Genomic DNA, 54,481 nt, shown 5'->3' with positions numbered 1-54,481 from the left:
TCGGCGAACGCCCGCACCGCCGCCCCGTCCACGTCGACCGCGGCGACGACCTCCACCTCGCCCTCGGCGGCCAGTTTCGTCAGGGCGGGCAGGTGACTGGACCGGGCGATGGACCCCGTGCCGACCACTGCTGTGCGCAGCGGCGCGTTCGGTAGGTGCGAAGACATGCGGACCCTCTCGTGAGCCGGACGGGGGCTGGGCGGGGGCGGGGCGCCGCGCGACAGGCGGTGGTGGGATGCGCGGGCGGGCGGAGGTCGTCGGCGCCGCCTCGCAGCAACCGCTTGCTATCGTGGTGTTCCAACGTTGTAACCGGCGTGCGTCCGCAAGGTCAACCCTCTGTCCGCAAAGAGTCGGCGCCCGGTTCACGTACTGACAGGGGCGGAGCGCAGGAGCATAATCTGCGGAAACGTCGGCAAGGGGGCGGGCTGTGGCCGCGGTGAGACTGAAGGACGTGGCGGAACACGCGGGGGTGTCCATCAAGACGGTGTCCAACGTTGTACGCGGCGCCCCGCGCGTGTCCGACGCCACGCGGTCGCGGGTGCTGCGGGCGGTGGACGAGTTGGGCTACCGGCCCAACCCCTCGGCGCGCGGGCTCCGTACGGGGCGCAGTGGTCTCATCGCTCTCGTCGTCCCGGAGCTGGCCACGCCGTACTTCGCCGAACTCGCCCACCATGTGCGCGGCGAGGCCACCCTGCTCGGCCTGACCGTCCTGATCGAGGAGTCACTGGGCGACGCCGCCGAGGAGTTGCGGCTGGCGGGCGGGGTCGGCGCCTCGCTGCTCGACGGCGTGATCCTCTCCCCGCTGCGCGTCACGTCCGACGAACTCGCCTCCGTCACCGACGAGTTCCCGCTGGTGCTGCTCGGCGAGCGCGCGTACGGGCGCAACGGTGTCGTCGCCGACCACGTGCTGATCGACAACGTGGCGGCGGCCCGTGACCTGACCGCCCACCTCATCGGCCTGGGGCGCACCCGGATCGCCGCGATCGGCGTGGACCGCCAGGGTTCCGCGACCAGCCGTCAGCGCCTGGAGGGATACCAACGGGCCCTGTACGAGGCCGGGTTGCCCTTCGACCCCCGGCTCGCGCCCCGCATCGAGGAGTTCGACCGCCGCAACGGGCTGCTGGCGATGCGCCACCTCGCCGCGCTGCCCGCCGGCGAACGGCCCGACGCGGTCTTCTGCTTCAGTGACCTGCTGGCCTTGGGGGCGCAACGCGCCCTGCACGAGGCGGGGCTGGCCGTTCCCGGCGATGTCGCCGTCGCGGGCATCGACGGTTCCGAGGAGGGGCTGTACAGCACGCCTTCGCTGACGACCGTGGTTCCCGACAAGGCCGCCATCGCCGCACTCGCCGTCACGTGCCTGGCGGCCCGGATACAGTCCCGGGCGCCCCTGCCGTTCGAGGTGCACGTGGCGCCGCACTGGCTGGAGGTGCGGGAGTCCACGGCGGGTGGGCGACGCGCGGTGGACGCCTGAGGTACGACGGGCAGCGGCGAGGGCAAGAACGACTGCCCCCGCTGGGCGGGAACCGCGTTCGACCGGCCCCTGAAATCCATGATCATCGCTTCTAGGCTCGTCACCATGGACATCCCGAGACGCCTCATCGAACTCCAGCGAGCCGTCGAGGCGGCTGACAACCGCTACCGCAACAACGCCGGCGAGAACGCCACGGTCGCCCTGGCGGTCTGGTCGGACGCCACCGCCGCCCTGGTCCAGGGCATCACCGAGTGCGCGGAGGAACTGGGCGTGCCGCGCCGCGAGGTGGAACGGGCCTTGGAGCGAGCGATGCGGCCACCACTCTCCATGGACTGAACGGCCGGCCGCCGCGATCAGACGGCCGGTCGGCCGCGGAACCGAGGCGGACGACCGCCGGACCACGGGCCCTTGACAGGTGTGGCTAACGAGAATAGCTTTTAGCTAACTTCATTAGCCGCATCTGGGGGTTGCCATGACCGAGTACCTCACCGTCGACGGCGGAACGATCGCCTACGAGGTGGCGGGTTCCGGCCCGCTCATCGTGCTCGCGCACGGCATGGGCGACAGCCGCGACGCCTATCGCGCCGTCATCCCCGAGCTGGTGACGGCCGGTTACCGGGTGGCCGCGGTCGACCTGCGCGGCTGCGGCGAGTCCAGCGTCGACTGGCCGGCCTGGAGCCGCAGCGACATCGCCGGGGACCTGCTCGCCCTGATCCGCCACCTCGGCGGCCCGGCCGTGCTCGTCGGCCACTCGGTCTCCGGCGGCGCGGCCACCATCGCGGCGGCGCGGGAGCCCTCGCTGGTCACCTCCGTGGTCGAACTGGCGCCGTTCACCCGCAAGCAGTCGATCCGGCTCGGCGACCTGCGGGTACGGCGGTTCCGGCGCAGCATGGTGCGGCTGCTCGGCGCGGGGCTCTTCGGCAGTCTGCCACTCTGGCGCTCGTACCTCGACGTCGCCTACCCCGGGGCGAAACCGGCCGACTGGGCCGAGCGGCTGGGCCGCATCGAGAGCCGGCTGCGCGAGCCGGGCCGGATGAAGGCCATGCAGGCCATGGGCCGCAGCGCTCCGACCGACGCCGGCGCCCGGCTCGGCGACGTGCGCTGCCCGGTCCTGGTGGTGATGGGCACGCTCGACCCCGACTGGGCCGACCCGCACGCCGAGGGCTCGGCCGTCGTCGACGCCCTGCCGTCCGGCCTCGGCCGCCTGGAGATGATCGAGGGCGCCGGCCACTACCCGCACCACCAGTTCCCCGACCGCGTGGTGACGCTCCTGCTCGCCTTCCTGCGCTCGGACGCCGCCCGTGCCTAGGGCGGGCCTGGACCGGGCGGCCGTGGTCGGCGCGGGGGCGGCCCTCGCCGACGAAGTGGGCCTCACGAAACTGACGATGGGGCTGCTGGCCGACCGGCTCGGCGTGCGCACCCCGTCCCTGTACAAGCACGTGGCGGGTCAGGACGACCTGATCCGGCGGATCGCGGCGCTGGCGCTCGACGAGACCGCCGACGCCGTCGGCAGCGCGGTGCAGGGCCGGGCGGGCAGTGACGCCCTGGCGGCCGCGGCGCGCGCCTTCCGCGCCTTCGTCGTGGAGCACCCCGGCCGGTACGCCGCGACGATCGGCCAGGAGCCGTCCGGCCCGGACGACCCCCTGGCCGCGGCGGGAGAGCGGCTGCTCGGCGCCTTCACCGCCGTCCTGCGCGGCTACGAGATCGAGGGCTCCGACGTGAACCACGCCCTGCGCCTGCTGCGCAGCCTCTGCCACGGCTTCGCCACCTTGGAGGCGGCACACGCCTTCCAGTGGAGCACGGACGTCGACGAGAGCTTCGACTGGCTCGTCGCCTTCGCCGACCGGGGCCTGCGCGCCAGGTGAGGCCGGCACCGGAGACCGTCTCGCGGCCCTGTTTCAGCCGAGCCGCACGTGGTCCGCGGAGCGGCTGGGCACGGCGTCGAGCGCGGCGAGCTCCGCTCCCTCCAGGGCGATCCCTCCGACGGCGATGTTCGCCGCCAGGTGGCCGGGGTCGGCCGTACCGGGGATGAGCAGGACGTTCGCGGCGTGGTGGAGCAGCCAGGCGAGCCCGACCTGGGCCGGCGTGGCACCGAGCGCCCGCGCGGCGGTGTGGACGGCGGGCTCGTCGGCGACCTTGGGCATGCCCGGGAAGGCGCCGCCCAGCGGGAAGTAGGGCACCCAGGCGATGCCTTCGGCGGCACAGAGCCGGAGCATGTCCTCGTCCGCGCGGCTCACCAGGCTGTAGGAGTTCTGCACGCAGGCGAGGCCCACCGGCAGGGCGCGGCGCAGTCCGTCCAGGGTGACGGCGCTGAGCCCGATGGCGCCGATCTTGCCCTCGTCTCGCAGCTCGGTCAGCACGGCGAGCTGGTCGTCGATGTCGACCAGCTGATCGCCCTCGGCACGGAGTCCGGGGCCGGTGTCGGCGCGGCGCAGGTTGACGACGGCGAGGCGGTCGGTGCCCAGGCTGCGGAGATTGGCCTCGACGTCGGTCCGCAGTTCCTCCGGCCGCTGCGCGAGACGCAAGGGAAGGGGGCCGCCGGAGTCCGGGGTGGCGCCGACCTTGGTCACGACCACGGCGTCGTCCGTGGCGCCCAGTGCCTCGCTCAGGACCTCGTTGACGAAGCCGTCGCCGTAGAACTGGGCGGTGTCGAAGTGGTCGACGCCGAGTTCCACCGCGCGGCGCACGAGTGCGACGGCGGCGCCGCGGTCGGCGTGCAGACGCTCCAGCTGCATCGCGCCGTACCCGATCCGGGAGACGGTGCGGCCCGCGAGCGTGCCCGCGCCACCGGGACGGGGGGTGCCCTCGGCCGTGACCGGGACAGAGGTGCCGTTTGACGTCATGGGAAGTCCGCCCTCATGAGAAGATGGCAAAAACGGAGGAGCCTCCGTCAAGCCGACTGTAGCACTACCGGAGGACCCTCCGCTTTGAGTCCGCACCAGGAACCGACACCCCCCGCCGCCGACGGGCCCCGGCAACCGACGAGCCCGGACGGCCGCCCGCTGCGCGCGCACGCCCGGCGGAACCGCGAGAACCTCGTCGCCGCCGCGCGCGCCGCCTTCACCGCCGCGGACGACACCGTTCCGCTCGAAGGCATCGCCCGCGACGCGGGGGTCGGCATCGGCACGCTCTACCGCCACTTCCCCACCCGTGAGGCCCTGGTAGAGGCCGTCTACGCCGCCGAACTGGACGCCGTCACCGACAGCGCCCCGGCTCTGCTGAACGAACTGCCGCCCGAGCGGGCCCTGCGCGCCTGGATGGCGCGCTACGCCGAGTTCGTCACGACCAAGCGCGCCATGCTCAACACCCTCCACACCGGCTGGGCCTCCGGACGCCTCGCGACACCCGCCACCCGGGAACGCATCACGGCCGCGATCGGCGCCCTGCTCGTGGAAGGAGCGCGGACGGGCTCGCTGCGCACGGACGTCGAGGCCGACGACGTCACCGCGATGCTCCTCGGGGTGTTCCTCTCGACGGCGGCCGACGACGAGCCGGAGCGGACGGGCCGGCTGCTCGATCTCGTCGTCGACGCCCTCCGGCCGCCGGGGAGTTCCTGACCCGGGCCGGCGGATCACCGGGTCACCGGCGGGCGGGACACCGTGGACAGTCACCGACCCGCTGTGATGTGATCCCTGCGGCGGCACGCCCTCGGCCGCCCGTACCGCCCGCCGGCCCACCCCACGTCGTCACGAAGGGCGGCCGGGCCCGTCCCCCCAGGCTCGAAAGTTCCGTACACATGCAGAAGACCAAGGCCGCCCTCTGGGAATTCCTCCAGGGGCTCGGCAAGACGTTCATGCTCCCGGTGGCCCTGCTCGCGTTCTGCGGCATCATGCTGGGCATCGGCTCCTCGCTGTCCAGCGACGCGGTCACTGACAACGTTGCCTTCCTGAGGGGCGAGGGCTTCCACCTCGTCTTCACCTGGATGGCCAACACCGGTCTGGTCGCCTTCACGTTCCTGCCGGTCCTCTTCGCGATGGCCATTCCGCTCGGCCTCGCCCGGGAGGACAAGGGCGTGGCCGCGTTCTCCGGCTTCGTCGGCTACGTCGCCATGAACCTCGCGGTGAACTTCTACCTCACCGCCAAGGGCGTCGACTTCGAGGACGAGAAGGCGATCCGGCACTACGGCATAGCCGACGTGCTGGGCGTGCAGTCCATCGACACGGGGCTGCTCGGCGCGGTGGCCGTTGGCATCGTTGTCAGCCTGCTCCACCGGCGCTTCCGCACCCAGCGGATGCCCGACGCGCTGGCCTTCTTCGGCGGGCTGCGCTTCGTCCCGATCATCTCGGCCCTGGTCCTGAGCGTGCTCGGCCTGCTCATCCCGCTGGTGTGGCCGACCTTCAACGGCTGGATCAACGCGGTGGGCCGGGGCATCGGGCACACGGGGGTCTTCGGACCCTTCTTCTTCGGCATGGGCGAGGTGCTGCTGCGCCCGATCGGCCTGCACCACATCCTCGTCGCCATGTTCCGCTTCACGGACGTCGGCGGTTCGGGAACCGTGTGCGGCGACCACGTCTCCGGCGCGCTGAACCTGTTCTACGCCCAGCTGGACTGCTCGGCGGCGCCCAACTCGGCCGTCACCGACGCCACGCACTTCCTCTCCCAGGGCAAGATGGCGGCCTACCTGGGCGGCCTGCCCGGCGCCGCGCTCGCGATGTACCACTGCGCCAGGCGCCGGATGCGTCCGGAGATCAAGGCCCTGCTGGTGTCCGGCGTGGTGGCCTGCGTGGTCGGCGGCATCACGGAGCCGCTGGAGTTCCTGTTCCTCTTCGTCGCCCCGTGGCTGTACGTCATCCACGCGGTCCTCGTGGGGCTGGGCTTCCTCACGGCTGCCGTGCTCGGCGTCTTCATCGGCAACACCGACGGCAACGTCATCGACTGGCTCGTCTTCGGTGTGCTCCAGGGCTCGACGACCAAGTGGTACCTGGTGCCGGTGATCGCGACGGTGTGGTTCGCCGCGTACTACTTCCTGTTCCGCTGGGCCATCACCCGCTTCGACCTCAAGACGCCCGGCCGGGAGGACCCGCCGGCGGACGACGCGCACGAAGAGGCGCACGGCGAGGCGCATGACGCGGGACACGACGAGGACCAGGACGGGGACCAGGGCGGGGCGGCTCCGGAGCGGGCGCGCGAACTCGTCGCGGGCAAGTACGACGCCGCCGCCATGCTCGACGCGATCGGCGGCGCCGGCAACATCCGGTCCCTGGACAACTGCATCACCCGCCTGCGGATGACGGTGGCCGACGCCGAACAGGTCGACGAGGCACGGCTGAAGAAGCTCGGGGCCGTGGGTGTCATCAAGCTCGACGGGCACAACGTCCAGGTCGTCATCGGCCCGCAGGTCCAGTCCGTGAAGGACGCCCTCGCGACGATGCTCCCGGTGGGCCGACCGTGACCGCGCCCTCGCCGTCGCCGTCGCCGTACGACTTCGACACGCCGGTGGACCGGCGCGGCACGTGGTGCACGCAGTGGGACTACGTCCAGGACCGTTTCGGCGTGCCGGACCTGCTGCCGTTCACGATCTCCGACATGGACTTCGAGACCGCCCCCGAGGTGCTGGCGGCGCTGCGCGGCCGTCTGGACCACGGGGTGCTCGGCTACTCCCGCTGGCGCCAGGACGACTTCCTGTCGGCGATCGTCCACTGGTACGCGTCGCGGCACGGCACGGACGTGGACCCCGGGTCGGTCGTCTACGCGCCCTCCGTCGTCTACCAGGTCTCGCGGCTGCTGCGGTTGTGGTCGCGGCCCGGCGACGGGGTGGTCACCCACACCCCGATGTACGACGCGTTCCCCAAGACCGTGTCGGCGAGCGGGCGGCGGCTCCTGGAGTGCCCCCTGGACGACTGGGCGGAGCTGGAGCGGCTGCTGGCGCTGCCCGACACGGCCGTGCTGCTGCTGTGTTCGCCGCACAACCCGACGGGCCGGGTGTGGTCGGCCGGTGAACTGGACCGGATGGCCCGGCTGTGCGCACGGCACGGCGTGGCGGTCGTCAGCGACGAGATCCACTCCGACCTGGTGCACGCCCCGCACGTCCACCGCCCCTGGGTACGGCACGGCGGCGACGGTCGCTGGGCCGTGGTCACCTCGGCGTCCAAGTCCTTCAACATCCCCGCGCTGACCGGGAGTTATGGCATCATCGGCGACCCGGTCGCGCGCGACGCCTACCTGCGGCAGCTCAAGGACGCGGACGGGCTCTCCTCCCCCGCGGTGCTGTCGCTGGTCGGTCACATCGCGGCGTACCGCGAGGGGGCGCCCTGGCTGGACGCGCTGCGCACGTATCTCGCGGGCAACCTCGCGCTGGTCGCCGACCGTCTCCGCGAGGCGTTCCCGCGGCTCGGCTGGGAGCCTCCGCAGGCGGGTTACCTGGCCTGGATCGACCTGCGCCCGCTGGGCGTCGACGACGAGGAGCTGCAACGGGAGCTGGTGGAGGTGGAGAAGGTGGCGGTCATGCCGGGGGCGGCCTACGGCTCTCCGGGACGGGTGCGGCTCAACGTGGGCTGTCCGCGGTCGAAGGCGGAGGCGGGCGTCGGGGCGCTGGTGCGGGCGCTGGGACGGCTCGGTGCCGCGGAGCGGTCATGAGCGGCACCGTGCAGGGCGGAGCGACTTCGTAATGAACATCGTTTTCATGTAGTCTGGGGGTCCCACGCCCGGCTCCCCCGCTCCCCGAGCGCGCGCGGAGCCGGGCGGCCGTCTGCCGAAAGGACCCTCCCCGTGGCTGTTCCCAAGCGCAAGATGTCCCGCAGCAACACCCGCCACCGCCGGGCCCAGTGGAAGGCCACCGCGCCGGACCTGGTGCCCGTGACGGTGGACGGGGTGACCCTGCGGGTCCCGCGGCACCTGGTGCCCGCGTACCGGCGCGGCCTCCTGCGCCCGGAGGACTGACCCCTCCTCCCCCGCGTTGCGGGGGTGCGGGCCCCGGCGGAGACTGGCCGTGGGGGACGGCGGCCGAGAGGGCCTGGGCGATGGGCGAGTACGCGGACCTTCCTGGGGTCAGGACCTGGTACGAGACCGAGGGGACCGGCGAGCCGCTGGTCCTGCTGCACGGCGGTCTGTGCACCAACGACACCTGGGGAGCGCAGCGCCCCGATCTCGCCGCCGCGTACCGCCTCTTCCTGCCCGAGCGGCGCGCGCACGGCCACACGCCGGACGTGCCGGGTCCGCTCACCTACCGGGACATGGCCGAGGACACGGTGGCGTTCGTCGAGACCGTCGTGGGCGGCCCGGCCCACCTGGTCGGCTGGAGCGACGGCGGGGTCGTCGCCCTGCTCGTCGCCCTCGCCCGGCCCGAACTGGTGCGCAGGGCCGTGGTGATCGGAGCCACCTTCCGTCCCGGGACCGAGTGCTTCGCCGAGCCCGGCATGCTCGACGCGATGACGCCCGAGGGTCCGGACCTGGCGTTCTTCCGCGAACTGTACGAGGCCGTCTCGCCGGACGGCGCGGACCACTGGCCGGTGGTGGCGGCGAAGGTGCTCGACATGTGGCGCACCCAGCCGACGCTCACCACGGACGACCTGGCCCGCGTCCGGGCACCGACCCTCGTGATGGCCGGGGACGACGACCTGATGACGCTGGAGCACACCACCGCCCTGTACCGCGCCGTTCCCGGGGCGCAGCTGGCCGTCGTGCCCGGAGCCTCCCACCTGGTGCCGCTGGAGAAGGCGGCCCTGGTCAACGGGCTGATCCGGGACCACCTCACGCAGGGCGAGGTCGACACGATGTTGCCGGTCAGGCGGGCACACGCGCGCAGCGGCTGACCTGGCGTCAGGGGCGCGCGGGCACCGGGGCCACCGGGTCGAGCGCCAGGGCGGCGAAGGTCGCCAGCCAGTGGTCGGTGGTGAAGTCACCGCGCTCCACCGCCGGCAGGCCCGCCGTGAGATGCGCGGCTGCCGCCTCGGCCAGGCGGGCGCGGACCGGACCGTCGGGCAGGGCGTCGGCGAGGGAGCGCAGCGCGGCGGCCCTGCTGAGCGTCAGGCCGAGCAGATGGCCAATCTGCGGGTCGGCGTGGTCGGAGACGACCGGCACCTCCAGCAGGGCGCAGGGGGCGCCAGTCCCGAGTCCGGGCAGGAAGCGGTCGAGCCACCGCGCGAGCCGTTCCGGCGTGAGGACCCGGCGCATCGCGTCGGCCTCGGTGAGCGCCGGGGACAGGAAGTCCTGCCCCGACGGTTCCCAGTGCGCGGGCGCGTCGTGGTCGTCGGCGAACCAGCTCAGCAGCCGCTCCCGTACGGCCCGGTCGGTCCCGGCGGACAGTTCCCCCGAGTCGAGTGCGAGGCCCAGCGCGAAGGCGCTGTTGGGATGGTTCCCGTGGCGCACGGGATAGGTGGCCTTGGGCAGCCAGTCGGCCAGCAGCCCGTCGACGGCGTCCACCGCCGGCTTCAGCGCCCCGGTCCAGCGCTCGCCCTCCGCGCCTGCGTGCGCCCGGCACTCGGCGGCGAGCGCGAGCAGCCACGCCCAGCCGTAGGGGCGCTCGAAGGAGGGGCGGTCGCACAGGTAGGCGGCCTCGGTGGCGAGGTGGTCGGGGGTGAGGTGCCGGTCGAGCGCGGCGACGGCCGCGGTGGTGTCCGGCAGTGCGGGGGTGCCGCCGTGGCGGCGGAGCAGGCGGACGAGCAGCCAGTGCATGTGCACCGAGGAGTGCCAGTCGTAGGCGCCGTAGAAGGCGGGGTGCAGGGAGCGCGGTGCGAGCCGCTCGTCGGCGGAAGTGATCAGGTGGGCGGGGAAGTTGGGGTACTCGCGGGTGATGTTCGCCAGGGCGAGCTGGGCGAAGCGGGCCGCGTGGGCGCTGAGCGGCATCAGTGGGTGGCTCCTTCGGTGACCTTGAGGTCCCGCTCGGCGGGGGTGCTGGCGGCGGTGGCCAGCAGGGCGCGCAGGCCGTGGGCGACGGTGGCGGGCGGGAGGGCGGGCGCGGTGCCGTCGGGCACCTGTTCCGGCGCCCAGGGCACGTGCGCGAACCCGCCGCGTAGGTGCGGGAACTCGGTGGCGATGAGGTGGCCGAGGCCGTAGGCCACGTGGTTGCAGACGAAGGTGCCGGCCGTGTTGGAGACGGCGGCCGGGACCCCGGCCTCGCGCATCGCGGCGACGCACGCCTTGACGGGGAGGGTAGAGAAGTAGGCGGCGGGGCCGTCCGGGACCACCGGTTCGTCGATGGGCTGGGCACCGGCGTTGTCGGGGATGCGCGCGTCGTCGACGTTGATGCCGACCCGCTCGACGGTGACGCCGGGGCGTCCGCCCGCCTGGCCCAGGCACAGCACCAGGTCGGGGTGCTCCGCCCGGACGGCGTCGCGCAGGGCGTCGAGGGCCTCGCCGAAGACGCAGGGCAGTTCGGCCGCGGTGACCGTGAGCCCGGCGGGCGGTTCGGCGGCCACCAGGGAGGCCGCCTGCCAGGACGGGTTCACGCGCTCCCCGCCGAAGGGGGCGAAGCCGGTGATGAGGACACGGGTCATGGGCGTTCCTTGCCGTGCGGGTCGGAGGGCGGGGATCGGGGGCGGGGTCAGAAGGCGAAGAGCGCCATGATCACGGTGCAGCAGCCGAGCAGGGCGATGCCGGTCGGCAGCTGGGCCTTGATCGGCCCGTACTGGTCCTTCAGTTCGAGCAGGGTGGCCGGGACGATGTTGAAGTTGGCGGCCATCGGCGTGCACAGGGTGCCGGCGAAGCCGGCCAGCATGCCGATCGCGAGGACGGCGGGCTCGTTGCCGTGCATCTGCTGGATGAGGACGGGCCAGCCGATCGCCGCCGTCATCACCGGGAAGGCGGCGAAGGCGTTGCCCATGATGACGGTGAACAGGAACATGCCGACGCAGTAGGCGAGGACGGCCAGGTACTTCGAGTCGTCGGGCAGGATCTTGTTCATGATGTCGCCGACCTGGTCGCCGACCCCGGCGGCGGCGAAGATCGAGCCGAGTACGGCCAGCAGCTGGGGCAGCAGCAGGGCGGAGCCCATCGCCTCCAGCATGGAGCGGCCGGAGTGGATCGGGACGGAGAGCTTCTTCTCGCCGGTCACGAGCATGCCGACGACGAGCGCGGCGACGCAGCCGAGGCCGAGCCCGAGGAGGGTGGCCTTGCCCGTCTCGAACAGCCCGGACTCGTCGAGGACGGAGGCGCAGACGATGGCGACGAGCGGGATGGTCAGCGCCGGGATGAAGATCTTGTTGCCGAGCCGGGCGGCAGCGGCCTCGCGCTGCTCGCCGGTGGTGGTGACCGGGACGCCCTTGCCGAGGAAGTTGAAGCCGGCCAGCACGATCAGGGCGAGGACGGCGACGCCGAGCGGCTCGGCGGGCAGGGTCCAGCCGCCGTTGTCCGCGGTGGCGTTGGCGACGCCGGTGCCGTAGGGGAAGGTGAGTCCGAGCAGGCCCCAGAACGCGGCGGACGTCCACCGCTTGGGGTTGCTGCGGTCCGCGGCCATCTGCACGGCCATGACCACGAAGACGAGACCTATCAGCCAGTACAGCCATTCGACCTTGATCACTTGTCGGCCCCCTCGGGAAGCGGCAGGTCGTGCTCGGCGGCGGCCTGGGCCATCTCGCGTTCGAGCTGCCTGTCCATGAGCAGCAGCCGGGCGCCGTGGATGACGAAGGCGCAGACGGCCAGCGGGATCGCCCACAGGGCGAGCTGGGTCGGCTCGATGTCCTGGTGGTACGTGGAGTTCACGAAGCCGGTGATCAGCAGGATGGAGCCGATGGCGATGAAGCAGTCCTCGCCGAAGAAGACGCCCACGGTGTCGGCCGAGGCCGAGTAGGAGCGCACCTTCTCGCGCCACTTGTCGGTCAGCTTGGCCCCGGTGGAGCGTTCGGCGGCGGCCTCCGCCATGGGTGCCACCAGAGGTCGCACGGTCTGTGCCGGGCCGCCGATGCTGTTGAGGCCGAAGGCCGCGGTGACCTGCCGGACCAGCAGGTAGACGGTGAGGAAGCGGCCGGCGCTGAGCTTGCCCAGGCGGCCGATGAGGTTGCGGGCCTGCTCGCGCAGGCCGTAGCGCTCGAGCAGCCCGATCACCGGGAGCACGATGGCGTAGACGGTGACCGAGCGGCTGTCGGCGAACGACCGGCCGAAGGCCGCGAGGACCTCCAGCGGGTTCATCTTGCCGAGCAGTCCGGTGACGATACCGGCGACGCCCACCACGAGGACGGGGTTGCGGCGCGTGACGAATCCGAGGATCACCACGACCACACCGAGGAGAACGATCATTCGGTGGCCTTCTTCAGGCATGAGGGGGCAGGGCACGGATCCGGAGCTTCGGAACGTGACTCATCGGTCCCGGGGACCATAGCTCCAGATGTGTGGCAGATGCACGGACACTAGCGATCGTTGAACGATCTAACAAGAGGTGAATTCTCTCGTCCCCCGGAGCGCCCCGCGTGGGCGATCTCTTGTCGGATCGTTCAACGATCGTCTACTTTCGAGGTGTGATCGACCTCAACGCAGATCTCGGTGAGGGCTTCGGCCGCTGGACCCTCACCGACGACGACGCCCTGCTCTCCGTCGTCACCAGCGCCAACGTGGCCTGCGGTTTCCACGCGGGCGACCCCTCGGTGATGCGCCGCGTCTGCGACCTCGCCGCGGAGCGCGGGGTGCGGATCGGGGCGCAGGTGTCCTACCGCGACCTGGCGGGCTTCGGCCGGCGCGCCATGGACGTGCCCGCCGACGAGCTGGCCGCCGAGGTGGCGTACCAGGTCGGCGCCCTCCGGGTCTTCGCCGAGGCCGCCGGGGCCACGGTCGCCTACGTGAAACCGCACGGCGCGCTCTACAACCGCACCGTCCACGACGACGAGCAGGCCCGTGCCGTCGTGGCCGGGGTACGCCTGGCGGGCGGCGCGCTGCCCGTGCTCGGGCTCCCCGGCTCGCGGCTGCTCACGGCCGCCGCGGAAGCGGGGCTCACCGGCGTCCCGGAGGCCTTCGCGGACCGCGCGTACACCGCGGGGGGCACCCTGGTCCCCCGCCGCGAGGCGGGCTCGGTGGTGACGGACGCGGACGCGGTGGTGCGCCGCGCGGTGGCGCTCGCGGTGGAGGGCTCCGTCGAGGCCGTGGACGGTACGACGGTCGCGGTGGCCGCCCGCTCCCTGTGCGTGCACGGCGACACCCCGAACGCCGCCCGGATCGCCGCCCGGGTGCGCGAGGCGCTGGAGACGTCCGGGGTCGGGATCGGGGCGTTCGCATGACGGACGACGGCCGCACGGCGCCCACCGGGTCGCTCACGGCGCGTCCCGCCGGTCGCCGCGCCCTGCTGGTCGAGCTGCCCGACGCGGAGCGCACCGCCGCCTTCCACGCCGAGGTGCTGCGCCGGCGCGCGGCCGGGACGCTGCCGCCGGTCGAGGAGATCGTGCCGGGGGCGCGGACCGTGCTGCTGGACGGGGTGCCGGACCCGGCGGCGCTGGCCCGCCGGGTCACCGACTGGGAGGTGCCGCCGGTCGCGGACGACACGGGCGACGTGGTGGAGATCCCCGTGCGCTACGACGGGCCGGATCTGGCCGACGTGGCGGCCCGGTGGGGCGTCGGGCCCGACGAGGTCGGCGCCCTGCACGGCTCGCACACCTACCGGGTCGCGTTCTGCGGCTTCGCGCCCGGGTTCGGCTACCTCACCGGACTCCCCCCTCACCTGCACGTCCCCCGCCGGTCCACGCCCAGGACCCGCGTCCCGGCCGGGGCGGTGGCCCTCGCCGGTCCGTACAGCGCGGTCTATCCCCGCGCCACCCCGGGCGGCTGGCAGCTGATCGGCACCATGCCCGACCCCCGGCCGCTGTGGGATCCGGCGCGGGAGCGCGCGGCGCTCCTCACGCCGGGGACGCGTGTGCGGTTTGTCACGGCGGGCGGCGCGACGCCGGTGGGCACGGCGACGGGCAGCGCCGCGGCGGTCGGGGCAGGGCCGGAGGCCGGGGCATGACGGCCAAGCTCACGACCGTGCGCTCCGGGGCGCTCACGACGGTGCAGGACGCGGGCCGGCCCGGCCACGCCCACCTGGGCGTGCCCCGCTCCGGTGCGCTGGACGCGCCCGCGATGCGGCTGGCCAACCGCCTCCTCGGCAACGCACCCGACGCCGCCGTCCTGGAGACGACCCTGACCGGCTGCGCCCTGCGGCCCGACCAGGACGTCATCGCCGTGGTCGGCGGTGCGCCCTGCCCGGTGACGGTCGACGGCAAACCGGCCGCCTGGGGCGCCCCGGTGCGGGTGCCCGCGGGTTCGGTCCTGGACGTGGGGGCGGCCACCGCGGGCGTCCGCTCGTACGTGGCCGTCGCGGGCGGCATCGCCGCCGAACCCGTCCTCGGCAGCCGCTCGACGGACCTGCTGTCGGGCCTCGGCCCGGCGCCCCTGCGGGACGGGGAGGTCGTCGCGGTGGGCACGCCCGCGCGGCCGGTGCCGCCGCCGGTGGCCGCCCCCTGGCCCGGACCGCCCGCCGAACTGGTCCTGCCGGTCCGCCCGGGCCCCCGCGCCGACTGGTTCACCCCGGCCGCACTGCGCACGTTCACCTCGGCCGCCTACCGGGTCTCCCCGCACAGCAACCGCATCGGCCTGCGCACCGAGGGACCGCCGCTGGAACGCGCGTCGGCGGGCGAACTGCCCAGCGAGGGCATGGTCCTGGGGGCGGTGCAGGTCCCGCCGGACGGACGGCCGGTGCTTTTTCTGCACGACCACCCGACGACGGGCGGCTACCCGGTCGTCGCGGTGGTCCCGGAGCCCGCGCTGGCCGCGGCGGCCCAGGCCCCGGCCGGAACCCCGGTGCGCTTCACGCTCGCCTGACGGCGAGCGGGCCGGCCGCCGCGCCGACCGCGTACCAGAACAGGTCCGGTGCGTTGAAGGTGGAGCCGAGGACCAGGCGGGCCGCCGTGCTCTGCCGGGCGAGGTGCGCGGGCACGTCGGTGAGCTGGAGGAACTCCACGCCCCAACTCACCGCCAGGGCCACCGCGGCGGCCTTCACCGGTGCCGTCCTCGGCGCCACCACGAGGACGAGGGCGAACAGCAGCAGGGTGTACAGCGCGTCCCCGCCGTACTTGGCCACCTCCCCCGCCGCCACGGCCCTGAGCGCGAGCCCGGCACCGGCGATCACCGCCGCGGCCGCCGCGGCCACGAGGCGCGTGCGGGTGCCCGTCGGCGCGGGCGTCGGATCGTCCCGTACGGCGCCCCGGGTGGAGGAGGAGGTCATGCGTCCATTGTGCGGTCGCCCGGGTCACGGGTGTGTCTACGCCCCTCCCGGTGCCGAGCCGCTGGAGGTCGGCAGGTGGGGACGCCCGGGAGCCGGGCGGCGGCCACGCAGGCCAGCCACGCGGGTGGAGGTGGTCGTCGCCTGCGGCCGGACGCCCACGTCCGTCCCCCGGGTCGGGAAGGACGTGGTGTCGACGCCGCCCTCGGTCCACAGATAGGTGACGGTCACCCAGCCGTTGTCGTCGAGGCCCACGTTGAAGAAGGTGCCGTCGGCGAGGTCGATGCCCGCCGGGTTGGCGACCTGCCGGCCGAACTCGTCGCGTCCGCCGTTGTACCCGTCCTCGTAGGCGGCCTGCGCCTCGGGCAGCCCCTGCGGCAGGTCCTTCCACTGCTCGCGCTGCGCCGAGGGGTTCCAGTGGTCGTCGTGGGTGTTCCACGGGCCGACGTCCCACACCGGCGCCGTCTCGCAGCGGGCGGGCCCGCACACCTGCACCGCGTACTGGCCGCTGCCTTTCGGCGACAGGGCGCGGCGGGAGGGGAGCGCCACGAAGTGGTCGTCGGCCTGGATGATGTGCCCGTTGGCGGTGGTGTACCCGACCAGGCCCTCGCGGGTGGCGTAAACCGGGGCGGCGAAGGCGGAGGCCCTGGTCTCCGGTGCGGGATCGGCGGGGGCGCCGCCCGCGTCGTCCGCCGTCAGGGTCACCGCCCGTACGACCGCGGTGGGTTCGCCCTTGGCGTTCCACAGGGTGAGCCGGGCCTGGACGTCGACGACGTCGCGGGGCAGTTCGGCCGGGGCGTCGGCCGTGGCCCGGCGCCACTCGGTCCAGGTTCCGTCGGCCGCGCGTCCGCGCACGTCGACCTCGACGCTCGCGGTGCCGGGCACCGTCGCGTCGAGGTCCACGGCGACCCGGTTCACGGGCCGGTCCACGTGGTGCGGCTCCAGCACGGCGGAGGCGTAGCCGCGGTCCCGGCCGAGGGAGGCGGGGCTGAGGGAGCCGTCCCGTACCCGCAGGGCGCCCGCGTCGTAGCGGACGTTGACGTCGTCGGCGCCGGTCGACGTCAGGTCGGCACGCCACGACACCTCGGCGGGCGGACTCGGGGCGGCGGGGGCGGGGGCGGCGGCGAGGGTCGTACCGGCGAGGGCGAGCAGGCACACCGTGCCGCTCAGGGCGCGGGTCGTGCGGGGTCCGCGGCGCGGGGCGGGGCCGCGGCGCCGGGGGCGAAGGGTCAGCATGTGGGCACTCCTGAGAGCCAGGCGTCGTTGCTGTAGCCGTCGTACTCGACGAGGCCGCCGTGGACCTGGCAGGCCACGCGGACGGACGCCGGTCCGGGCAGAGCCGCCACCCGTGCGGAGTCGATCGTCGACCGCTGACGGACGCTCACGTCCGGCCTCCGGGTGGGGAAGAGGCGGCCGGGGGACGGCTGGCCGGTCAGGGCATGTGCGGTCGCGACGCCTCATGCGCTTCGCGCGCGTCCGGCGGGGAGTCCGCAGGACATGGGGGGCGAACACACCTGCGGGAGAAAGGAGTTGTCCGCGCACTGGCCGTCGCACGATGGATCGCCAAACTTGACGCGCGCAAGGCATTGCAGCCTGAGCGAAAGAACCCGCCCGCCGCGCTCACCTCGGCGGGCTGATCCCCCGGACGGTCAGCTCCAGCAGGCGTCGCCCCTCGGCGGCGGGGTCGGCATGGCGTTCGGTGGCCAGGGCGATGCCCGTGACCAGCGCGAGGAGGTCGGCGGCGGTGACGTCCGGCGCCACCGCCCCGCTCTCCACCGCGCGCCGCAGCAGCGGCTCGACAGCCCCTTCGAGCTTGACCGAGCAGGCGCTCACCCGCTCAGGTTCGACCAGTCGGTCCTGAGCCAGCGCCTCGGCCATGCCCCGTGCGGACGCGGCGTACTCGGTGAGCCCCTCCAGCCAGTCCAGGAGGGCGGCGCGGGCGTCCACCGTGTCCGCCGACGCGGCCGCACGGGCGCACAGCGCCTCGATCCGCTCGCGGAACACCGCTTCCAGCAAGGCGCTTCGCCCGGGGAAGTGCCTGCGCACCGTGGCCGAGCCGACACCCGCGACGCGGGCGATCCGCTCCAGGGATGCCTCGGCGCCGTGCGCGGCGACCTCGTCCTCGGCGACGGCCAGGATCCGGGCGTAGTTGCGCCGTGCGTCCGCGCGCTGGTGCTGGGGCATGGCGTCCTCTCGGCATTGCTAAACGGCGGGACCCTCCGTATCGTACCCGGCAGCTAAGTGGCGGACCCCGCCACTTATTCCACCCCTCACCCGGGAGGCTCACCCATGCCCGACTCCTCCGCACCCGTCCTCGTCACCGGCGCGACCGGCAAGCAGGGGGGCGCGACCGCCCGCGCCCTGCTGAAGTCCGGCGTTCCGGTCCGGGCCCTGGTCCGCGACCCCTCGACCGAGCGGGCCGCGGCGATCGCGGCGCTCGGCGCCGAGCTGGTCGTCGGGGACCTGGACGACCGCGACTCGGTGGTCCGGGCCGCCGAAGGGGCCCGCGCCGTCTTCTCGGTCCAGATACCCGACTTCGAGCGCCGCGGCTTCGAGGGGGAGGTCGCCCAGGCCGTCCACCTGATCGAGGGCGCGCGGGAGGCCGGAGTGCCCCAGTTCGTCCACACCTCCGTCTCGGGCGCCGGACAGCACACCAGCTGGGTGAAGGACCGCTGGGGATGGATGGAGCCCTACTACACGGCGAAGGCCGGGATCCAGGACCGGGTGCGGGAGGCGGGGTTCACGCACTGGACGATCGTCAAGCCGAGCTATTTCATGGAGAACCTGCTCCCCTCGGAGGCCATCGTCTTCCCCCGGGGCGTACAGGGCGGCCTGGTGAGCCTTCTGAAGCCCTCGACCCGGCTGGCGCTGATCGCGGTCGACGACATCGGTGCGGCCGCCGCGGCCGCCGTGGCGGAACCGGAGCGGTTCGACCGGGTGGAACTGGAGCTGGCGAGCGATCTGCTGACGATGCGGGAGATCGCCGAGATCCTCTCCGCGCACCTGGGCACGACCCTGACCCCGCCCGACATGACCGAGGACGAGGCGGTCGCCGCCGGGATGCCGGACATGGGGTTCGGACAGGCGTCTCTCAACGAGTTCCCCCAGCCCGCCCACCCGCGGTTCGCCCGCGACCTGGGCATTCCCCTCACCCCCTTCAGGACCTGGGCCAGGGCGCACCTGCCGGCGTCGGACTGACGCTCGACGCTCCGGGCGACACGGAGTCAGCTGTACAGCTCAACCTGTACAGCTCATCCTGTGCAGCTTAGTCTGGAGCGCATGAGCGAGAACGAGAGCCTCTCCCCCTCGGCAGTCCGGGCCTCGCGGGAGGTCCGGGCGGTCATCAGCCGACTGCGCCGGCGCATCCTCAAGGCCTCCGAGGTCGAGGATCTCACCCTGGGCCAGGCCTCGGTGCTGGCCCGGCTGTCCGACCAGGGGGGCGTCACGGCCAGCGAACTCGCCGCGACCGAAGGGGTCAGGCACCAGTCGATGACGGCGACCGTCACCGCGCTCGCCTCCATGGGGCTGGTGGAGCGGCACCCCGACCCGGACGACGGACGGCGCCTGCTGATCACGCTGACCGCGGAGGGCGTCCGCCGCGTGGAGGAGGGGCGGCAGGCCCGCACGGAATGGCTCGCCGGGCGGTTGCAGGACCGGTGCACCGAGGAGGAGCGCCGGACCGTGATCGCGGCCATGGCCGTGCTGGAGCGACTGAACCGTGACTGACGCGCAGGACGACTGACGACTCCTGATCCCCGCGCTCACCGGGCGTCTCCTCCGGACGGCCCCTGGTTGCCGGAGCCGCCCGCGTTCAGGTGCTCCAGCGCCTCGACCAGTTCGTGGCAGGCGCGCTCCACCGACCGTCTGGTGTTGAGCTGTTCGCTGATCACGGAGGAGAGCAGGAGAGCGGTCAGTCCCAGGGACCCGTTGAACGCCTGGAGTCTCATCATCGTCTCGATGTCGGTCAGTCTGCCGAAGGAGCCGGCCTCCTGCCGGGCCACGACGGTGGCCGTCACCGACATGAACAGGGCGCAGGGGATGCCGCCCGCCAGCTGGAAGCGCAGCGCCGACCAGATCAGGATCGGAAACGCCAGGAACAGCAGGCTGACCGAGCTGTACATGATCAGCGGCACCAGGACGCAGACGACGACGGTGAGTCCGACGGCCTCGGTCCAGCGCACGGACGGGGGCGGCCGGCGAACGCGGTACAGCAGGAGCAGCAGCGGGGTGACGAGGACGACGCCCATGGCGTCGCCGACCCACCAGGCCAGCCAGACGATCCCGAGGTGGTCGGTGGGGAGTTTGTCCGACAGCACGAGCATGCCGACGCCCGTTCCCGAGCTGATCAGCATCGCGGTCAGCGCGCCCAGGAAGACCAGGGCCAGTCCGTCGCGCAGGCGGCTCAGGCTCACCCGGAAGCCCACGGCGCGCAGCATCAGCCAGGCGCAGACGGGGGCGACGGTGTTGCCGGCCATGATGCCTACGGCCTCGGCCCCGGGAGCCCCCAGGGAGAGGATGACCAGCAGCGCGCCCAGGGCGATGCCCGGCACGCACCACGGTCCGAACAGGAGGAGACAGGCCACCGCGAGGCCGGTGGGCGGCCAGATGGGCGTAACGACCGACCCGTCGGCGGTCAGCTGCTGCGACAGCCCCAGCCGCCCCGCCGCGTAGTAGCAGCCGGCGACCAGCAGCGTCGCGCAGGCGAGGACGACCGGTCGCGGCCATGCACGGATACCCACCACGCAGCCATCAGACACCGGTGCGGCCGGGTCAGCGAGGTGAGAGGCGCACCGTCCCGCCCTCCGGCGTAACGCCCCGCCCGTCATGGCCGACGACGAGCACGGCCGCGTCGTCCTCGTGTCCGATCAGCTCGGCGTTCTTGAGCACGGCGGCCGCCAGCGCGTGCGCCTCCATGCCGACGGCGGCGGCGAGGCTCGCCAGCCGCACCACCCGTTCCAGACCCTCGTCGACGTTCAGCGACGGCCCTTCCACCACGCCGTCCGTGACCAGGACGAACACTCCGCCGGTGCCGAGCCGGTACCGGGTCACCGGGTAGTCGGTGCCCTCCAGGACGCCCAGCGGGGGTCCGCCCTCGTCCCGGCAGACCTCCGCCCTGCCGTCCGCCGTGGCCCGGACGCAGGGGATGTGGCCGGCCCGGGCGCTCTCCAGCAGTCCGGTCGCGGGGTCGTAGCGCATGAAGGTGCAGGTGGCGAACAGGTCCTTGTTGAGGGAGAGGACCAGTTCGTTGGTGCAGGCGAGGAGGTCGCCGGGTTCGCTGGTCACCGAGGCGAGTGCGCGCAGGCCGACGCGAACCTGGCCCATGAAGGCGGCCGCGTCGATGGCGTGGCCCTGGACGTCCCCCACGGAGAGGCCGATCCGGCCGTCGGGGAGGGTGAAGGCGTCGTACCAGTCGCCGCCCACGTTGAGTCCGGCGTACGCCGGTGAGTAGCACGCGGCCAGGTGGATGCCGGGTACGGCGGGCAGGGCCGCGGGGAGCATGTCGCGTTGCAGGGCGATCGCCAGCTCCACCTGCGACCGCCGCAGCTCGGCGAGCTCCTTCGCCTGCGTGGTCAGCGAGGCCAGCCGGGCGAGCAGCTCTTCTCCGTCAGGTGCGGGATGCTTGCGGAACATCGACCACTCCCCGCCAGGCCGCCTCCCGGCAGGAGCCTCTCGGCCCCCCGGACAGTGCAAGTCTGTCACCCGGGCGGGAAAAGGTCATGCGGGAGCCGTCCGGGGGCGGCGACGGGCGGGCGGGCGGGCGGCAGGCACGGAACGCACGGCCGGGCGGACGGGCCCCGCAGCCACGCCGGAGAGCACGGCGCCTCGGCCGCGGGCAGCCGGCGGGCACGCCCCGCGCCGCCGGAAAGCGCGGCGGGTTCCGTACCCTTGCCGCATGCGCATGCGGCCCACTTTGAGCTGGACCCCGGGAGCGGACCTGCCGCCGGGCACCACGGACCTGGCACCCGTCGCCGACGCGCTGCGCGCCGGGGGTGTGCTGGTGCTCAGCGGGGCGGGCATCTCCACGGAGTCGGGCATCCCCGACTACCGGGGCGAGGGCGGGAGCCTGAGCCGGCACACGCCGATGACCTACCAGGACTTCACCGGCTCGCCCGAGGCCCGCCGCCGGTACTGGGCGCGCAGTCACCTCGGCTGGCGCACCTTCGGGCGGGCCCGTCCCAACGTGGGGCACCGGTCGGTGGCGGCGTTCTGGCGGCACGGCCTGCTCACCGGCGTGATCACCCAGAACGTCGACGGACTGCACCAGGCCGCGGGCAGCGAGGGCGTCGTGGAGCTCCACGGCAGCCTGGACCGGGTCGTCTGCCTGACCTGCGGCGACCTCAGCCACCGCCGCGAACTCGCCCGGCGCCTGGAGGAGGCCAACGCGGGCTTCGCGCCGGTGGCCGCCGGCATCAACCCGGACGGCGACGCCGACCTCACCGACGAGCAGGTCGGGGACTTCCGGGTGGTGTCCTGCACGGTCTGCGGCGGCATCCTCAAACCGGACGTGGTGTTCTTCGGCGAGAACGTGCCGCCGGAGCGCGTCGAGCACTGCCGCGAGCTGGTGCGCGGGGCGTCCTCGCTGCTGGTCCTCGGCTCCTCGCTGACGGTGATGTCCGGGCTCCGCTTCGTCCGCCAGGCAGCCGACGCGGGCAAGCCGGTCCTGATCGTCAACCGCGACGCCACCCGCGGCGACCGGCTGGCCGTCACCCGGGTCGCGCTCCCGCTGGGACCGGCCCTGACGACCGTGGCCGACCGGCTCGGCGTCTGCGTGGAGGCCGCGGCGACGGCCTGACCAGGCAACCCGCCGGATGCCGGGGAGCGGAATCTCCCCGCGCCACCCCCTTGACCGTGGTCCCCGCACTCCATACAGTCCTCGCACCTCACGAGGTACATCGATTAACCAATCGTTAACCGCTTGGTTGGAGACCACCCCTGTGCGCTCATCGCTGACGCGGCGCGAGCTGCTCGCCGCCGGTTCCGGTCTGGCCGCGGCCGCTGCCCTGCCCGCTCTGTCCGGCTGCTCGTCGTTGGCGTCGGCGGACTCCGACCCGGACACCCTCGTCGTCCACACCCAGCTCGGCACCACCGCGCCGGGCTCCCCCACGTATCTCGCCGCGGTGGACCGCTTCCGCGAGGAGAACCCGGGGGTGAAGGTCAAGAACCTCGTCAACGGCGACGACCTCGCCCAGGTCTACGAGACCTCACGGCTGGCCCGCAAGGAGGCCGACGTCGTGATGGTCAACCTCTACGACAAGACGCTGGCCTGGACGGACGTGGGCGCGACGGTCGACGTCAAGCCCTACCTCGACGACTGGGGGCTACGCGAGCGCGTCCTGCCCGCCGCACTGACCGACTGGACCGACGATCAGGGCAGGCTCCGGGCGTTTCCCTACTTCGCCACGAACTGGCCCGTGGCCTACAACCGCGCCCTGCTCGACCGGGCCGGGGTCGACACGATCCCCACCACCGGGGACCATCTGATCGCCGCCGCCCGCAAGCTGCGCGCCAAGGGCATCGCCCCGGTGACCGTGGGCGGCAACGACTGGACCGGCCAGAAGCTGCTGGCGCAGATCATCCAGACCTTCCTCTCCCCGGACGAGGCCCGGCACGTCTACTCCACCGGTGACTTCGGCGGTCGCGGCGCGCGCCTGGGCATCGAGTACTTCACGCACCTGCGGGACGCCGGTGTGTTCGCGGACAAGGCACAGGGCCTCACCTCCGACTCGATGACCACGCAGTTCAACACCGAGGAGGCGGCCGTGCAGTCGGCGATGTCCTCCGCCCTGGCCAAGGTGCCCGAGAAGGTGGCCCGGCACACGGAGGTCGGCGGCTGGCCGCTGGCCGACGGGGCGGCGCACGACGCTCCCACCGTCATCCGCGCCTCCACCCTCATCGGCTTCTGGATCAGCCCCAACGGCGTCCGCAAGATCGAGCACGTCGAGAGGTTCCTGCGGTTCATGTACCGCCCGGACGTCGTGGCGCGGTTCGTGACGGAGAGCGGCCGGGACATGGCCCTGCGCACGGACGCCGTCTCCACCGGCTTCCCGCTGGTCGGGGCGGCCCAGCGGCTCGGCTCCGAGGTGAGCCAGGTGCTGCTGCCCGACGTGTACGTGCCGCCCGCCGCCGCGCAGCCGCTGATCACCGCGACCAGCACGTCGTTCACCCGGGGCACCGCCCCGGCCCGGGTGCGCGCCGCCCTCGAGTCCGCGTACCGGTCCGCATGAGCCGCCCGGACGCCCCCGGCTGCGCCGTCCGGTTCCCCCTCGTCCCCCTCCCCCGTTCCACCCGTTCTCCGGGAGTCACCGCATGACGACGCTCACCACGACGCCGGACGGCAGCGCGGCCCCGGGGTCCGCCCCGCCCGCATCCCCCGCCCCGGCCGCGCGCCGGCCCCGGCAGGGCGGCACCGTCCTCGCGGTGCCCGCGCTGGTGTGGTACCTGGTCTTCATGGTCGGGCCGCTGGTCGCGATCTTCGTGATCGCGGTCCTGCACTGGCCGGGCATGCTCCAGCCGGTGTCCTTCGCGGGCCTCGACAACGTGCGGGTGGTGCTGGACGACCCGGTGTTCTGGGACGCGGTCCGCAACACCGCCGTGCAACTGGCCGTCGCCGTCCCGGTGATGATCGTCTGCGCGTACATGCTGGGGTACTACGTAGCCCAGCGGCCGCCCGGTCACCGGGTCATCCGGTACCTGCTCTTCATCCCGGGGCTGATCTCGACCCCCGCGAAGGCGATGGTCTTCTACGCGGCCCTGTCACCGGACGGCCTGCTCAACGGCGGGCTGGAGAGCGTCGGCCTCGGCTCCCTGGCCGACGCCTGGCTGGCCTCGCCGTCGACGGCCCTGGCGTGTCTGATCGCCCTGGACATCTGGGCCGGCATCGGCTTCACCGCCGTCCTGTTCGCCGCGCGGCTGGGCAGTGTGCCGGACGAGTTGGGGGAGGCCGCGCAGCTGGACGGGGCGGGGCACTGGCGGACGATGTGGTCGGTGCACTTCCCCGTCATCCGTGACTACGTCGGCGTGGTGACGATGCTCCAGTTCCTGTGGACGCTGTTCGGCTCCGCCCAGCACGTGCTGCTGCTCACCCAGGGCGGTCCGGGCACCTCGTCCACCACGCTGTCGTTCCTCGTCTACCAGAAGGCGTTCATCGCCGCCGACCTCGGCTACAGCCAGACCGTCGGCGTCCTCCTCTTCCTCGTCGGACTCGTCGGGCTGCTGACGATCCGCCGTGTCTTCCGCCAGAACTACTGATCGGAGCAGCACTGATGAAGCTCGGCAAGCGCTGGCTCCCGGCCCACATCCTGGTGTGGACTTACGCGGTGCTGCTCGTCGTCCCGCTGTACTACTTCCTCGCCTCGGCGTTCAAGTCGAACGACGAGATCTTCGCGCACCCCTTCGCCCCGCCGTCCTCCCTGGGGCTCGGCAACTTCCGCACCGCGTTCGAGAGCGCCGACCTCGGGCTCGCGGTCGTCAACTCGGCGCTGGTGACGGTGTTCTCGCTGGCGCTCACGCTGCTGCTGGCGATCCCGGCCTCGTTCGCGCTGGCGCGTTCGACGGGGCGGCTGGCGGGCGTGGTCGAGAAGGTCTTCTCGCTGGGCTTCCTGATCCCGACGTTCGCGGCGCTGTTCCCCACCTTCCTCCTGGCGGCGGCCACCGGACTGTTCCACACCCGTGTCTTCATGGTGCTGTTCCTCCCGGCCACGGCGCTGCCGCTGTCGGTGGTGATCCTGGTGCAGTTCATGCGCACCATCCCGCCGGAGATGGAGGAGGCCGCCCGGCTGGACGGGGCGTCCACCTTCGCGGTGCTGCGGCACGTGTACACGCCGATGTGCCTGCCGGGCATCGCCACGGTGCTGCTGCTGAACTTCCTGACCTTCTGGAACGAGTACCTGTACTCGCTGGTCATCATCGGCCCCGACCCGGCGCAGCGCACGGTCCAGGTGGCCCTGCCCACGCTGAAGTCGATCACCGGCACGGACTACGGCGTGCTGACGGCGGGCACGGTGCTGACCCTGGTGCCGGTGTGGCTCGTCTACACCCTGCTCCAGAAGCGCATGCAGCAGGCCCTGGTCAGCGGGGCGGTGAAGATGTGAGCGTCCCCACCGAGCGGGCCGGTCGCCGGCCCACCATCAAGGCGGTCGCGGCGGCGGCCGGGGTGTCGACGGCCGCCGTGTCCCAGGCCTTCAACAACAAGGGCCGGCTCGCCGAGGCGACCCGGCGCCGGATCCTCGACACCGCGCTGGAGCTGGGCTGGTCGCCCAGCGCCTCCGCCGCGGCGCTGCGCAACGCGCGCACCCGCAGTCTCGCCCTGGTGGTGCGGCGTCCCACGGACGTGCTGGGCTCCGACCCGCACTTCAGTGAGCTGATCACCGGCATAGAGGGCGAGTTGGCGCCGCGCGGCTACGGTCTGCTGCTGCACCTGGTCAGCGGTCACCGCGAGGAGAACGCGCTGTACGAGCGGCTCGCGGCCGAGGGCCGGGTGGACGGCGCCGTGCTCACCGACGCCCGCGACGACGACGCCCGGCCCGCGCTGCTCGCCCGCCTCGGGCTGCCCGCCGTCCTGCTCGGTTCGCCCGACGACACGGCCGTCGTCCCGCGCGTCGGACTGCGCGACCAGGGCGCGGGGATCGCCGAGGCGGTCACACACCTGCTGGGCCTCGGCCACCGGCGCGTCGCCTACGTCAGCGGTCCGCCCGAACTCCAGCACACGCGGGTACGCCGGGCCGCCTTCGAGGGCGCCCTGCGCGAGGCGGGACTGCGCCCGTTCGCGGTGCTGCCCACCGACTTCAGCGAGCGGCACGCCGTCGGCGCCACCGAGGCGCTCCTCGACGCCGCCGACCGCCCCACCGCGATCGTGTACGCCAACGACTCGATGGCGGTCTGCGGCATCGGCACCGCGCAGCGCGCCGGACTGGTCGTGCCCCGGGACGTGTCCGTCGTCGGCTACGACAACCTGCCGCTCGGTTCCTGGCTCCACCCGCGGCTGACCACCGTCGACCAGCAGGTGCAGCGGGTGGGCGCCGCCGCCGCGCGCATGCTCCTCGCCCTGTGCGGCGAGGAGGTCGAGGACACCGCGCTGGCCGAACGGCCCCGCCTGGTCGTCCGCGAGTCCACGGGGCCCGCCCTCACCTGACCACCGCCCCCGGCCGCGGGTCACCGCGGCCACGCACCCTCCGCACCCCCACCACCCGAGAAGGACCATGCGACGCCACAGCGCCCAGCTCACCCACCAGACCGACGTCCTGCCCTGGCTCGGCGCCAACTTCTGGTCCCGCACCGGCGGCCCGCTGATGTGGCGGAGCTACGACCCGCAGACCGTCCGCGAGGAACTGCGCGTGCTCGCCGACCACGGCCTCAACACCACCCGGTCCTTCTTCTACTGGCCGGACTTCCACCCGGAGCCCGACCGGATCGACGACGAACTGTGCGCGCGCTTCGCGGACTTCCTCGACGCCCACACGGAGACGGGCATGGGGACCATACCCACCTTCATCGTCGGCCACATGTCCGGCGAGAACTGGGACCCCGCCTGGCGCGGCAACCGTGACCTGTACGAGGACGTGTGGATGGTCGGCCGCCAGGCGTGGTTCGTCTCCCGCATGGCGCGGCGCTTCAAGGACCACCCGGCGGTCACGGGCTGGCTGATCACCAACGAGATGCCGGGGTACGGGCGGATCTACCAGGTCGACCCGCCGTCCTCGGACGTGGTGACCGCGTGGGCGCAGGCGATGTGCAACGCGGTGCGGGCGACGGGCGCGCGGCAGCCGGTGTCGCTGGGCGACGGCGCGTGGGGCATCGAGGTCACCGGCCGGGACAACGGCTTCTCGCTGCGGGAGACGGCCGAGTACGTGGACTTCGTGGGCCCGCACGTGTACCGCTCGGACACCGACCGGCCGCGGCAGCACTACCGTGCCGCCTTCGAGTGCGAGCTGGCCTCGGTGACCGGACAGCCCGTGGTGCTGGAGGAGTTCGGGCTGTCCACGGACACGGTCTCGGCCGCCAACGCGGGGATCTTCTACCGGCAGACCCTGCACAACTCGCTGCTGGGCGGGGCGACCGGCTGGCTCGCCTGGAACAACACCGACTACGACGACCTGTGGGACCGGTCCCCCTACGACCACCACCCCTTCGAGATGCACTTCGGCATCACCGACTCCACCGGGGCGCCGAAGGAGCCGCTGCGGGAACTGGCCGCCTTCGCGGAGGTGTTGAAGGCGGTGGACTTCCGGCGCTGCTCCCGCACGGACGCGGACGCCGCCCTGGTCGTCCCCGCCTTCCTCGAACGGGGCTACCCCTACAGCCGCCCCGCCGACCGGCCGCTCATCTTCACCTCCCTGCACCAGGGTTACGTCACCGCGCGCGCCGCCGACCTGCCGGTGGCCCTGACCCGCGAGGCCGACGGACTGCCGGGCGAGGCGTCGCTCTACCTGCTGCCCGCCACCCGGCAGCTCACCACCCGCACCCGCAGGGCGCTGGCCCGCCGGGCCGCCGAGGGCGCCACCGTCTACCTGTCCTTCTGCTCCGGCGAGCACCCGGCCACCCGCGGCCCCTGGTTCGACGACCTCGACGGGCTCTTCGGCGTGGAGCTGCAACTGTCGTACGGCGTCGCCGAGCCGATCGAGGACGACGTGCTGGAGATGACGTTCACCGAGGACTTCGGCGACCTGCGGGCCGGCGAGGTGCTGCGCTTCCCGGTCGCCGGGAACGAGGACAGCCGCGCCTATCTGCCGGTCGTACCGCGTGCGGGCCGGGTCGTCGCGGTGGACGCCCACGGGCGGCCGGCCCTGATCGTCCACGAGACGGGGGTGGGCCGGACGGTGCTGGCCACGTATCCGCTGGAGCACATGGCGGCCCGCACGGCACGCGTCAACCCCGATGTCACACAGCGGCTCTACGCGGCCCTGGCGCAGGTGGCGGGCGTGCGGCGGCCCGTCACGGTCGCCGATCCGCACGTGTCGGCGGACGTCCTCGTCCACGCCGACGGCCGCCGCTTCGTGTGGCTGGTCAGCCAGAGTCCCGAGCGGCTCGTGGTCCGTCCGGCCGCCGACGGGACGCTGCACGGCCTGGCCGACGGCGCCCCGGTGGAGGACGTGGCGCTGGAGGCGTACGGCGTAGTGGTGCTGGAGCTGCGATGACCCCGCCCCGCTACCGCGACCCCGCCGCGCCGGTGCCGGACCGCGTCCGCGACCTGCTGGGCCGCATGACCCTGGCGGAGAAGGTCGGTCAGCTCAACCAGCGCATGTACGGCTGGGACGCCTACGAACGCGCCGGGGAGGGGCACCGCCTCACCGACGCCTTCCGCGCGGAGGTCGCCGCCTTCGACGGCATGGGCGCGCTGTACGGGCTCCAGCGGGCCGACGCCTGGTCCGGCGTCGGCTTCGCGGACGGCCTGGACGCCGGGGACGGGGCGCGCACGGCGGCGGCGGTGCAGCGGTACGTCATGGACCGCACCCGGCTGGGCATCCCCGTCCTGCTGGTGGAGGAGATGCCGCACGGCCACCAGGCGCTGGACGGCACGGTCCTCCCGGTCAACCTCGCGGTCGGCGCCACCTGGGACCCGGAGCTGTACGCGGACGCGGTGGCCGGGGCGGCCGCCGAACTGCGCGCGCGGGGCGCGCACCTCGCGCTGGTGTCGGCGCTCGACCTGGTGCGTGATCCGCGCTGGGGGCGCAGCGAGGAGTGCTTCGCCGAGGACCCGTACCTCGCCGCGCGGATGACCGAGGCGCTCGTCGAGGGCGCGCGGCGGGCGGGGGTGGCCGTGGTCCTCAAGCACTTCGCCGGGCAGGGTGCCACGGTCGGCGGCCGCAACAGCGCGGCGACGGAGCTGGGACCGCGGGAACTGCACGAGGTGCATCTGGCGGCGGCCCGGGCCGGGGTGGCGGCGGGTGCGGCCGGGTTGATGGCCGCCTACAACGAGTTCGACGGGGTGCCCTGCGCCGCGAACCGGTACCTGCTGACCGACCTGCTCCGTGCGGAGTGGGGGTTCGAGGGCGTCGTCATGGCCGACGGCACCGCGGTGGACCGGCTGGTGCGGCTGACCGGCGATCCGGTGTCGGCGGGGGCGCTGGCCCTGAACGCCGGATGCGATCTGAGTCTGTGGGACCACTCCTTCACCCGGCTGGGCGAGGCGGTGGAACGCGGGCTGGTGTCCGAGTCGGCGCTGGACGCCGCGGTGGCGCGGGTCCTCGCGCTGAAGTTCCGTCTGGGCCTGTTCGAACAGCCGCTGCCGCCGGCCCGGTCCGAGTCCGTGGGGCTGCCGGACCCCGCCGAGCTGGGCGAGCGCGTCGCCCGCGCGTCGGTGACCCTGCTCGCCCACGAGGGCGGTGTGCTCCCGCTGTCCCGTACGGTGCGGCGGATCGCGGTCCTCGGCCCGAACGCCGACTCGCTCGCCCAGCAGATCGGCGACTACACGGCGCCGCAGCGGCCCGGCGCGGGGATCACCGTCCTGGAGGGCATCCGTGCGGCGGCGGGGCCCGGCACCGAGGTGGTGCACGGGCGGGGGTGCGCCCTGGTGGGTGACGAGGTGGCGGACGTGCCGGCGGCCGTCGGTCTGGCGGCCGGCTCGGACGTGGCCGTGCTGGTGCTCGGCGGTTCCAGCGCCCGCTCCGCGGAGACCGTCTTCGACGCGAACGGGGCCGCCGTGACCGGTGCCGGAACGCCGTCCGGCATGACCTGCGGCGAGGGTGCCGACCTGGCGGACCTGGCGCTGCCGCCCGCGCAGCGGGCCCTGCTGGCCGCGGTGTCGGCGACCGGAACCCCGTTCGTGGTGGTGCTGGTCCAGGGCCGCCCGCACGCTCTGCCCGAGCTGGACGCGCCAGCGGCGGCGGTGCTGAGCGCCTGGTACCCGGGGCCGCGGGGTGGCCGTGCCGTGGCCGAGGTGATGTTCGGCGACGCCGAGCCCCGCGGCCGGCTGCCGGTCTCCGTGCCCCGGTCGGCCGCCCAGCTGCCCGTCCACTACAACGGCAAGGACCACCGCTACCGCGGTTACGCCGACCAGAGCGCCGGTCCGCGCCACGCCTTCGGGCACGGCCTGTCGTACACGAGCGTCGCGTACGGGGCGCCGCGACTGTCGCGCTCCCGGGTCGGCGCGGACGCCCCACGTCTGACCTGCCGGGTCACGGTCCGCAACACGGGGGCCCGGCCGGCCGAGGAGACGGTGCAGCTGTATGTGCGCCGGCTGTCCGGGGGCACGTCCTGGCCGCGGGTGCGCGAGCTGCGGGGCTTCGTCCGCCTGAGCATCGCGCCCGGCGACGAGGCCGAGGCGGTCTTCGAGGTGGGCCCGGACACGCTGGCCTCGGTGGGACGCGACCTGCGGCTCGCCGTGGAGCCGGGGGTGGTCCAGCTGGAGACGGGCCCGTCGTCGGACCGGACGACGGGCGCCCGGCTGGAGATCACCGGCTCGGAATCGAACGCAACTTAGGTTAGCCTTACCTTCATGGCGAAGGTTCGGCGGCTCACACCCCAGCATCCGGAGATGTTCCGCGCCCGCGTGGTGCGGACCGAGCGGGTCTCCCCGTCCATGCAGCGCGTCACGGTCACCGGGCCGGCGCTCGGCGGTTTTCCGTGGCGAGGGTACGACCACTGGTTCCGCCTGTTCCTCCCCCTCCCCCACCAACGCGCCCTGCGCCTGCCGGAGTTCACCGGATCGCGGTGGTGGCAGCCCTACCTCGCCATCCCGGAGGACGAGCGGCCGCACTGCGCCAACTACTCCGTGGCCGACTACCGACGGGCGCCGGCCGAGCTGGACATCGACTTCGTCGTGCACCGGCGCCCCACCGGCGAGGTCGAGGGCAGGGCCGCGCTCTGGGCCTGCGGTGCCCGCCCCGGGGACGCGCTCGCCCTGCTCGACCAGGACATCCTCTTCGACTGCCCCCAAGACGCCTCCGAGGTCACCGTGGTGGCCGACGAGACCGGGCTGCCCGCCACGGCGAGCATCATGCGCTCGCTCCCGGAAGGCACCGTGGGACGCCTCATCCAGGAGATCCCCACCGACGCCGACCGCCGCGAGCTGAACGCCCCGGCCGGTGTGACCGTCTCCTGGGTCGTGCGGCGGGACGGCACCTCGGTCCCCGGCACCGCCGCGCTGCGTGAGCTGCACCGGCTGCCCCGCGCCGACGCGGCGGGATACGCCTTCGTCGTCGGCGAGTCGACCCTGGCCACCGAGGGACGCCGGCACCTGCACCGCCTGGGACTGCCGAAGGAGCGCATCACCTTCTCGGGGTTCTGGAAGCACGAGGCGATGGCCGCGGCCTGACCCCGGCCGTACGCGCTACGCCTGGGCGCCCTTGACGCGCCGATAGTGCCGGCGGGCCTTCATCCGGTTCCCGCACTCGGCCATGGAGCACCAGCGGGCGCTGTTGGGCTTGCTCCGGTCCAGCAGGAAGCGCCGGCAGTCCGGGTTGCCGCACGGCTTGAGCCGGCCCGGCCGGGTCTCCTCGACGTGCGCCCAGGTCAGCAGCAGCTCCACGGCCAGGCGGTGCGCGTCGGGGGCCCGAAGGGTCCATTCCAGGCTGCCGCCCGCGAACGTCGGCACCCTGCTGACGCCGTCGAGGAACTCGCTCAGGCTCTCGGGGCCCCGCCGTCCCCGGACGACGTCCTGGAGGGCGTCCCGCGCGGCGACCAGAAAGGCGACCTCCTCGTCCGACCCGGCCCCGCCGTGGTCGCGTACCCACGCGCGGCCCTCGGCGGGCGCGCCCAGGGCGTCCCGCACCGAGCCCCGCACGACGGGAGTCGTGTTGAGCAGCTCCAGGAGGATGTCCTCCGCGGCCGTGTCGGTCACCACCTTCACCCCTAACCGCTTCTTCGGCATGGGCAGGTTACAACAAGCGCACCTAACCTCTTAATCCCACTTGACAGGTTAGCTCCAGCGTGCTGGACTCCACCTAACCACCAAAAACATCTTAAGGGGTTGCCATGAGTGTCCTCGTGCACCACAGGACCACCACCGTCGACGGCCTGGACGTCTTCTACCGGGAGGCCGGCGACCCGCAGGCGCCGACCGTCGTGCTGCTGCACGGCTTCCCGACGAGCAGCCACATGTTCCGGCACCTGATCCCGAAGCTCGCGGACACCTACCACGTGATCGCGCCCGACATGATCGGCTTCGGATACTCGTCCATGCCCGCGGCGGACGCGTTCGACTACGGCTTCGACTCCCTCACGGACGTGACCGTCCGCCTCCTGGACCGGCTCGGCGTGGAGCGCTTCGCGGTGTACGTGCAGGACTACGGCGCACCGGTGGCGTGGCGCATCGCCCTCCGGACCCCGCACCGCATCACCGCGATCGTCACGCAGAACGGCAACGGCTACACCGACGGCCTCGTCAAGGCGTTCTGGGACGGGCTGTTCGCCTACACCGACGACCCGACCCCCGAGACGGAGGCTCCCGCCCGGGCCGCGCTGTCCCCCGAGGCGGTCCGCTGGCAGTACCTGAACGGGGTCCCCGACCCGAGCCTCGTCAGCCCCGACACCTGGACCCTCGACCAGGCCCTGCTCGACCGGCCGGGCAGCGACGCCGTCCAGCTCACGCTGTTCCGCGACTACCCGTCCAACGTCGCCCTCTACCCCCGGCTCCAGCAGTACTTCCGCGACACCCGGGTGCCGCTGCTGGCGGTCTGGGGCGCGAACGACGAGATCTTCGGCCCCGAGGGCGCCCACGCGTTCCGGCGCGACCTCCCGGACGCCGAGATCCACCTCCTGGACACCGGGCACTTCGCCCTGGAGACCCACCTGGAGGAGATCGCAGGCCACATGAGGGACTTCCTCGCCCGGACTACGACCTCACAAACGCCAGGAGGTCGGGGTTGATGACCTCCGGATGGGTGGAGAGCATGCCGTGCGGGAGCCCTTCGTACGACTTCAGGGAGCCGTTCGCCAGGAGTTCGACCGACTTCGGTGCCGCGTCCGCGTACGGCACGACCTGGTCGTCCGTTCCGTGCGCGACGAGGACCGGGACGTCGATCCGCTTGAGATCCTCGGTGAAGTCGGTCTCCGAGAACGCCGCGATGCACTCGTAGTGGGCGTTGGCCGCGCCCATCATCCCCTGTAGCCACCAGTGGTCGATCAGGCCCTGGGAGACCGTCGCGCCCTCCCGGTTGAAGCCGTAGAAGGGACCGGACGGCACGTCGATGTAGAACTGCGCGCGATTGGCGGCGAGGGCCGCGCGGAACTCGTCGAAGACCTCGATCGGCAGGCCCTCGGGGTTGGCCTCGGACTTCACCATCACCGGGGGGACGGCACTGACGAGCACGGCCTTGGCCACCCGGCCCGGCTCGGCGCGCGCCACGTAGCGCGCGACCTCGCCGCCGCCGGTGGAGTGTCCGATGTGCACGGCGTCCCGCAGGTCGAGGGCCTCGGTCAGCGCCGCGACGTCGGCGGCGTAGGTGTCCATGTCGTGGCCGGTGGACGGCTGGTCCGAGCGTCCGTGGCCACGGCGGTCGTGGGCGATCACGCGAAAGCCGTGGGAGAGGAAGAACAGCATCTGGGTGTCCCAGTCGTCGGCACTGAGTGGCCAGCCGTGGTGGAAGACGATCGGCTGCCCGTCGCGCGGGCCCCAGTCCTTGTAAAAGATGTTCGTGCCGTCGGAGGTGGTGACCGTACCCATGGGTGATCCTTCCGCGTGTACGACGTGAACGACTGGCCCCCGTCGGCCACCTTACGCCGGAAACCGGGATGTCTCATTTTTCACCCATACTGACCAGAGCGCGCAGAACCGGATGACGGAGGAAGCCATGGCAGCGGGGCCGCACAGGGTGGGCTTCCTCGTGTTCGACGGGATGAAGCTGCTCGACCTGTCGGGACCGGCGGAGGTCTTCGGCGAGGCCAGCCGGTTCGGCGCCGACTACCGGCTGGGCATCGTCTCCGCGGACGGGTCGCCGGTGTCCTCGTCCATCGGCATGCGGGTCACGGCGGACACGGACGCGCGGGCCGCCGTCTACGACACGCTGGTCGTGGTCGGCGGCGACGCGTTGCCCGGCTCCCCCGTGGACCCGGCTCTCCGCGCGGCCGCGAAGGCCCTGGCGGGCCGGGCCGTGCGCGTCGCCTCGGTGTGCACCGGCGCCTTCGTCCTGGGCGCGGCCGGGCTGCTGGAGGGCAGGCGCGCCACTACGCACTGGCAGCACACCGCGACGCTGGCCCGCCGCTGTCCGGCGACGCGGGTCGAGGCCGACGCGCTCTTCGTACGGGACGGCAGCACCTACACGTCCGCCGGCGTGACCGCGGGCATCGACCTCGCCCTCGCCCTGGTGGAGGAGGACCACGGTCCCGCCCTGGCCCGTGAGGTCGCCCGCTCGCTGGTGGTGTACATGCAGCGGGCCGGCGGCCAGTCGCAGTTCTCCGCCTCGCTCCAGGGCCCGGCTCCCCGCACGCCGGTACTGCGCCTGGTCCAGGAGGCGGTGCAGGCCGACCCCACGGCGGACCACGGCCTGGAGGCGCTCGCCGCCCGTGTACGGGTCAGCCCGCGGCATCTGACGCGCATGTTCCGGGCCGAGCTGGACACGACGCCGATGAAGTACGTCGAGCTGATCCGCTTCGACCTGGCCAAGGCCCTGCTCGACGCCGGGCACAACGCCACGGAGGCCGCCACCCGTTCGGGGTTCGCGAGCTACGAGAGTCTGCGCCGGGCCTTCTCCCGGCACCTCGGGCTGTCCCCCATCCGGTACCAGCAGCGCTTCGGCACCACCGCGCGGGAGTCATGACCGGTTCCGAGGGGTTCATGGCCATCGGGCAGCGGACGCGGCCCGGCCGTCCGGCGCAGGGTGGGACCGACACGACGGCACCGTCCCGGGAGGACCACCATGACGCAGACCATCGCCGGAATCGACATCCCCGACAGCGCGCTGGCGCGGGAGGCGACCGAACTCGTCCGTGACACCACACCGCCGCTGATCTTCCACCACTCGCGTCGCGTCTACCTGTTCGGCAGTCTCCAGGCCGCCGCCCTCGGCCTGCGGCCGGACCCGGAGCTGCTGTACGTCGCCGCGCTCTTCCACGACCTCGGTCTGGTGCCGCCCTACCGCGGCGACGACCAGCGCTTCGAGATGGACGGCGCGGACCAGGCGCGGGCGTTCCTGCTGGCCCACGGCGTGCCCGAGGCGGAGGCGGCCACCGTGTGGACGGCCGTCGCGCTGCACACCACCCCGGAGGTCCCCTACAAGCTGGCGCCGGAGATCGCGGCGACCACCGCGGGCGTCGAGACGGACGTGCTCGGTCTGCACCTCGCCCGCATCTCCCGGGCGGAGATCGACGCGGTCACCGCCGCCCACCCCCGCCCGGACTTCAAGAAGCAGATCCTCCAGGCGTTCACGGACGGTTTCCGGCACCGCCCGGACACCACCTTCGGCACGGTGAACGCGGACGTCCTGGAGCACTTCGTGCCGGGCTTCCGGCGCACGGACTTCGTCGAGGTGATCGAGAACTCCGCCTGGCCGGAGTGACCCTTCCCCGGGTCCCCTAGGGCCGGGGGTTGCCGCGCGGGGAGAGGGTGGCGTGGGGGAGCACGGGCGCCGGGAGGCGGTCACCGGGGTAGCCGTCGACCCGGCCGAAGCGCCCGGAGTCGTTCTCCCAGTCCGCGCGGGCCCGCGCGATCTCGTCGTGCGACCGTCCGACGAAGTTCCACCACATGACGATCTCCTCGGGGAAGGGCGGACCGCCCAGCACCAGCAGCCGGGCGGCCGCGGGCGCCTCGTTCGTCAGGGTGAGAGCCCGTCGTCCCGGTGCGGTGTACGCCAGTTCGGCGGGGCGTACGGCCGTGCCGTCGAGGCGTACGTCGCCGCTGTCGACGAGGACGCCGTGCTCGAAGCCGGGGTCGACGTCGAGGAGTACGGTGGCGCCCGGGTCCAGGGTCACCTCGGCGCCGAGCAGGGGCGTGAAGGTGCCGACCGGCGAGGTGTCCCCGGCGAGCGAGCCGAGGAAGACGCGCGCCTCGCCGCCGTCCAGGGTGACCGGGGCGGGCACGTGGTGCCGGAAGTCCGGGGCGGTGTCGCGGTGTTCGGAGGGCAGTGCCACCCAGAGCTGGACGCCGTGCAGGACCGAGGTGTCCGGCGTGGACACCTCGGAGTGGCTGATGCCGTGGCCGCCCGTCATGAGGTTGACCTCACCGGGCCTGACGAACGCGTGGCTGCCGAGGCTGTCCCGGTGTTCGATCACCCCGCTGAACAGCCAGCTGACCGTCTGGAGGCCGATGTGCGGGTGGGGCGCGACGTTCATGCCGCCCGACTCCGGGACCTCGTCGGGGCCGTAGTGGTCGGCGAAGCACCAGGCCCCGATCAGCGTGCGGGCCCGTTGGGGCAGGGTGCGGCGCACCTTCATGGCGCGCGGGCCACCGAGCGGGACGTCCCGCGCGGTCAGGATCTCCACACCGGCGGCGGGCGCCCCGTCCTGCGGTGCCCCGCACCTGACCTCGGCGGGATGCGCTTCCGTGTTGCTCACCGCTTCGTCCTCCCACTCGACCCTGAAAGTTTCATTTTCAACATCTATGGTTCGATGATAGGACGTGAGCTTCACCCGCGCGCAACGGAGGGCACCCGACATGACGCAGACGCCTGTACGCACCGAGGCAGGCATTCCCCAAGGCGCCGACGAGCGGCGGGTGTTCGTCGACAAGCAGAGCCCCGATGCCTACACCGCACTGCGCGCGACGGCGGAGGCGGTCCGGGGCGTCGCCGACGCGGCCGGGCTGGACCGGACCCTCGTGGAACTGGTCAACATCCGCGTCTCCCAGCTCAACGCCTGCGCCTACTGCCTCAACGTGCACACCAGGGCCGCGCTGCGGGGCGGCGAAACGACCCAGCGGCTCGGGGTGCTGCCCGCCTGGCGCGACACCGAACTGTTCTCGCCCGCGGAACGCGCCGCGCTCGCCCTCGCCGAGGCCACCACGCACCCCGCCGACGCGGGCGCGCAGAGCGCCGCGTACGCGCAGGCGCGGGGTGTCCTGTCGGACGACCAGATCTCCGCCGTGATCTGGGTGGCGATCAGCATCAACGCCTTCAACCGGGTCTCGGTCCTGAGCAAGCACCCGGTGCGCGGCGCCGCGCGCGCCTGACCGCCGGTGCGTCCCTTCGGTCCGACGGGTCCGGCGACATTCGTACAAGACCCGGGACGGGCCCCCGGCGCACCATTCCGGCATGAGTCAGTACGACGCCGATCTCTCGCACGGCATGCACGTGGTGCACGACGGCCCGCCGCAGGCGCCGCCCCTCCTGCTCATCCACGGTTCCGGTGCCTCGGGCGCCTCGTGGGGCCCGGTGGTCCCGGCACTGGCCGAGCGCCATCACGTCCTGCGCGTCGACCTCCCGGGCTCCGGCACGTCCCCGCCCGTCCCCTCGTACGACGTACCGGAGCAGGCGGGCCGGGTGGCGGCGCTCCTCGACGACCTGGGGCTCCGGTCCGTGACGGTGGCCGGCCACTCCAGCGGCGGCTACGTGGCCACGGCGCTCGCCGAGCGGCGCCCCGATCTGGTGGCGGCGATCACCCTCATCAGCACGGGTCCGGCTCTGGACGCGCTCCTGCCCCAGCCGGTGATCCTCCGGCTGCTGCTGGCCCCGCCCCTCGGCCCGCTGCTGTGGCGGCGGCGCACGGACGCGATGCTCCGCAAGGCGATCGAGGCGACGGCTGCCGGCCCCGTCGACATCCCGGCCGACCTGCTCCACGACCTGCGGAGCACCACGTACCGCTCCTTCCGGACGGTGGCGCGCGGGAACACCGCCTACCTCGCCGAGCGCGGCGTGCCCGAGCGCCTCGCCGCCCTCACCCTCCCGGTGCTGGTGCTCTTCGGTGCCGCCGACCCGCGCTGGGACCCGTCGTCGGCGCACCGGTACGAAGCCGTGCCCGACGCGCGGCTCGAGCTGCTGCCGGGCGTCGGACACCTGCCGCCGCTGGAAGCGCCCGGACCGACCGGCGAGGTGCTGCTGGGCTTCACCGCCCGGGACGCGGACCTCCCGGCCGTCGGCCCCGAGACCTAGACTGATCGCGTGTTGTCCACCGAGACACCGACCGGGGCGCCGCCCGACTGGTCGATCGTGGACGTCGCGGTCCCGCCTCCCTCGGCCCGGCTCGCGGGGGTCGCCATGGCCGGGTTCAGCCAGCACGTGTCCGCCTTCGTGGACATGGCCATGGTCGCGCATCCGTCCGTCACCCTGCTCATCGACCTGAGCGACGGCGACGGCGTCCTGTACAGCGCCCGGGACCGGCGCGGGCACGGCAGCTTCGTCGTCGGGCTCGCCCCGGGGGAGCTCAGGGCGGCGGGCCGGGTGGGCGCGTGCCTCCAGATCCGGCTGGAACCGGTGGTGGCGGCCACGGTGCTCGGCCCGGCGGCGGCGCTCGGCGGAAGGGTGGAGTCGTTCGAGGACGTCTGGGGCCGCGAGGCGGAGCGGGTCCAGGACGAGTTGCGCGCCGCCGGGTCGTGGAACGAGCGGTTCGCGCGCGCGGCGGACCTCCTGCGCCGGCGCGCGGCGGACCGGCCGCCGGTCGATCCCGAGGTCGCCCACACCTGGCGGACGACGCTGGGCAGCCGGGGGCGCGTACGGGTCGACGGCCTGGCCGAGGAGGTCGGCTGGAGCCGCAAGCGGCTGTCGGCCCGCTTCCACGCCCAGCTCGGCATCACGCCCAAGCGGGCCGCCCGACTGGTGCGGTTCGACCACGCGGCCCACCTGCTCGCGGGCGGCCTGACCCCGGCCTCCGTCGCCTTCGAGAGCGGCTACGTCGACCAGTCCCACCTGCACCGGGAGGTCAAGGCGTTCACCGGGCTGACCCCCGCGGCCGTGGCCGGCGCACCGTGGCTCGCGATCGACGACGTCGCGTGGCCGGACACGTCACCGGCGCGGCCCCCGGGCTCCACGGGGTCCGCGGGGGCCGCGGGGGCCGCACCGCGCCGAATGGCACCTCCCGGCCGTGCGTGGAATCGTGGACGGACGGCATTCACAGATGCCCGCTGACACGGACGCGCACGGAGCAGACGTCTTCCGAAGGAGGCCCGCATGTCCTCGAAGCGACGCCGGAAGAAGAAGGCACGCCGCAACTACCCCGCCAACCACGGACGGCGGCCCCAGTCCTAGGGGGCGCCCGTCCAGGCACGTCCCCCCGGCCCGCGGGCCGGGGGGACGTGGCCGTCAGTGGCCCGCGACCGTTCCGGACAGCTCGTTGGTCCCCTTCGGCAGGGTGACCGAGGCGCGCTTCTCGCCGGTGTCGAGATCGATGGCGTGCACGGCCTTCTTCCCCGGTTCGGACACGTACGCGGTGTGGCCGCGGACGAACAGGGTGGGCCGCGCCTGCTGCCAGTCCAGGGGCTCCTGCCACTTCCCCACGGCCGGGATCCTCTTGCGCACCGTGCCCTTGTCCGGGTCGATGACGTGGAGGGCGCCGTCGGTCCCGAGGACCAGCGCCTCGCCGTGCGGTCCACGGGCGAGGGAGCGGAACGAGTAGCTGGTGCCCAGCTCCACCAGGCGCAGCTTCGCCGTCTCGGTGTCGATCAGGGAGACGCGGGTCGGCCGTTCCAGTTCGGCGTCCGGGTCGGTCTTGTAGTCGCCGAGGAGTACGGGGGACGCGTCGCTGCCCGCCTGGTTGCCGATCCGGCCGTAGTCGTCGGGGGCGTCGACCTTGGTGAACCGGCCGTCCTTGTAGATCAGGACGCCGTCCTCGCAGCCCAGGGCGACCGCCTCGCCCCGGGCGGCGGCCTCCCCGTGCACGCCCGGGCAGTTCTCGTTGCGGGCGATCTCCTTGTTGTCCTGGTCCAGGACCAGGGCACCGGTCCGCTTCTCCTCGTCCCCGAGGGTGGTGAGGAGTCGCCCGTCGCTCAGTTCGATGGCCACGCCGTGGTGGGCCCGCGCGGAGGTGTAGGTGCGTCCGTCCGGCTTCTCGCCGGCGCCCAGGTCGCCCGGTTCGAAGACGTTGACCTCTCCGGTGCCGTCGGTGAAGAGCACCGTCTTCCCGGCGTGGCGGACGACATGGCCGGGCTTCGCGCCCCGGTACTCGATGCCGGTGAGGGTCTGTGCGGTGGCGTTCAGGACGCGGAAGCCGTTGTCGGTGGAGAGGACCACGTGGTCGTCGTCGCCCGCGGGGTTGACGCGGTTGAAGCCGGGCAGGTCGATGGTCCTGGTGAGGTCGAGGGTCTTGCCGTCGAGGACGTACAGGCCGCCGTCGAAGGTGGCGACCAGCGGGTCCCGCACCGAGGCCGTGGGCGTGGCGGTCCCGGCGCCCTGGGACTTGGCGTCGGACGAGGAGGTGTCGTCTCCCCCGCACGCGGTCAGGACCGTGGACACCGCGAGGGCGAGTGCCGTACCGGTGAGGGCCCTGGTGCGTATGGACGTGTTCAACTGTGCGTTCCTTTCGGGCTGCCGACGGTCAGTCCGTCGGTCAGGGCGGTGGTGTTGGCGCGCATCATCCGCAGGTAGGTGGCGGCGCCCTCGTTCTCGGCGGTCAGGGACTCGGAGTACAGCTCGACGACCCGCACCCCGTCGCCGAGTTCGGTGCGCAGGACCTCGGCGAGCCGCTTGGGCTGCGAGGAGTCGGCGAACACCGTGCGGACCCCGGCCTTCTCCATGGCCCGGGTCAGCGAGCGCAGGTCGGAGGAGCTGGGGGAGGCCAGCGTCGTGCCGCTGGGGATCACGGCGCCGATGACGCGGAAGCCGAAGCGGTCGGCGAGGTAGCCGAAGACGTGGTGGTTGGTCACCAGGTTGCGCCGCTCCTCGGGCACCCGGTCGAAGGACTTCTCCATGAAGGCGGTGAGGTCCTTCAGTTGGGCGTCGTAGCGCGCGGCGTTGGCCCGGACCGCCTCGTCGTCCACGCCCTTCACGTGTTCGCTCACGCGATCGGCGATGAGGCGGGCGGCCGTGCGCACGCGGTCGGGGTCGGTCCAGAAGTGCGGGTCGGGCTGCCCCGCTTCCCCCTCGGGTCCGCCGTCCGTGCCGGTGTGGAAGGTGAGGGGGTCGACCGCCCTGCCCACCTCGAAGGTCGCCACGCCCGCCTCGCGGGCGGCGTCCATGTGCCGCAGGACGTTCTCCTCCAGGCCGAGACCGTTGAAGACCACGAGGTCCGCCCGCTCCAACTGGGCGGCCTGCACGGCCGACAGTCCGAAGGAGTGCGGGTCCGCGTCGGGCTTCATCAGGACCGTGACCTCGGCCTGGTCGCCGACGACCTGGCGGGTGATGTCGCCCAGGATGTTGGTGGTGACGACGATGCGGGGCTGTTCCTCCGTGCCGGTGCAGGCCGTGGCGGTGGCGGCCGCGACCAGGGCGAGCAGTCCCGCCAGGAGGCGGCGCAGCCGTGCCACTCCGACCCGTGCGCGCGTCGTCCCCCTCATCGGCCGGTCTCCGCCATCAGGCCCGGTGCGATGTCGAGGCCGAAGGAGCGCGCGACGCGCAGGTCGTCGTTGTAGTCGATCTCGTAGACGCGTTTGCCGGTGCGGTCGTTGACGTAGGCGCGGCTGCGGTCGACCTCGACGACGGGTGCGACCGCGCCGGTGGCCGCCTTCCCGGCTCCGGTCAGCAGGGGCTCGGTCCGGGCCGTGTGCCTGCCGGTGGCGATGTCGTAGCCGTGCAGGGCGCCGTCGGTCTCCAGGACGAGGAGCGGGGAGCCCTCCCCGGCGGTGTTGGCCGCCAGGACCGGCCCGGTCCGCACCCGGGTCCAGGCGCGGTCGGTCACGTCCAGCACCCACACGGCCCGCTCCCCGGCGGGCGCGGTCAGGGTGTCGCTGCCGGCCCGGTGGCGGAAGGCCGTCGCCCGTTCCTTCTCGGGCACGTCCTGTCCGTACGGGATCCGCGCGGCCGTGAACGTCCCGTGCTCGGCGCTCACGAGCAGGGCCCCGTCGGCGCACCCCAGGACGACGCCGCGGCGGGTGACGGCGTCCCCCCGGGGCCGTTCGCACCTCGCGTCCGGCGAGGCGACGGGGCTGCCCTCGCGGTCGTACACCGTGACCTCGGCGGAGTCCTCGTCGCCGGTGAGCGCGACGAGGTGTTCCCCGTACGGGACGACGGCGCCGGCGTGCGCCCCGTCGAGCGTCCGGGCGGGCCCGACGTCGCCCTCCTCCAGTGCCGTCCGGTCGTACAGCGTCGTCCGGCCGTCCCGGTCGGTCACCGCGGTCACCGCGGCGTCGCTGCGGATCTCGGCGCCCCGGCCGGCCGGGAGGTCGCCGACGTCGCGTATCGCCGCCCGGTAGTAGTGCACGTGGTCGCCGTGGTCCACCGTCCAGGCACCGCCGTCGACGACATGCGTGCCGCGGTCGGTGGGAAAGAAGCCGAAGCGGCCGTCGGTGCTGAGCCCGGCGGCACCGGGCACCGGTGCGGTCTCGTGCACCTTGCCGGTGACGAGGTCGAGCACCCGGCTCGCGCCGGTGCCCGGGTCGCCGAGGAGCAGCCGGGACTGTTCCTCGGCCGCTTCCCGCGCCCCTTCGACGTAGCCGTGCGGGGTGGCGGACGGCTCGGTCGCGGCCGGCTCCGGCCCGTCGTCCGCCCGCCCGGAGCAGCCCGTGGCGAGCAGCGCGGCGGTGAGGACGAGCGCGGTCGGGAGCCGGCGCGTGGCGTGTCTGCGGACGGTGGGGTCCATCGTCTCGGATTTCCTTCAGTCGACTGTCGGGACGGGGGCGGCGGGGCGGGCACGCAGGTGCCGCAGGCCGGACGCCGCGTGGGAGAGGAAGAAGAGGGCGACCGCCACGGCCGAGACGGTCGCACCGGCGGCGGTGCTCAGATGCCAGGACAGGAGAAGCCCGGCGTACGTGGCGGTGACGCCGAGGAGTGCCGCGAGGACCATGACGCCGCGCACGCCGCGCGCCCAGGGCAGGGCCGCGGCCGGCGGGGCGATGAGCAGGCCGAGGACGAGCAGGGTCCCGACGATGTGGAAGGAGGCCACGATCGCAAGGCCCAGCAGGGCAAGGAGCACCGCGTGCGCGAGCCGGGGGCGCAGGCCGAGGGTGTGGGCCTTGCGCGGGTCGAACGCGAGGGCGAGGAAGGCCCGGTGGCCGAGCACGGAGACGAGCAGGGCCACCAGCAGTGCGGCGCCCAGCAGGAGCAGATCCTTTTCGCGGACGGCGAGGACGTCCCCGAAAAGGATGCCGGTCAGGTCCACGGCGAAAGACTGCGACCGCGACACGATGATCACGCCGAGCGAGAGCATGCCGACGAAGAGCAGCCCTATGCCGGTGTCCTGGGAGAGCCGCGGCGTACGGCCGAGAACGGTGACGCCGGCCGCCATGACGGCCGCGCTCGCCACCGCTCCCAGCAGCAGGTTGCCGCCCAGCAGCGCCGCCAGCGCGACCCCGGGCAGCAGCCCGTGGGACATGGCGTCACCGAGGAAGGCCATCCCCCTGAGCACGACCCAGGTGCCGGCCAGTGCGCAGATGGCGGACACCAGGATGCCGCCCCACAGGGCTCTTTGCACAAACGTCACGTCGAACGGGGCCGTCAACCAATCCATGCGGGGGACACTACAATGAAAATCATGTTCAATAAATCCCGTCCTTCGCCTTCCGCCGCCCCGGGGCGGCCGTCGCACGCCCGTCTGACCGGGCTGTGCGCCGGCTATCCGGGACGACCGGTGTTGAGGCAACTCACGTGCGAGATACCGGCGTTGGCCGTCACGGCGCTCGTCGGCCCGAACGGGAGCGGCAAGTCCACGCTCCTCGGTGTGCTGGCCGGTGTGATCCGCCCGACATCGGGAGACCTCCACCGGGACGGCGAGCGGCCACCCGCCTATGTGCCGCAGCGTGGCGCCGTCGCGGACGCCCTGCCCCTGACCGTCCGGCAGGCCGTGGAGATGGGGCGGTGGGGTGAGCGCGGGCCGTGGCGCCGGCTGAACCGCCGGGACCGGCTGGTCGTGGACTCGGCGCTCGGCCGGCTCGGCGTCGCCGACCTCGCCCCGCGTCAGCTCGGGGAGTTGTCGGGCGGTCAGCGCCAGCGCGTCCTCATCGCGCAGGGACTCGCCCAGCAGGCCGACCTGCTCCTCCTGGACGAACCGACCACCGGCCTCGACCCGGAGGCCCGGGAGCGCATCACCGCGCTCCTGGCGGAGCTGGTGTCCGACGGCGTGACGGTCGTCCACGCCACGCACGATCTGGAGGCCGCACGCTCCGCCGAGGCCTGTCTGCTGCTGCGCGAGGGCACCCTCGCGGGACACGGCCACCCCGGCCGCGTCCTCACCGACTCGGCCCTGGCGCAGGTCTGGGCCGTTGCCGGACCTGCGGGCCCTTGATAGGCAGGTGGTGTCCCGGAGGGTTTCGGCCCGCCCGAGCACCTCTCGACCCGACGGCCCGGCACCCACGCACCGGAGATGACCCCATGAAGATCAGCCTTACCAGCGTCTTCGTCGACGATCAGGCGCATGCCCTGCGCTTCTACACCGAGACGCTGGGCTTCCTGAAGAAGCACGACGTGCCGGTGGGAGCGGGCGGGGACCGGTGGCTGACCGTGGTCTCGCCCGAGGCCCCCGACGGGACCGAGCTGCTGCTGGAGCCCTCCGCGCATCCCGCGGTGCGCCCCTACCGGACGGCGCTGGCCGAGGACGGCATCCCGGCCGCGTCCTTCACCGTGGACGACGTACGCGCGGAGTACGACAGGCTGCGCGGACTCGGCGTGCGCTTCATCCAGGAACCCCTGGAGACGGGCACGGTCACCACGGCGGTCCTCGACGACACCTGCGGCAACCTGATCCAGATCATGCAGGTCCGCTAGCGTCGCTCCGGGAGGTCGGTCACCTCCGGGACGGCACGCCTCCGGGCGCGATCGGGACCGCGCGGCCGTCGTCCCGCGGACGTCACCCGCGGGGCGGGCGGAACTGGGGTCCGTAGGTGCCCCGGGCGCCCGGGATGCCGGTCTCCATCAGCTCCAGCGCGGGAGCCTCCAGCCCGCGCATCGTCCGCACGGCCGAGCCCAGGGTGCGCGCGTCGCCGTGGGCCCAGGCCGCCTCCAGGGTGCTCAGCACCTTGGCGTAGGCGGTGTCGAACCGGTCGAGGAGGCCCGCCACCCGCCGCGGCGGGTCGGGCCAGCCACCGGCCGGGACCCGGGCCATGGGGCGTGCGTCGGGGAAGGGCACGGGGGCGCCGGTGAACCGCCAGCCGTCGTCCTCCTGGCGCAGTTGCCGACCGTGGTAGATCTCGCCGAAGGCGTAGTAGTGGGCCGGGTAGTCGTCGCCGAAGGCGTCCTCGGGGGAGCTGGTGGTGCCCTCGCCCTGCTCCTTGATGATCTCGATCGCCCGCTCGACGCCGTCGAGGTCGGTGACGGGTTCCAACACGTCGGAGCCGATGTGCTGGGACAGCTGTCCACGGGCCGAGAGCGTGGGCGCCGTGGACCGGAAGGCGCGCAGCAGGTCGTCGTAGAAGTGGCCGATGCTGGGCGAGGTGTTCAGGCCGCGGGCGAGGGGTTCCTCCGGGGCTTCGATCGCCATCATCACGTCGTGCACGAAGGGCCTGGTGAGGCCCGAGAGGTAGACGTTCACCCCGTCGCGCACCCCGCCGGGGAGGGGGCCGGGGTAGGCGAGGGCGGCGTCCGTGATCCGCGGCCGGCCGCCCACGGCCACCAGCAGGTTGCAGACGACGCCCATGTGGTACATCTCGTCGCCGATGATGCGCCGGATCAGCCGTGCGACGTGGCTCTGGCGGTCCCCCACGGACCACCATCCGCACAGGTAGGGCGGGATCGTGGCGAGTTCGAGTGCGACGGCGACCTGAAGGGCCTCCCGCAGCCAGTCGACACCGCGGCCCTCCTCGGGGACGGCGAGCAGCCGGGCCACGGACCGGCAGCCGGACACGGTGCCCTCCCTCCGCCCGGCCGCCCGGGCGGGGGCGGCGGCCGAGACGGGGCCGGCCGCCGTCAGAACGGCCGACGCCACGAAGGTCCGTCGCCCGAAGCGGCCACCCGTCCCCGACGATTCCTCGCGCACACCACTCACCCGTACTCCCTCTCCGAGCCGACGCCCGTCTCCGACCGAGACGTCCGGATTCCTCCGACGGCTGGCGAAACTAGCAGCGACGAGGCCGTTTCCCGGGCGGGCGGCACCGAGCGGGGCATCCTCTACCCCGGTCGGCCCTACCCGCGAGGGTGCGGGCCGGGGACCGCCGGGGCGGGCGCCGAGTGGCGTTCGCCGATCAGCGACAACAGCAACCCGTGGGTCTCGGCGTCGGCCGCCGCCACCAGACCGCGGCCCGCGGGACCGACCGGGGCGCCGTCGACTCCGGTGACGACGCAGCCCGCGGCCCGGCACAGCGCGATGCCCGCGGCGAAGTGCACGCTCTCGGTCAGGCCGATGCCGTCGGTGACGTAGGCGGCGCGTTTCCCCGCCGCGACCCAGGCCAGCGCCAGCGTCGTGGACACCACCCGCGGCCGCAGGCGCTGCCCGAACCCGGGGTGGGCGAGCAGGTCGACCGCCCGGAAAGCGGGCGCGCTCGGGAAGGGCGGGTCCAGATTGACGTCGGTCAGCCCGGTGGCCGCGGTGGGCGCCAGCGGAGCGTCGTGGCCGTCGCGCCGGACCCGGGCGCTCGTGCCGTCGGTGAAGAAGACCTCGCCGCCGAACGGGTCGGCCACCGCCGCCGGGCCGTCGCGCAGCGCCACGTTGACGGCCACCTGCATGGTGCCGGCGGCGTAGTTGAGGGTGCCGCACAGGGGGTCGACCAACCATTGGCGTACTCCGTCGGCCGCTCCCTGCCGGCCGCCCTCCTCGCCCCATATCGCGTCCCGGGGCCGGACGCCACGGATGACGTCGAGGATCGCCGCCTCGGCCGCCACGTCGGCGTCGGTGGCGAAGTCCCCGCCGCCCTTGTCGAATCGGGTCAGCCGCTGTCCGTACCGGGCTCGCACGGTCTGCGCGCCGGCCAGGGCGGCGGCGATCGCGACTTCGGTGTCGTCAGGACGCACAGGAGAGTTGATCACGGGGTGCAGCGTAACGGCCGACGTACGCGGGCCTCGGGGCCGACGACGCCGCCGCCGGCCGGCGTCAGGGGGTCCCGGCGCCGCAGGGCCGACCGGTGCGGAGGTTGCTCGTGACGCCGGTGATGACGGAGTCGAGTCGGTCCCGGGTACCGACCAGTTCGGTGATCCGGCCCTCGACACGGTCCCGTTCCGTGGACAGGCGGTCCAGCAGTTCCGGCGTGGCCCTGCCGTCGGCCGTGTACGGCATGAGTTCCACGATGGTCCTGCTCGACAGGCCCGCGGAGAAGAGCTGCTGGATCAGCCGGACGTGGCCGACCGCGCTCTCGGGGTAGTGCCGCTGGCCGCTGCGGCTGCGCTCCGCGACAAGCAGTTCCTGTTCCTCGTAGTAGCGCAGCGCCCGCACGCTGACACCCGTTCTGGCGGCGAGCTCCCCGATGCGCATCCCGCGCCTCCTCTCCCGTTCCGGGCCGTACGACTTGCCCCTCACGTCAACGTCAGGTTTTAGCGTAACTCCCGAGGGCCCCACCCAGTCCCGGGCCTTCTCCCCCACCCCCTGCGGCCAGCAGAAAGAAGGGCCTCGTCATGAGTGCACCCGTCAGCGCGACGGCCGGCGTCGTCGCCACCACCCCACCGGTCGTCTCGGTCAAACCCGTCGTGCTGCCCGCACCCGGGCGCGGCGCCGACCTGCACGTGCGCGTGTCCGCGCCGGTGACCGGGCACGGCCTGCCCGTCGTCCTGTTCGCGCACGGCTTCGGCTCGTCGCTGGACGGCTACGGCCCGCTCGCCGACCACTGGGCCGCCCACGGCTTCGTGGTGATCCAGCCCACCCATCTCGACTCCAGGACCCTGGACCTGCCCGAGGACGACCCACGCAGGCCGGGCCTGTGGCGCTCGCGCGTCGAGGACATGAAGCGGGTCCTCGACGACCTGGACGTGCTGGAGGCGTCCGTCCCCGGCCTCGCCGGACGGCTGGACCGAACCCGCGTCGCGGCGGCCGGCCACTCCTTCGGCGGCCAGACGGCGGGCATCCTGCTGGGCCTGCGCGTCCGCGACCCCGCCACCGGCCGGGCGGCGGACCTCTCCGACCCCCGGGTCAAGGCAGGCGTGCTGCTCGCCACGGCCGGCGCCGGCGGCGACGCCCTGACGCCGTTCGCCGCCGAGCACCTCCCCTGGCTGCGGCACCCCGACTTCACGCACATGACCGCCCCCGCCCTCGTGGTCGCGGGTGACAAGGACGACCTCCCGTTCACCGTCCGCGGCGCGGACTGGACGGCCGACCCGTACGTCCTGAGCCCCGGCGAGAAGAGCCTGCTGACGCTCTTCGGGGCGGAACACTTCCTCGGCGGCATCTCCGGCTACGGGGCGGCCGAGACCACCGACGAGAACCCCGCCCACGTCGCCCTGGTCCAGCGCGTCACCCTCGCCTACCTCCGCCACACCCTCGGCATCGACAGCACCGCCTGGACAAGGACCCAGAGGGACCTGTCCGGGGACACCGATCCCCTCGGACGGCTCGAGTCCAAGAGGGCGGCCGACTGACGACGCAGTATTGACACGGTCATGTCGGCCGCTTGTATGGTCTAGGCCAACAGAACTCGCCGCTCCGTTTGCGGAGTTGAGCCCTGCCGGGGTCCCACGCCCCGGTGGGGACGGTGAGTGCGCGTCACCTTCGCGCCTCCTGGCCCCACCCACGAGAGGCCGTACTCGGCGTGCGCGCGGTCCCCCCACACACGGCCGCGCTTGCCCGGGGGACGGCCGGATGTGAAGGAGTTCCCATGCACGCACGTCGGAAGACCGCTGCCCTGATCGGCGCGGCCCTCGCCCCTGTCGTGGCCGTGAGCCTGCCCGCCTCCTCGGCGAGCGCGCACGGTTACATCTCCGACCCGCCCAGCCGTCAGGCCCAGTGCGCCGCGGGCACGGTGGACTGCGGTGACATCACGTACGAGCCGCAGAGCGTCGAGGGCCCCAAGGGCCTGACCAGTTGCAGCGGCGGCAACAGCCGCTTCGCGGAGCTGGACGACGACGGCAAGGGCTGGAAGGTCACCCCGGTGTCGAAGACCACGACGTTCTCGTGGCGGCTCACCGCGCAGCACGCCACCAGTACCTGGGAGTACTACGTCGGCGGTCAGCGGATCGCGCTGTTCGACGACGGCGGCGCGAAGCCGGGCGCGGTGGTGAACCACCAGGTCGACTTCGGCGGGCTCACCGGACAGCAGAAGGTCCTGGCCGTGTGGAACGTCGCCGACACGTCCAACGCGTTCTACGCCTGCATCGACGTCAACGTCGGCGGCTGACGGGCCGGGTGGAGCGGTCCTGGAGCGGCCGTGCCCCCTCCCGGGTGCACGCGCCGCTCCCCCCTCCCCCTCCCCGCGCCGCCCTCCCTCCCTCCCCCCCACATCGAGCAGGAGCCTTATCGTGCAGCACCGCAAGCTCGCACTGCTGGCCGCCACCGGTGCGGCCGCCGCCCTGTGCACCCTGACCACGGCGCCGTCGGCCGTCGCCCAGAAGCCCGAGCAGCCCGGCACCCGGGCCGCCGCCGAATTCGTGGTCAGCGAAGCCCAGTTCAACCAGATGTTCCCGAACCGGAACTCCTTCTACACCTACAGCGGCCTCACCGCCGCGCTCAGCGCCTACCCCGGGTTCTCGAACACCGGCAGCGACACGGTGAAGAAGCAGGAGGCAGCCGCCTACCTCGCCAACGTCAGCCACGAAACCGGCGGACTGGTGTACGTCGTGGAGCAGAACACCGCCAACTACCCGCACTACTGCGACGCCTCCCAGCCGTACGGCTGTCCGGCCGGCACGGACAAGTACTACGGGCGCGGGCCCGTCCAGCTGAGTTGGAACTTCAACTACAAGGCCGCCGGGGACGCCCTCGGCATCGACCTGCTCAACCAACCCGACCTGGTCCAGAACGACTCGGCCGTGGCCTGGAAGACGGGCCTGTGGTACTGGAACACCCAGTCCGGGCCCGGCACCATGACCCCGCACGACGCCATGGTCAACGGCGCCGGGTTCGGGGAGACCATCCGGTCCATCAACGGCAGCCTGGAGTGCGACGGGCGCAATCCCGCGCAGGTCCAGAGCCGGATCGACAACTACGAGCGCTTCACCCAGCTCCTCGGTGTCGAGCCCGGCGCCAACCTGAGCTGCTAGCGGGCCGAGCCCGGGCCGTCCGCCCCCTCGTGCCCACCGGGCCGCCCGGTCGCGAGGGGGCCGCGCCGGCGGCCGAACCGGCGTCCCGGGCGGCGTCGCCAGTCGTCGTCGGGCGACAGGAGCGGGGACCTGCGATCCGCCTCGGCCCGGCTCTCGACGTGGGACGCGTACGCCGTGGCACGGAACGCCTCCTCGTAGGAGGCCAGGGCCGCGCCCATCGCGCCGCCCGCCGTGCCCCGGCGGCGTACGCGCGACGCCAGCCAGGTGAGGAAGCCGAGGACCGCGGCGAGGCCACCGGCGAGGAGCACGTACGGCAGAAGCGCAGCCATGGGCACGAGCCTAGCGGCCGGGCACGCGTCACTCCCCCGGCCCGTGGCCCGCTCCGGGCGCGCCGAGCCGTGCGAGGTCCTCGGCGTCCGGCTCCTCCAGCAGGAACCCCGCACCGCCTTCGAGCATCCCGGCGATCTCGGCCGAGCGCGGGAGCATCGTCTTCTCGTAGGTGCGCACCGCGTCGTCGACGGTGGCGGAGCCGGCGAGGGCGAGGGCGAGTTCGGCGCCGTCGAGCATGGCGAGGTTGACGCCGACGCCGAGCGGGGGCATCAGGTGCGCGGCGTCTCCCAGGAGGGTCACGCCGGGCGTGTGCCGCCAGGTGTGCGGCACCGGCAGGGCGAAGAGCGGGCGGTCGACGTAGGCGCCGTCGTTCTCGGTGATCAGGCGGAGTATCCACGGTGACCAGCCCGCGTACTCGGCGAGGAGCCGGGCGCGGATGCCGTCGGTGTCCTGCGGACGCAGGCCGCTCGCCGCCATCCAGTCCAGGGCGACCCGGCGCATGATGTAGACGCGCATGTGTCCACCGCTGTTGCGCTGCGCGAAGAGGCCGCGCTCGCCGTCGGCCACGTGGGCGCTGCCCCGGCCGACCAGTTCGGACAGCTCCGGATGCGCGGATTCCATCGCGTCGAACCACGCTTCGAGGAAGCCGACGCCGGTGTAGCGCGGTACGGCGTCGGACACCGCCGCCCGGACGCGGGAGAAGGCGCCGTCCGCTCCGATCACCAGGTCCGTCTCCACGGTGCTCCCGTCGGTGAACGTCAGAGTCCGCGGCCCGTCGGCCGGCCCGCCCACCGCTTCCAGGCCGTGTCCCCACCGCACCGTCCCGGCGTCGAGCGAGCGCAGCAGGAGGTCCCGGAGCTGACCGCGGTCGATCTCCGGGCGGGCCGTCTCGCCCGCGTCCGGCAGCCGGTGGGCGAGGAGGCGCCCCGCGCTGTCGAAGCGGCGCTCTTCCTGGCTCTCGCACCGGGCGAGCGCGAAGAACTCCTCCAGCAGGCCCGCTTCGCGGAGCGCGAGCTGGCCGTCCTCCTCGTGCAGGTCGAGCGAGCCTCCCTGGTCCCGGGAGGCGGCGTCCGGATCGCGGTCGTACACCGTCGCCGCGATGCCGTGCTGCCGCAGGACGCGGGCGCAGGTGAGCCCGCCCGGGCCCGCGCCGATGATGCTGATCCGCGCGGTCGCGGGAGTCGGAGAGTTCATGGTGGTTCCTTCTGTCGATGGGCCCCGTGGAACCACCAAAGCAGAAACGAGTGAGAAAGTGCAACTGTTCCAGTTTCTTAGTCGGTCAGATTTCTCCCTCGATCTGGTTTCTGTGTCGTTCCAGTGGTGCGTTAGAGTGGAGCCATGCCCGACTCCCCGACTCCAGGCCGTCGCGAGCGAAAGAAGGCCGCGACCAGGCAGGCCATCGCCGACGCCGCGCTCGAACTCTTCCTGGAGCACGGGTTCGACCGGGTCAGCGTCCGCGATGTCGCCGAACGGGCCGATGTCTCGACGACGACCCTCTTCGCGCACTTCCCGAGCAAGGAGGCGCTGGTCTTCGACCGTGAGCAGGACGTCGACGCCGCGCTGGCCGCCGCCGTCCGCGAGCGGCCCCGGGGGCAGGGAGTGGTCGAGGCGCTCCGCGCGCACGCCCTGGAGACCTGGGTGCCGATCGTGACCGATCCGCGCCGGGCGAGCTTCACCGCTCTGGTCAGCGACACGCCCGCGCTCCGCGAGTACGGGGAGCGCATGTGGATGCGACACGCCGACACACTGAGCGCCGTGATCGCGGAGGAACTCGGCCGGGAGCCGGACGATCCGGCGTGCGCGGCACTGGCCCGGTTCGTCCTGGAGGTCCCCGCCCTGACCGCGGGACGGCCCGATCCCCGCGCGACCGTGGAGACGGTGTTCGACCTGCTCCTGCACGGCTGGCACTCGCAGACCGGCCCGCCGGACGCGACGGCGGGCGACGCGCCGGACTGAACCGGCCCCGGCGACCGCCCAGCCCGGTGGCCGGGTGGTCCGGCGTGCCGGGCGGTCCGGCGTCCGCTCAGGCGGCCCGCGGGTAGTCGGGCAGCTTCAGGGCCGAGTGGGCCGCGCGGCCCTCCTGCGCGCTCGCGGTCACCATCGACCTCGCCGCCGCCTCCGGGTCGCGCAGCAGGGCGTTGCGGGCCTCGATCTCCTGCCACGTCGCCGGGGTCACCGCCGAGCCGCCGCTGGTGGCCAGCGCCTGGTTGCGCTCCGCGAAGGGACGGACGCGGCGCTCGTAGGCCGCGAACGCCTCGGCGTGGTCCGCGTGCGTCGCCAGTTCGCCGGCCAGGACGTACGCGCCGACGAGCGCGACGCTCGACCCCTGGCCGGAGATGAACGACGTGGCGTGCGCGGCGTCGCCCGCCAGGACGACACGCCCGTGGGACCACGTAGGCATGTGGATCTGGCTCACGATGTCGAAGAAGAGGTCGTCCGCCTCCCGCATGCCCTCGACCAGGCGCGGCAGGTGCCAGACCTGTTCGGGGAAGCGCGCCGCGACCAGGTCCCGCTGGGCCCGGGGGTCGCGGAAGGCCTCGAAGGGCGGGGTGTCGCGGGTGAAGGTGAGGAAGCCGTGCAGCCGGTCGGAGGGCTCGTGGGCGTAGAGGACGGCGCTGCGTCCCGGTTCGTTCCAGATGACGGCCTCGTGCGCGAGCCCGAACTCGTTCGGCAGCGTGAAGCCCGCGAAGACGTGGCCGAGATAGCGGTGGAACGGCTCCTCCGGGCCGAAGACCAGCCTGCGCGTGTTCGAGTGCAGTCCGTCCGCGCCGACCACCAGGTCGAAGGTGCGGCGCACACCGCTGTCGAAGACGACGTGCACGGCGTCCCCGGCGTCGTCGAGCGTCGCGATCGAGTCGTTGAAGAGGAACTCGACCCGGTCCCGCAGCGGGGTGGAGAGCACGTCGGCCAGATCACCGCGCCGGACCTCGAGGTCGACCCCCGCCTCTCCCCCGGTCAGTTGCTCGGGCTGCAGCGAGCCGACCGTCTCCCCCGCCGCGTCCACGAAGGTGATCCGCTGGCTGTCGACGTGCGCCTTGCTCAGCGCCGGCAGCAGGCCCATGCGGTCCACGGCCTCGCGGGCCGTGCCGCGCACGTCGATCGCGTATCCGCCCCCACGGACGGCGGCGGCCTTCTCGACGACGGTCACCTCGAAGCCGTACCGGTCGAGGCAGTGCGCGAGCGCGGGGCCCGCGATACTTGCTCCGGAGATCAGTACGCGACGAGCGGGACGGGACGCGTGGTTCATGGCTTCTCACCCTTTCCCCGGGACGGATCCCGGGAAGACGGAGGCACGTGCTGTCACAGAGACGGAAAACATACGTACCTTAGGTATCTTCATGGAGGCCATACGGCACCCTCCCAGACACCGGCCACTCCCCACGATATAGATACCTAAGTCAGGTATGCAAATGGAGACCCCCATGACCCCCGAACCCGCCGAACCCGCCGGGCCGGCCGCCTCGGACGACCCGCACTCCGACCTGCTCGCCGTGCTGCCGCGGATCACCCAGCTCAGCGCGGCCTTCAACAAGGGCCGGCTCACGGAACGCGCCGCCG

The 54,481-nt window shown here is 73.2% G+C and carries 60 protein-coding genes (2 of these 60 only partly in view); 35 read left to right on the top strand and 25 right to left on the bottom strand.

Annotated features, from left to right (window positions below):
• Positions 1–167 carry the beginning of a Gfo/Idh/MocA family protein gene (locus ACIRGB_RS22080; protein WP_403867626.1) on the bottom strand. 982 nt of this gene lie to the left of the window's left edge, so only the first 167 of its 1,149 coding nucleotides appear in the window; the start codon lies at positions 165–167; its stop codon lies off the left edge, out of view.
• 260 nt (positions 168–427) lie between these two features.
• Here ACIRGB_RS22080 and ACIRGB_RS22075 point away from each other — a divergent pair, with 260 nt between their 5' ends.
• From ACIRGB_RS22075 to ACIRGB_RS22060, 4 genes are all read left to right on the top strand, one after another.
• Positions 428–1,471 (top strand): LacI family DNA-binding transcriptional regulator, encoded by a 1,044-nt coding sequence (locus tag ACIRGB_RS22075; RefSeq protein ID WP_403867623.1) that lies wholly within the window; start codon positions 428–430, stop codon positions 1,469–1,471.
• Positions 1,472–1,576: 105 nt separating this feature from the next.
• Positions 1,577–1,807 carry a hypothetical protein gene (locus tag ACIRGB_RS22070; RefSeq protein ID WP_403867620.1) on the top strand — a complete coding sequence of 77 codons (231 nt, stop codon included), beginning with the start codon at positions 1,577–1,579 and terminating at the stop codon, positions 1,805–1,807.
• Positions 1,808–1,943: 136 nt separating this feature from the next.
• Complete coding sequence (locus ACIRGB_RS22065) at positions 1,944–2,780, top strand: alpha/beta fold hydrolase (protein ID WP_403867617.1); 837 nt, start codon at positions 1,944–1,946, stop codon at positions 2,778–2,780.
• Between the two features lie 22 nt (positions 2,781–2,802).
• Positions 2,803–3,336, top strand: a complete 534-nt coding sequence (locus tag ACIRGB_RS22060) for a TetR/AcrR family transcriptional regulator (protein ID WP_403868165.1) — start codon at positions 2,803–2,805, stop codon at positions 3,334–3,336.
• 33 nt (positions 3,337–3,369) lie between these two features.
• On the opposite strand, the gene ACIRGB_RS22055 is transcribed toward ACIRGB_RS22060, so the two are convergent.
• Positions 3,370–4,314, bottom strand: a complete 945-nt coding sequence (locus tag ACIRGB_RS22055) for an aldo/keto reductase (RefSeq protein WP_403867614.1) — start codon at positions 4,312–4,314, stop codon at positions 3,370–3,372.
• An 84-nt stretch (positions 4,315–4,398) separates the two neighbouring features.
• Between ACIRGB_RS22055 and ACIRGB_RS22050 the strand changes: the two genes are divergently transcribed.
• The 5 genes from ACIRGB_RS22050 (at position 4,399) to ACIRGB_RS22030 (ending at position 9,222) form a co-directional block, all read left to right on the top strand.
• Positions 4,399–5,028: a TetR/AcrR family transcriptional regulator gene (locus tag ACIRGB_RS22050; protein ID WP_403867612.1), complete on the top strand. Its 630-nt coding sequence runs from the start codon at positions 4,399–4,401 to the stop codon at positions 5,026–5,028.
• A 179-nt stretch (positions 5,029–5,207) separates the two neighbouring features.
• Complete coding sequence (gene malX / locus ACIRGB_RS22045) at positions 5,208–6,863, top strand: maltose/glucose-specific PTS transporter subunit IIBC (RefSeq protein ID WP_403867609.1); 1,656 nt, start codon at positions 5,208–5,210, stop codon at positions 6,861–6,863.
• Positions 6,860–8,047: a MalY/PatB family protein gene (locus ACIRGB_RS22040; RefSeq protein ID WP_403867606.1), complete on the top strand. Its 1,188-nt coding sequence runs from the start codon at positions 6,860–6,862 to the stop codon at positions 8,045–8,047. The genes malX and ACIRGB_RS22040 overlap by 4 nt, the downstream gene beginning before the upstream one ends.
• Positions 8,048–8,179: 132 nt before the next feature.
• Positions 8,180–8,350: a 50S ribosomal protein L32 gene (gene rpmF / locus ACIRGB_RS22035; protein WP_403867603.1), complete on the top strand. Its 171-nt coding sequence runs from the start codon at positions 8,180–8,182 to the stop codon at positions 8,348–8,350.
• 80 nt (positions 8,351–8,430) lie between these two features.
• Positions 8,431–9,222 (top strand): alpha/beta fold hydrolase, encoded by a 792-nt coding sequence (locus tag ACIRGB_RS22030; protein WP_403867600.1) that lies wholly within the window; start codon positions 8,431–8,433, stop codon positions 9,220–9,222.
• A gap of 7 nt (positions 9,223–9,229) precedes the next feature.
• Here the strand turns inward: ACIRGB_RS22030 and ACIRGB_RS22025 are convergent, their stop codons facing one another.
• Genes ACIRGB_RS22025 through ACIRGB_RS22010 form a run of 4 tightly spaced genes read right to left on the bottom strand, consistent with a single transcriptional unit; the run spans position 9,230 to position 12,643 of the window.
• Positions 9,230–10,255 (bottom strand): DUF2891 domain-containing protein, encoded by a 1,026-nt coding sequence (locus ACIRGB_RS22025; RefSeq protein ID WP_403867597.1) that lies wholly within the window; start codon positions 10,253–10,255, stop codon positions 9,230–9,232.
• A complete protein-coding gene (gene pcp, locus ACIRGB_RS22020; protein ID WP_403867594.1) occupies positions 10,255–10,905 on the bottom strand; it encodes a pyroglutamyl-peptidase I in 651 nt (216 codons plus the stop codon). Before pcp ends, ACIRGB_RS22025 begins: the two co-directional genes overlap by 1 nt.
• Positions 10,906–10,952: 47 nt before the next feature.
• Positions 10,953–11,927, bottom strand: a complete 975-nt coding sequence (locus ACIRGB_RS22015; RefSeq protein WP_403867591.1) for a DUF979 domain-containing protein — start codon at positions 11,925–11,927, stop codon at positions 10,953–10,955.
• Positions 11,924–12,643, bottom strand: a complete 720-nt coding sequence (locus ACIRGB_RS22010) for a DUF969 domain-containing protein (RefSeq protein WP_403867589.1) — start codon at positions 12,641–12,643, stop codon at positions 11,924–11,926. Before ACIRGB_RS22010 ends, ACIRGB_RS22015 begins: the two co-directional genes overlap by 4 nt.
• A gap of 218 nt (positions 12,644–12,861) precedes the next feature.
• Here ACIRGB_RS22010 and ACIRGB_RS22005 point away from each other — a divergent pair, with 218 nt between their 5' ends.
• Genes ACIRGB_RS22005 through ACIRGB_RS21995 form a run of 3 tightly spaced genes read left to right on the top strand, consistent with a single transcriptional unit; the run spans position 12,862 to position 15,190 of the window.
• The gene (locus tag ACIRGB_RS22005) at positions 12,862–13,614 is read left to right on the top strand and encodes a LamB/YcsF family protein (protein ID WP_403867586.1); all 753 of its coding nucleotides are present in this window, start codon (positions 12,862–12,864) and stop codon (positions 13,612–13,614) included.
• Positions 13,611–14,336 (top strand): allophanate hydrolase subunit 1, encoded by a 726-nt coding sequence (locus tag ACIRGB_RS22000; protein ID WP_403867583.1) that lies wholly within the window; start codon positions 13,611–13,613, stop codon positions 14,334–14,336. Before ACIRGB_RS22005 ends, ACIRGB_RS22000 begins: the two co-directional genes overlap by 4 nt.
• Entirely contained in the window at positions 14,333–15,190 is an 858-nt protein-coding gene (locus ACIRGB_RS21995; protein WP_403867581.1) for a biotin-dependent carboxyltransferase family protein, read from the top strand. Before ACIRGB_RS22000 ends, ACIRGB_RS21995 begins: the two co-directional genes overlap by 4 nt.
• Here the strand turns inward: ACIRGB_RS21995 and ACIRGB_RS21990 are convergent.
• The 4 genes from ACIRGB_RS21990 to ACIRGB_RS21975 form a co-directional block, all read right to left on the bottom strand.
• Positions 15,177–15,593, bottom strand: a complete 417-nt coding sequence (locus tag ACIRGB_RS21990) for a DUF2809 domain-containing protein (protein WP_403867578.1) — start codon at positions 15,591–15,593, stop codon at positions 15,177–15,179. The genes ACIRGB_RS21995 and ACIRGB_RS21990 overlap by 14 nt on opposite strands.
• Positions 15,594–15,629: 36 nt before the next feature.
• The gene (locus tag ACIRGB_RS21985; RefSeq protein WP_403867575.1) at positions 15,630–16,826 is read right to left on the bottom strand and encodes a hypothetical protein; all 1,197 of its coding nucleotides are present in this window, start codon (positions 16,824–16,826) and stop codon (positions 15,630–15,632) included.
• Positions 16,820–16,975: a hypothetical protein gene (locus ACIRGB_RS21980; RefSeq protein ID WP_403867572.1), complete on the bottom strand. Its 156-nt coding sequence runs from the start codon at positions 16,973–16,975 to the stop codon at positions 16,820–16,822. The genes ACIRGB_RS21985 and ACIRGB_RS21980 overlap by 7 nt, the downstream gene beginning before the upstream one ends.
• Positions 16,976–17,210: 235 nt before the next feature.
• A complete protein-coding gene (locus ACIRGB_RS21975) occupies positions 17,211–17,774 on the bottom strand; it encodes a TetR/AcrR family transcriptional regulator (protein WP_403867569.1) in 564 nt (187 codons plus the stop codon).
• A gap of 105 nt (positions 17,775–17,879) precedes the next feature.
• Here ACIRGB_RS21975 and ACIRGB_RS21970 point away from each other — a divergent pair, with 105 nt between their 5' ends.
• Both ACIRGB_RS21970 and ACIRGB_RS21965 read left to right on the top strand, forming a co-directional pair.
• Positions 17,880–18,788: an NmrA/HSCARG family protein gene (locus ACIRGB_RS21970; protein ID WP_403867566.1), complete on the top strand. Its 909-nt coding sequence runs from the start codon at positions 17,880–17,882 to the stop codon at positions 18,786–18,788.
• A gap of 81 nt (positions 18,789–18,869) precedes the next feature.
• Positions 18,870–19,316, top strand: a complete 447-nt coding sequence (locus ACIRGB_RS21965; protein WP_403867563.1) for a MarR family winged helix-turn-helix transcriptional regulator — start codon at positions 18,870–18,872, stop codon at positions 19,314–19,316.
• A gap of 35 nt (positions 19,317–19,351) precedes the next feature.
• Here ACIRGB_RS21965 and ACIRGB_RS21960 read toward each other — a convergent pair whose 3' ends face one another.
• A complete protein-coding gene (locus ACIRGB_RS21960; RefSeq protein ID WP_403867560.1) occupies positions 19,352–20,332 on the bottom strand; it encodes an MASE1 domain-containing protein in 981 nt (326 codons plus the stop codon).
• 28 nt (positions 20,333–20,360) lie between these two features.
• Positions 20,361–21,221 (bottom strand): PP2C family protein-serine/threonine phosphatase, encoded by an 861-nt coding sequence (locus ACIRGB_RS21955; protein WP_403867557.1) that lies wholly within the window; start codon positions 21,219–21,221, stop codon positions 20,361–20,363.
• A gap of 262 nt (positions 21,222–21,483) precedes the next feature.
• Between ACIRGB_RS21955 and ACIRGB_RS21950 the strand changes: the two genes are divergently transcribed.
• The 8 genes from ACIRGB_RS21950 to ACIRGB_RS21915 all read left to right on the top strand — a co-directional run bounded on the left by ACIRGB_RS21950 (position 21,484) and on the right by ACIRGB_RS21915 (position 31,842).
• Positions 21,484–22,383, top strand: a complete 900-nt coding sequence (locus tag ACIRGB_RS21950; RefSeq protein WP_403867554.1) for an NAD-dependent protein deacetylase — start codon at positions 21,484–21,486, stop codon at positions 22,381–22,383.
• Positions 22,384–22,525: 142 nt separating this feature from the next.
• Positions 22,526–23,815 (top strand): ABC transporter substrate-binding protein, encoded by a 1,290-nt coding sequence (locus ACIRGB_RS21945; RefSeq protein ID WP_403867551.1) that lies wholly within the window; start codon positions 22,526–22,528, stop codon positions 23,813–23,815.
• A gap of 82 nt (positions 23,816–23,897) precedes the next feature.
• Positions 23,898–24,839: a carbohydrate ABC transporter permease gene (locus tag ACIRGB_RS21940; protein ID WP_403867548.1), complete on the top strand. Its 942-nt coding sequence runs from the start codon at positions 23,898–23,900 to the stop codon at positions 24,837–24,839.
• Positions 24,840–24,853: 14 nt separating this feature from the next.
• Positions 24,854–25,681 (top strand): carbohydrate ABC transporter permease, encoded by an 828-nt coding sequence (locus ACIRGB_RS21935; protein ID WP_059296537.1) that lies wholly within the window; start codon positions 24,854–24,856, stop codon positions 25,679–25,681.
• On the top strand, positions 25,678–26,721 hold the full coding sequence (locus ACIRGB_RS21930) for a LacI family DNA-binding transcriptional regulator (protein ID WP_403867545.1): 1,044 nt from the start codon (positions 25,678–25,680) through the stop codon (positions 26,719–26,721). The genes ACIRGB_RS21935 and ACIRGB_RS21930 overlap by 4 nt, the downstream gene beginning before the upstream one ends.
• 67 nt (positions 26,722–26,788) lie before the next feature.
• Positions 26,789–28,723 carry a cellulase family glycosylhydrolase gene (locus ACIRGB_RS21925; RefSeq protein WP_403867542.1) on the top strand — a complete coding sequence of 645 codons (1,935 nt, stop codon included), beginning with the start codon at positions 26,789–26,791 and terminating at the stop codon, positions 28,721–28,723.
• Entirely contained in the window at positions 28,720–31,008 is a 2,289-nt protein-coding gene (locus ACIRGB_RS21920; RefSeq protein ID WP_403867539.1) for a glycoside hydrolase family 3 N-terminal domain-containing protein, read from the top strand. The genes ACIRGB_RS21925 and ACIRGB_RS21920 overlap by 4 nt, the downstream gene beginning before the upstream one ends.
• Before the next feature lie 15 nt (positions 31,009–31,023).
• Positions 31,024–31,842, top strand: coding sequence for a siderophore-interacting protein (locus tag ACIRGB_RS21915; protein WP_403867536.1), 819 nt, complete (start codon positions 31,024–31,026; stop codon positions 31,840–31,842).
• Between the two features lie 15 nt (positions 31,843–31,857).
• Here the strand turns inward: ACIRGB_RS21915 and ACIRGB_RS21910 are convergent, their stop codons facing one another.
• Entirely contained in the window at positions 31,858–32,367 is a 510-nt protein-coding gene (locus ACIRGB_RS21910) for a CGNR zinc finger domain-containing protein (protein WP_403867533.1), read from the bottom strand.
• A gap of 134 nt (positions 32,368–32,501) precedes the next feature.
• Between ACIRGB_RS21910 and ACIRGB_RS21905 the strand changes: the two genes are divergently transcribed.
• Complete coding sequence (locus ACIRGB_RS21905) at positions 32,502–33,395, top strand: alpha/beta fold hydrolase (RefSeq protein ID WP_403867530.1); 894 nt, start codon at positions 32,502–32,504, stop codon at positions 33,393–33,395.
• On the opposite strand, the gene ACIRGB_RS21900 is transcribed toward ACIRGB_RS21905, so the two are convergent.
• A complete protein-coding gene (locus ACIRGB_RS21900; protein WP_403867527.1) occupies positions 33,361–34,191 on the bottom strand; it encodes an alpha/beta fold hydrolase in 831 nt (276 codons plus the stop codon). The two genes, ACIRGB_RS21905 and ACIRGB_RS21900, sit on opposite strands and share 35 nt — an antisense overlap.
• A 127-nt stretch (positions 34,192–34,318) precedes the next feature.
• Here ACIRGB_RS21900 and ACIRGB_RS21895 point away from each other — a divergent pair, with 127 nt between their 5' ends.
• A complete protein-coding gene (locus ACIRGB_RS21895; protein WP_403867524.1) occupies positions 34,319–35,284 on the top strand; it encodes a GlxA family transcriptional regulator in 966 nt (321 codons plus the stop codon).
• 99 nt (positions 35,285–35,383) lie between these two features.
• Positions 35,384–36,022, top strand: coding sequence for an HD domain-containing protein (locus ACIRGB_RS21890; protein ID WP_403867521.1), 639 nt, complete (start codon positions 35,384–35,386; stop codon positions 36,020–36,022).
• Between the two features lie 16 nt (positions 36,023–36,038).
• On the opposite strand, the gene ACIRGB_RS21885 is transcribed toward ACIRGB_RS21890, so the two are convergent.
• Complete coding sequence (locus ACIRGB_RS21885; protein WP_403867518.1) at positions 36,039–37,016, bottom strand: pirin family protein; 978 nt, start codon at positions 37,014–37,016, stop codon at positions 36,039–36,041.
• A gap of 100 nt (positions 37,017–37,116) precedes the next feature.
• On the opposite strand from ACIRGB_RS21885, the gene ACIRGB_RS21880 reads away from it, so the two are divergent.
• The 3 genes from ACIRGB_RS21880 (at position 37,117) to ACIRGB_RS21870 (ending at position 39,520) form a co-directional block, all read left to right on the top strand.
• Positions 37,117–37,629, top strand: coding sequence for a carboxymuconolactone decarboxylase family protein (locus ACIRGB_RS21880; RefSeq protein WP_403867515.1), 513 nt, complete (start codon positions 37,117–37,119; stop codon positions 37,627–37,629).
• An 82-nt stretch (positions 37,630–37,711) separates the two neighbouring features.
• Positions 37,712–38,548: an alpha/beta fold hydrolase gene (locus ACIRGB_RS21875; protein WP_403867512.1), complete on the top strand. Its 837-nt coding sequence runs from the start codon at positions 37,712–37,714 to the stop codon at positions 38,546–38,548.
• A gap of 9 nt (positions 38,549–38,557) precedes the next feature.
• Positions 38,558–39,520, top strand: coding sequence for a helix-turn-helix domain-containing protein (locus ACIRGB_RS21870; protein WP_403867509.1), 963 nt, complete (start codon positions 38,558–38,560; stop codon positions 39,518–39,520).
• Between the two features lie 174 nt (positions 39,521–39,694).
• Here the strand turns inward: ACIRGB_RS21870 and aztD are convergent, their stop codons facing one another.
• From aztD to aztB, 4 genes are read right to left on the bottom strand one after another with little or no spacing between them, the layout of a single operon-like run.
• Positions 39,695–40,897 carry a zinc metallochaperone AztD gene (aztD, locus tag ACIRGB_RS21865; RefSeq protein WP_403867506.1) on the bottom strand — a complete coding sequence of 401 codons (1,203 nt, stop codon included), beginning with the start codon at positions 40,895–40,897 and terminating at the stop codon, positions 39,695–39,697.
• Positions 40,894–41,883, bottom strand: a complete 990-nt coding sequence (gene aztC / locus ACIRGB_RS21860; RefSeq protein ID WP_403867503.1) for a zinc ABC transporter substrate-binding protein AztC — start codon at positions 41,881–41,883, stop codon at positions 40,894–40,896. The genes aztD and aztC overlap by 4 nt, the downstream gene beginning before the upstream one ends.
• On the bottom strand, positions 41,880–43,124 hold the full coding sequence (locus ACIRGB_RS21855; protein WP_403867500.1) for a hypothetical protein: 1,245 nt from the start codon (positions 43,122–43,124) through the stop codon (positions 41,880–41,882). Before ACIRGB_RS21855 ends, aztC begins: the two co-directional genes overlap by 4 nt.
• 15 nt (positions 43,125–43,139) lie before the next feature.
• Positions 43,140–43,991 carry a zinc ABC transporter permease AztB gene (aztB, locus tag ACIRGB_RS21850; RefSeq protein ID WP_403867497.1) on the bottom strand — a complete coding sequence of 284 codons (852 nt, stop codon included), beginning with the start codon at positions 43,989–43,991 and terminating at the stop codon, positions 43,140–43,142.
• A gap of 15 nt (positions 43,992–44,006) precedes the next feature.
• On the opposite strand from aztB, the gene aztA reads away from it, so the two are divergent.
• Together aztA and ACIRGB_RS21840 are read left to right on the top strand one after the other, a co-directional pair.
• Complete coding sequence (aztA, locus tag ACIRGB_RS21845; protein WP_403867494.1) at positions 44,007–44,765, top strand: zinc ABC transporter ATP-binding protein AztA; 759 nt, start codon at positions 44,007–44,009, stop codon at positions 44,763–44,765.
• A gap of 86 nt (positions 44,766–44,851) precedes the next feature.
• Complete coding sequence (locus ACIRGB_RS21840) at positions 44,852–45,244, top strand: VOC family protein (RefSeq protein WP_403867491.1); 393 nt, start codon at positions 44,852–44,854, stop codon at positions 45,242–45,244.
• Between the two features lie 82 nt (positions 45,245–45,326).
• Here the strand turns inward: ACIRGB_RS21840 and ACIRGB_RS21835 are convergent, their stop codons facing one another.
• From ACIRGB_RS21835 to ACIRGB_RS21825, 3 genes are all read right to left on the bottom strand, one after another.
• On the bottom strand, positions 45,327–46,460 hold the full coding sequence (locus ACIRGB_RS21835; protein WP_403867488.1) for a ferritin-like protein: 1,134 nt from the start codon (positions 46,458–46,460) through the stop codon (positions 45,327–45,329).
• A 137-nt stretch (positions 46,461–46,597) separates the two neighbouring features.
• The gene (locus tag ACIRGB_RS21830; protein WP_403867485.1) at positions 46,598–47,437 is read right to left on the bottom strand and encodes an inositol monophosphatase family protein; all 840 of its coding nucleotides are present in this window, start codon (positions 47,435–47,437) and stop codon (positions 46,598–46,600) included.
• Between the two features lie 64 nt (positions 47,438–47,501).
• Positions 47,502–47,879, bottom strand: coding sequence for a MerR family transcriptional regulator (locus tag ACIRGB_RS21825; RefSeq protein WP_403867482.1), 378 nt, complete (start codon positions 47,877–47,879; stop codon positions 47,502–47,504).
• A 140-nt stretch (positions 47,880–48,019) separates the two neighbouring features.
• Between ACIRGB_RS21825 and ACIRGB_RS21820 the strand changes: the two genes are divergently transcribed.
• From ACIRGB_RS21820 to ACIRGB_RS21810, 3 genes are all read left to right on the top strand, one after another.
• Entirely contained in the window at positions 48,020–48,976 is a 957-nt protein-coding gene (locus ACIRGB_RS21820; protein WP_403867479.1) for an alpha/beta hydrolase family protein, read from the top strand.
• A 236-nt stretch (positions 48,977–49,212) separates the two neighbouring features.
• Positions 49,213–49,731 (top strand): lytic polysaccharide monooxygenase auxiliary activity family 9 protein, encoded by a 519-nt coding sequence (locus tag ACIRGB_RS21815; protein ID WP_403867476.1) that lies wholly within the window; start codon positions 49,213–49,215, stop codon positions 49,729–49,731.
• A gap of 121 nt (positions 49,732–49,852) precedes the next feature.
• A complete protein-coding gene (locus tag ACIRGB_RS21810; protein WP_403867473.1) occupies positions 49,853–50,593 on the top strand; it encodes a chitinase in 741 nt (246 codons plus the stop codon).
• Here ACIRGB_RS21810 and ACIRGB_RS21805 read toward each other — a convergent pair.
• The gene (locus ACIRGB_RS21805) at positions 50,590–50,922 is read right to left on the bottom strand and encodes a hypothetical protein (protein ID WP_403867470.1); all 333 of its coding nucleotides are present in this window, start codon (positions 50,920–50,922) and stop codon (positions 50,590–50,592) included. The genes ACIRGB_RS21810 and ACIRGB_RS21805 overlap by 4 nt on opposite strands.
• A gap of 28 nt (positions 50,923–50,950) precedes the next feature.
• Positions 50,951–52,117, bottom strand: a complete 1,167-nt coding sequence (locus ACIRGB_RS21800) for an FAD-dependent oxidoreductase (protein ID WP_403867467.1) — start codon at positions 52,115–52,117, stop codon at positions 50,951–50,953.
• Positions 52,118–52,261: 144 nt separating this feature from the next.
• Here ACIRGB_RS21800 and ACIRGB_RS21795 point away from each other — a divergent pair, with 144 nt between their 5' ends.
• A complete protein-coding gene (locus tag ACIRGB_RS21795) occupies positions 52,262–52,879 on the top strand; it encodes a TetR/AcrR family transcriptional regulator (RefSeq protein ID WP_403867464.1) in 618 nt (205 codons plus the stop codon).
• A 67-nt stretch (positions 52,880–52,946) separates the two neighbouring features.
• On the opposite strand, the gene ACIRGB_RS21790 is transcribed toward ACIRGB_RS21795, so the two are convergent.
• Complete coding sequence (locus tag ACIRGB_RS21790; protein ID WP_403867461.1) at positions 52,947–54,170, bottom strand: FAD-dependent monooxygenase; 1,224 nt, start codon at positions 54,168–54,170, stop codon at positions 52,947–52,949.
• Positions 54,171–54,345: 175 nt separating this feature from the next.
• Here ACIRGB_RS21790 and ACIRGB_RS21785 point away from each other — a divergent pair, with 175 nt between their 5' ends.
• A protein-coding gene (locus ACIRGB_RS21785; RefSeq protein ID WP_403867458.1) for a MarR family winged helix-turn-helix transcriptional regulator crosses the window boundary here: on the top strand, positions 54,346–54,481 show its beginning. 380 nt of this gene lie beyond the right edge of the window; the window shows 136 of its 516 coding nt (coding positions 1–136); the start codon lies at positions 54,346–54,348; the stop codon falls past the right edge of the window.

Source organism: Streptomyces sp. NPDC102490, assembly GCF_044765285.1.
GTDB lineage: Bacteria > Actinomycetota > Actinomycetes > Streptomycetales > Streptomycetaceae > Streptomyces.
Note: the sequence above shows the minus strand (reverse complement) of the source record. Positions and strands in the feature narration are given on the sequence as shown.

Coding starts and splice junctions, on each gene's coding strand:
- ACIRGB_RS21800 (WP_403867467.1), bottom strand. CDS start 52,117: ATGAACTCTCCGACTCCCGCGACCGCGCGGATCAGCATCATCGGCGCG.
- ACIRGB_RS21925 (WP_403867542.1), top strand. CDS start 26,789: ATGCGACGCCACAGCGCCCAGCTCACCCACCAGACCGACGTCCTGCCC.
- aztC (WP_403867503.1), bottom strand. CDS start 41,883: ATGAGGGGGACGACGCGCGCACGGGTCGGAGTGGCACGGCTGCGCCGC.
- ACIRGB_RS21840 (WP_403867491.1), top strand. CDS start 44,852: ATGAAGATCAGCCTTACCAGCGTCTTCGTCGACGATCAGGCGCATGCC.
- ACIRGB_RS21940 (WP_403867548.1), top strand. CDS start 23,898: ATGACGACGCTCACCACGACGCCGGACGGCAGCGCGGCCCCGGGGTCC.
- ACIRGB_RS21905 (WP_403867530.1), top strand. CDS start 32,502: ATGAGTGTCCTCGTGCACCACAGGACCACCACCGTCGACGGCCTGGAC.
- ACIRGB_RS22070 (WP_403867620.1), top strand. CDS start 1,577: ATGGACATCCCGAGACGCCTCATCGAACTCCAGCGAGCCGTCGAGGCG.
- ACIRGB_RS21820 (WP_403867479.1), top strand. CDS start 48,020: ATGAGTGCACCCGTCAGCGCGACGGCCGGCGTCGTCGCCACCACCCCA.
- ACIRGB_RS22010 (WP_403867589.1), bottom strand. CDS start 12,643: ATGATCGTTCTCCTCGGTGTGGTCGTGGTGATCCTCGGATTCGTCACG.
- ACIRGB_RS21935 (WP_059296537.1), top strand. CDS start 24,854: ATGAAGCTCGGCAAGCGCTGGCTCCCGGCCCACATCCTGGTGTGGACT.
- ACIRGB_RS21790 (WP_403867461.1), bottom strand. CDS start 54,170: ATGAACCACGCGTCCCGTCCCGCTCGTCGCGTACTGATCTCCGGAGCA.
- ACIRGB_RS21985 (WP_403867575.1), bottom strand. CDS start 16,826: ATGCTGACCCTTCGCCCCCGGCGCCGCGGCCCCGCCCCGCGCCGCGGA.
- ACIRGB_RS21915 (WP_403867536.1), top strand. CDS start 31,024: ATGGCGAAGGTTCGGCGGCTCACACCCCAGCATCCGGAGATGTTCCGC.
- aztA (WP_403867494.1), top strand. CDS start 44,007: ATGAAAATCATGTTCAATAAATCCCGTCCTTCGCCTTCCGCCGCCCCG.
- ACIRGB_RS22030 (WP_403867600.1), top strand. CDS start 8,431: ATGGGCGAGTACGCGGACCTTCCTGGGGTCAGGACCTGGTACGAGACC.
- ACIRGB_RS21970 (WP_403867566.1), top strand. CDS start 17,880: ATGCCCGACTCCTCCGCACCCGTCCTCGTCACCGGCGCGACCGGCAAG.
- ACIRGB_RS21990 (WP_403867578.1), bottom strand. CDS start 15,593: ATGACCTCCTCCTCCACCCGGGGCGCCGTACGGGACGATCCGACGCCC.
- ACIRGB_RS21975 (WP_403867569.1), bottom strand. CDS start 17,774: ATGCCCCAGCACCAGCGCGCGGACGCACGGCGCAACTACGCCCGGATC.
- ACIRGB_RS21805 (WP_403867470.1), bottom strand. CDS start 50,922: ATGGCTGCGCTTCTGCCGTACGTGCTCCTCGCCGGTGGCCTCGCCGCG.
- ACIRGB_RS21880 (WP_403867515.1), top strand. CDS start 37,117: ATGACGCAGACGCCTGTACGCACCGAGGCAGGCATTCCCCAAGGCGCC.
- ACIRGB_RS22065 (WP_403867617.1), top strand. CDS start 1,944: ATGACCGAGTACCTCACCGTCGACGGCGGAACGATCGCCTACGAGGTG.
- ACIRGB_RS21875 (WP_403867512.1), top strand. CDS start 37,712: ATGAGTCAGTACGACGCCGATCTCTCGCACGGCATGCACGTGGTGCAC.
- ACIRGB_RS21920 (WP_403867539.1), top strand. CDS start 28,720: ATGACCCCGCCCCGCTACCGCGACCCCGCCGCGCCGGTGCCGGACCGC.
- ACIRGB_RS21965 (WP_403867563.1), top strand. CDS start 18,870: ATGAGCGAGAACGAGAGCCTCTCCCCCTCGGCAGTCCGGGCCTCGCGG.
- malX (WP_403867609.1), top strand. CDS start 5,208: ATGCAGAAGACCAAGGCCGCCCTCTGGGAATTCCTCCAGGGGCTCGGC.
- ACIRGB_RS21825 (WP_403867482.1), bottom strand. CDS start 47,879: ATGCGCATCGGGGAGCTCGCCGCCAGAACGGGTGTCAGCGTGCGGGCG.
- aztB (WP_403867497.1), bottom strand. CDS start 43,991: ATGGATTGGTTGACGGCCCCGTTCGACGTGACGTTTGTGCAAAGAGCC.
- ACIRGB_RS22055 (WP_403867614.1), bottom strand. CDS start 4,314: ATGACGTCAAACGGCACCTCTGTCCCGGTCACGGCCGAGGGCACCCCC.
- ACIRGB_RS21815 (WP_403867476.1), top strand. CDS start 49,213: ATGCACGCACGTCGGAAGACCGCTGCCCTGATCGGCGCGGCCCTCGCC.
- ACIRGB_RS21995 (WP_403867581.1), top strand. CDS start 14,333: ATGACGGCCAAGCTCACGACCGTGCGCTCCGGGGCGCTCACGACGGTG.
- ACIRGB_RS21795 (WP_403867464.1), top strand. CDS start 52,262: ATGCCCGACTCCCCGACTCCAGGCCGTCGCGAGCGAAAGAAGGCCGCG.
- ACIRGB_RS21895 (WP_403867524.1), top strand. CDS start 34,319: ATGGCAGCGGGGCCGCACAGGGTGGGCTTCCTCGTGTTCGACGGGATG.
- ACIRGB_RS22025 (WP_403867597.1), bottom strand. CDS start 10,255: ATGCCGCTCAGCGCCCACGCGGCCCGCTTCGCCCAGCTCGCCCTGGCG.
- pcp (WP_403867594.1), bottom strand. CDS start 10,905: ATGACCCGTGTCCTCATCACCGGCTTCGCCCCCTTCGGCGGGGAGCGC.
- ACIRGB_RS21900 (WP_403867527.1), bottom strand. CDS start 34,191: ATGGGTACGGTCACCACCTCCGACGGCACGAACATCTTTTACAAGGAC.
- ACIRGB_RS21855 (WP_403867500.1), bottom strand. CDS start 43,124: ATGGACCCCACCGTCCGCAGACACGCCACGCGCCGGCTCCCGACCGCG.
- ACIRGB_RS21950 (WP_403867554.1), top strand. CDS start 21,484: ATGCGCATGCGGCCCACTTTGAGCTGGACCCCGGGAGCGGACCTGCCG.
- ACIRGB_RS21955 (WP_403867557.1), bottom strand. CDS start 21,221: ATGTTCCGCAAGCATCCCGCACCTGACGGAGAAGAGCTGCTCGCCCGG.
- ACIRGB_RS22000 (WP_403867583.1), top strand. CDS start 13,611: ATGACGGACGACGGCCGCACGGCGCCCACCGGGTCGCTCACGGCGCGT.
- ACIRGB_RS21890 (WP_403867521.1), top strand. CDS start 35,384: ATGACGCAGACCATCGCCGGAATCGACATCCCCGACAGCGCGCTGGCG.